The organism is Methylobacterium sp. E-012, from assembly GCF_057836545.1.
Window position 1 is genome coordinate 1 of sequence record NZ_JBYQEY010000006.1, and the last position, 44104, is coordinate 44104.

Genomic DNA, 44104 nt, shown 5'->3' on the forward strand with positions numbered 1-44104 from the left:
CGACCCGACCGCACTCCTGACGGATCATCCGATCGGCGACGTGGCCGGCGACCTCGCCGCGGCCGACGCGCTCACGAACTGGCAACGCTGGACTGCCCAAGGGAAAGCGACCGTGAACAACGGCGTGCTGTGCCTCACCGGCCCGGAGCTATCCCCTGACGAGTGGGCCGCCCGGTTCGTCACCGGGCACTGAACGGCAAAGCCGCCTGTTAACGGTTCAGTATTGCTGAGAGAGTATGAAGCACCTCAGTTCGAGGTGGTGTCATGCGCGTTCTGCTGATCGAAGATGACGCTACCGTCGCACAGAGCATTGAGTTGATGCTCAAATCGGAAAGCTTCGTCACCTACACCACCGACCTCGGTGAGGAAGGTGTCGACCTCGGCAAGCTCTACGATTACGACATCATCCTCCTCGATCTGAACCTGCCCGACATGTCAGGCTACGAGGTGCTGCGCTCGCTCCGCGTGTCGAAAATTCAGACCCCCGTCCTCGTCCTGTCCGGCATGGCCAGCATCGAGGACAAGGTGAAAGGTTTGGGGTTTGGCGCCGACGACTACCTGACCAAGCCGTTCCACAAGGACGAGCTGATCGCGCGCATCCACGCTATTGTGCGGCGCTCGAAGGGTCATGCTCAGTCCAAAATCACGATCGACGATCTCGTGCTCGACCTCGACGAGAAGATGGCCTCGATCGACGGCAAGCGCATCCCGTTGACGTCGAAGGAGTACCAGATGCTGGAGCTTCTGGGTCTCCGAAAGGGATCGACCATCACCAAGGAGATGTTCCTGAACCATCTCTACGGCGGCATGGATGAGCCCGAGCTGAAGATCATCGACGTTTTCATCTGCAAGCTGCGCAAGAAGCTCGCCAACGCCAGCCAGGGCAAGAACTACATCGAGACCGTCTGGGGCCGCGGCTACGTGCTGCGCGAAGGCGCACCCGAGATGCGAGCGATGGCAAGCTAAAAATCAGCAGGTAGAAGCGAAAAGTCCTAAACGTGCATTGATTTGTTGTGTTCGCTGGCGCAGATGGCTTGCTTCACTCAAGCAGGTGCGCCGTGAACGAGAACACAGGGACGATCGAGGCTGCTGCCACCGATTATTTAGAACTCACGGCTGGCATCGTATCGGCCTACGTGTCCAAGAACTCGGTACGGCCTGCCGACATGACGGAGCTGATCGCCAGTACGCACGCTGCGCTCTCGGGGCTTGGTAATGCCGGCGCACTTGCTGCTCCTGCCACTGAGAAGATCACCCCTGCCCAGATCCGCAAGTCGATCACGCCGGACGCGCTGATCAGCTTCATCGACGGCAAGCCGTACAAGACCCTGAAGCGGCATCTCAGCAAGAGTGGCATGACAATCGATCAGTACCGGGAGCACTTCGGCCTGCCGCGGGACTACCCCTCCACGGCCGCCAGCTACTCGGCGCATCGCTCCGCACTCGCCAAGAGCCTCGGCCTCGGCAGCCAGCGCAAGAAGGCGGCCGCGAAGGCCGCTGAGCCCGTGGCGACCGTCTCCGACAAGCTAAAGCATGCCGGTCGGCCGCGGAAGTCTGAGGGAAGCCCTGAGGCTTGAGGCGTAGGGGGGAGCTGCCTGTTCCCTCCGGCTTGCATCAGCTAGCGTCCGACTACGACGCGATGCTGAATGGTGCATCAGCGCCGTGAAAGTGAGCGCCACGTCTCCAGCCGGAGCGGACGATTAGGAACTTGGCCATGCGCACGGAACTTCATCCAAAGAACCGCGCGTGAGAGCCCAAGAATGAATTACCTGCGCTACACCCATGACATCGAGCAGCCAGCTCCAGACGAGCAGGCGACGATCGACGGCATCATCAAGGGCATGACGCAGCAGTCCGAGACGGTCGAGAAGCGCGAGCACCATGCGGTCCGTGCCAGCCACGCCAAGAGTTCGGCCTGCGTCACCGGCGAGTTCACGATCGCCCCCGGCCTACCGCCGGAACTGGCCCAAGGGCTGTTCTCCAGCCCCGGCCTCCACCCCGTCGCGGTGCGCTTCGCGCAGGGGCCGGGCGAGACACTTGGCGACCGCGTCTCGACCCATCGCGGCATGTCCATCAAGGTGTTCGACGTCCCCGGCGAGAAGCTGCCCGGCCATGCCGTTGATACCCAGGACTTCGTGCTCGCGACTGGTACCACCTTCCCCTCGGGTACGGCGGCGGGCTTCCTGCGCGACGGCACGGTCATCGGCAAGTCCACCGCGCTGCCGGAGGGGGTCAAGAGCGCGGTCTCGTCGACCATGCGCAATCTCAATCGGGTGCTGCACGCGTTCGGGACGGAGAGCGCGTTCGCCGACTTCTTCGGCCATCCGTACAGCCATCCCCTAGCCGACAGTTATTTCAGCCAGGCTCCGATCCGTTTTGGCGACTACGTGGCCAAGCTCGCGGCCGTTCCCACGGCCGAGGCACAGCGCGCCCTATCCGAGTGGCGGCTCGACCCACACGTCGATGAGGACGGTTTCCGCCACGCGGCAATCGACTTCTTCCGCGAGCATGATGTGGTGTTCGAGCTGAAGGCCCAGCTCTGGGCCGATGCCGAGCGCCAACCCATCGAGGACGCCTCGGTCGACTGGCCCGTCGCGGTCAGCCCGTATCGCACGGTCGCGACCCTGCGCCTGCCCCGGCAGGATGCCTACGCGCCGGACCGGGTGCGCTACTTCGACGAGGTCATGACCTTCCGCCCGGCCCATAGCCTCGCGGCGCACCGGCCCCTCGGGTCGGTGATGCGCGCGCGGCTTCAGGTCTATCGGGCGCTCTCCGACTTCCGCCACCGCGAGAACGGCGTGTCCGCCGAGGACACCGCCAGCATCGACCGCATCCCAGCGTGAGGAACTTGCGCGATCAGGCTTCCGAAGTATCGCGAACCATCCCGCTCACATACGCGTTACCGGCGTTCTTCGGCACGGAGGCATCGATGCGTCAGCGCACCCTCGTCACAGCTATCCCTTTCATGCTGCTCTTCTCAGGCGCAGCGTTCGCGCAGGCACCAGCAGCTACCCCACCCGGGACAGCCCCGGGCGCAACTGGCGTAGCCGCACCTCAGCCGGGTTCGACCGGTGCGCCGGGCACCGTGACGGGGACGCCGACCGGGCAGCCGGCTGACACTGTGACGAACAACTCTGCAGCTGGTGGAAATGCCGGCCAGCCGGAGCGGCCCCTGCCCCAGGGTGGCGGCGGCGGCAAATGAGCAGATCGCGGCGCTGATCGAGGTTGAGGCAATCGCCGTCTGTCTACCGTGGTTGCCAATCGCGCAGGATCTGTGACCTTCAAAGAAGACGTCGGGCGGGTCGCTGATCCGCGCGACGACACAGGCATCACGAGGGACGGCATGGTCATGGCTGAGACAGACAAGCCACCGGGCGTGAGCGTCGTGCCGCCGACGGTGCGGATCCCGAACGTCAACGTGCCGGACCCGACGACCGGCAGCGAGCCCGAGAGCAAGGATCCGGTGAAGGATGCCGAGCGCATGCCCGATGATCCGGACAAGGCAGCCGATGACGGCCTGGCTTGATCATGCGCCGCTCTTTCAAGGTTCTCGCCGCTCTGGCTACCCTCGCCTGCCTTCCTAGGGCAGCCGACGCACAGCGCACGTCCGAGTCGCCCGCGAAACCCGCTTCAAGTGCGCCCGCCGGCGAGGAAGCGGCATCTGCGGTTGATCCGGCGGTACTCGACCGCTGCCGACAGCGGGCGGAGGCTCAGAAGCTGAGGGAAGGGCCGGAGCGTAAGGCCTTCATGGGGACTTGCGTCACGCCGGAGGATTGAAGCGCGGCGGCGTCTAGCAAGTCCTGCGTCTCACAGGAACCCGCTCCCCGAGTGTCCTTTGAAGGCGTTGGCCCTGCGAATGTACCCGACCACGGTCCGCGGATCCCGGTGGCCCGACTGATCCATGATGCGGGCGAGATCGGCCCCACGCTCGGCCGCCGTGGTGATGTAGCCAGCCCGCAGCGAGTGCGCCCCGAACGTCGTGGCGTCGAGGCCAGCGGCGGCGCAATACCGCTTGATGATGTCGGCTACGGCCTGCGTTGTGAGGCGAGGCGGCAAACCGGAAACGGTTTCCGTTTTGCGCACGTTGCCCGACCGCGACACCGGCCGGAACACCGGGCCCGCAGTAATCCCGGCAGCGTCCAGCCACTCACGCACCAGCGCCACGGGCCGGATGAACCGCCCGTGCGGGATGGCCTTCTCGAAGCCCCTGCCCTCTTGGTCTACCTTCGACCGGCGGACTAGGACGCGTAAGCCCTCTGGATCTTCGCGCAGGTCCTCGACATCGAGCGCCACCAGTTCGGACCGGCGGAACACGCCCGCGAAGCCAAGCGCCAGCAACGCGCGATCCCGCTTGCCCGTCAGGGTGTCGGGCGTCCGCATCAGGAGAGCAGCCAGGATCTCCGCGGTTGCGGCCGCCTTCTGCGTCGGGGCAACGCCTACCTTGCGCCGGGCGCCCTTCATGGCGGCGCGCACGCCTTCATCATCTGTCGGATCGGCGACGCCGGCCAGCTTGTGTGCGTACCGGATCGCGGCGAGCCTGCGGCCGAGCGTCGAGGCAGCGCGGCGGTCCTCCGCTTCCGAGACGATGAAGCCCGCCACGGCCTCCGGGCTCGCCGGGAGGGACCGGAACCCGTACCGGTCGCACCAAGCCTGGAACACCAGCACATCGCCGCGATAGGCGCGCACCGTCGAGGCGGCTTTGCTGGCCTGCTGATAAGCGCGGACGATCGCGGCCGCTTCCGCGGGCAATGTCTGCATATTATGCAGGGTTCCGACAGGCAAAGTGTCCACGTTGTGTACACTTTCGGCCGAAAGGATTTCAGGCTCCACGGGCCTGCCGCTCCCGTCGCTCTTGAACGTCGCCCAGGGCAAGGGCGATGTCCTCGGGATCGCACTGCTTGAACTTCGGCAGCATCTCCCGAAGTTTGTCTTTCGAGAAATGAGCGGCCAGCATCCCGACGAACCGCTCGGCCGCCTCGGCGCGATCCTGCTTCGTCAAGTTTGGGTTATGCCAAGCCGACTTGATAATGGCGTTCCGCTGCTCGCGGGTGACGAACCCCCGATGGTGCAGCTCACGGGCCGCCCTCTCCTTCCATTCGGGTTTGTCCTTGGTTTCGTCCCAGACGGCATCGAATTCGGTCAACCACGCTTCACCCTCGGGCGGCAGCGGCTTGCGCGCCACGGCCGCGCGCTTCGGTCCCGTCGCCTCGGCCGCTGCCTCGCGCACGCTCAAACCCGCAACGCGTTGCGCTTTTGCCGGGTCGCCTTCGACGTGCCGGGCGATCCGCATGTAGAGCTGCGCCGTCCGCGGCGAGACGGTGGTGTTCAGCCGGAGCCAGGCATCCCAGCCGCCGTGCGGGACCGTGTCCTTTGCATGGGCCAGCAGCCGCCCGCACTCGACGGCGTACCGCGCGCCCTCGCGCTTGGCCGCCTCGACGCCCGCGTGCGCCGCGTTGATCGCACCTGCGATGTTCGACCCTGAAACCCTGCCCGCCATGTCTGTCTCCGACCTGCGCCAAACTTTCGAGAATGACGCTTATCGAAAGTTATAATAGGGGCGTACGGAAGGCAAACGTTTTAAACGGTAAACCTACACCTAAAACTCAACGGTGAACCTTTACGTCATACCTAGAGGTCAAGCTAAACGGTATCTTTGGACCTTAGACCTACACGGTTTAGGAAGCGCGCCGGAGGTGAGTCGATGCGGGTTGTCACGATCTTGGGCTTGAAGGGCGGGAGCACAAAATCCACGCTCACCGCGCATCTAGCGGTGGCCGCGCACCACGCCGGTATCCTGACGGCGATCGTCGATACCGATCCCCAGGCGACGCTCCGGATGTGGTCGACGCGCCGCCAGGCGGAAGGGCCGCCGGTCCGGCCCGAGACGACCCCCGACTTCCTTGAACCAACGCTGCGCGAATTTGAGAAACAGGGCGCCGAGCTTGTGCTGATCGATACGGCGGGCAAGGCCGAGATCATGGGTAAGCGGGCGGCCGAGTTGTCCGACCTCGTGCTGATCCCGTCGCGCACGTCCCTGGCCGACATGGACGCTGTGCCGACCTCGCATGCAATGGCTCAGGGGTTGGGTAAGCCGAACTTCGTCATCTTCACCGACGTGGACGTGAGCGGCGCCAAGAAAGACGTGAAGGAGGCTGCTGCTGGGTTTGTCTCTCGCGGCATCCCGACCGGCCGCGAGCACGGCGCACCGTTCATCTGCCACCGCAAGGGCTACAAGTCCTGCCTGATCGACGGCAGTACGATCCAGGAGATCGAACCGGAGGGGAGGGGCGCCGAGGAGATCGATGCTCTGTTCCGATGGGTGGCGAAGCAGGTGGGCATCAAGGTAAAGCGCAAGCGGACGGAGAAGCAGAATGGCTAAGCGGCCCAGCCTGTCCGCCTCGTTCGTGGTCGGGGAACAGCCGATCCTAGACCCTACACCTCAACCTATAACTCAACCTCAAGCTCAAGGGTTAGATACACCTAAACCTACACCTAAACTCCGTGATCACCGGGAGAACCGGCAGGCGTTCACGGTGTGGCTCGACCGGGATCTCATCGCCAAGGTGCGTGGGCTCTCTCGCGAACTGGTCACGGAGCACGGCCGGGCAGGCAACTCAATCGAAGCGCTCGTCACCCAGGCGCTGAACGAGGTTCTGGCGAAGCACGGGCGATAGGTACGTTTGGAAGGCCGGGCGAGCCGTGATGATATGGCCGCCCGGCCGGTGTACGTCATACCGTCCCGAGCGATCTCAGTTCGTCTTGGCGCCGAGCTCGCCAAGGTGGCGCTGGACGATGCGGTGGGTCTCGGTGGCGAAGGCCTTCAGATCCGGGTTGGTGCCGGACTTGGCCTCCTTGGCGAAGGCGGCGCCGTCCGCGTCGTGGATCGCCTTCATGTCCTTGACGTAGGCGGCATCGAAGGCTGCGCCCGATAGCCCCTTCATCCGGTCGAGCCGACCCTGGAATTCGGTGTTCAGCGTGTCGGGGAACGAGAGGCCAGCGCCCGTGGCGATCGACTTCAGCTTGTCGCCTACAAGGGTGTGATCGTGTGCCTCAGTGTTGCCCTGGTCCTTGATATCCTGTCGGGCGCCCTTGCTCTCAGCGAGTTTGCCAAGCTCGACCTCGTACATCCCACCCTGCGAGACCTTCGCGACGAAGGCTTTGTCCTCATCAGAGACGGTCGCGGCGCGCGCCGCGACGGTACCGGTGAGGGATAGAGCTGCGGCTAAGTAAAGGCGTGCAGTTGATCGGCTATAGGGCATGGGATGAAACTCCTGTTGCCCGCTATAAAACAGGAGAAGAAGTTATACGATGCATCACGCTTCGGTGATGCGGACATCGGATAAGCAGGTCCTCAACGCCAAGATCGGCTACGCGCACGATAGACCGGTAGGCAGATGCCGCGGGCCTCCGACATCAGAGCGGCTGACGGGGAGCGAGCTGGGATGCGGCTGGTCGTCTCGCCCCGGCCTGTTGCATCAGGTTGGCTTACAGACCCTTCTGGCAAGGACCTGATCGCGCAGCTCACGTCCGATTATTCGGCTCAGATGCCAGCATACCAAGCGTAGCCCTGGTCCTCCCAATAGCCGCCCTTGCCTTCGCCGATCTGGGCGAAGCTCTCGACCACTTCGATGCGCATCACGTACTTGGCCTGCTTGTAGCCGAGGTTGCGTTCCACCCGCAGGCGCAGCGGGGCGCCGTTCGAGACGGGAAGCGCCTTGCCGTTCATGTCGTAGGCGAGGATCGTCTGCGGGTGGAACGCGTCGACCAGGTCAAGGCTCTCGTAGTACCGTACCGGCGATCCTCCGCTGGCCGCGGTATCCTCCGGTGCCTGCTGGCCGCCCGAGTCCTTCCTGCTCTCACCGCCACCTGACTGCTTGGTCATAGCTGGGTTGGCGTTGCCAGCAGGCACCTCCTCCTGTGAAGCGCTGTCACCTGCGGTGCCGTCTTCATCACCATCGTCATCGCCACCCTGATCCATGGTGTCGGCGCAGTGAAACACGACGAAGCGGGCTTCTGGCTTCAGCTTGGCCCGGGTTAGGAGTTCGGCGAGCGGAACCCCGGTCCACTTGCCGATGGCGCTCCAGCCCTCGACGCAGTCGTGCCGGGTGATCTGCGTGCGGGCGGGAAGCTGGCGAAGGTCGGCCAGGGACAGTTTGAACGGGGCTTCGACGAGGCCGCCGATCTCCAGGCGGTACTTGGCGAACTTGCCCCTCGCCAGGGCCTTGTAGGCTTTGTCCGGCGGGTCCTCGGTGCCGTTCGGCTTGAACCAGGGCGAGATATCCGCCTCGGCGAATTCAGGGGCCAAGGTCCGCTCGGTCAGGAGCAGGCGCTGGACGAACAGGTTGGCGTCCTCGCCGGTCTTCAGGGTACGCCGGAACCACTCCGCCTCGCCGAGACGGTCGCAGCCGCCCAGCATCGCGGTTCCGGCCGCGGCGGTGGCGCCGAGGAGCAGGGCGCGCCGGCTGGGCTGGCGGCTCACGCGGGGCCTCCCGTCCCGTCAGCGGCAGGCTCGACCTTGCGCTCGATCACGAACCAGCCGGTGAGCATCCCGCGCATGTTGTTCCAGAAGCCTGAGAGCACGACCAGGGCGACGTGGACGATGACGAACAGCACCAGCAGGGCCGCCACGACGAAGTGAACCGTGCGCGCTGACTGCCGTCCGTCGAACAGGGTCAGCAGGAACGGGAACGCGGCGTCCATGGCCGGCGACATCGCTAGGCCGGCAAGCACCTGCACCGGCAGCAGCACGAACAGTACGACGAGGTAGGTAAGCTTCTGGATGACGTTGTAGCGCTTGGCCTCGTCGCCCTGCGGGAAGCGCAGGGTGAGGTGCTCCCAAATCGACGCGCCGAAATGCCTGATTTGGTCACGCTGCGGAACGACGCGGAAGCGCAGCTGCCCGCTGAGCAGGCCGTAGAGCAGGTACAGGCTGCCGTTCAGGACGAAGGCCCAGGCGAAGAAGAAGTGCCAGCTACGGCCGCCGGTGAGGTCCTGGTCGCTCGGCAGGGTCAGCCAGGACGGGAAGCCACGATCCGCGGGCTCGCCGTCGGTTCCAGCGGAGGAGCCGAGCCAGCCGGTCGTGTCGAAGGCGCGACCCAGCACCGTGGTCACGCCCTTGGGCGGGTCGTCCTCGGTCGAGGACATCGCCAGCAGCGGCGCGTCGAAGGTCGATGCCTTGCCCCAGTAAAGGGCTGGATGCGCGTTGAAGATCTGCAAGCCGCTCATCAGCAGGACGAGCAGGCAGAGCGCGTTGACCCAATGGGTGAAACGGATGACGACCGGGTGCCGGAACATCCAGCGCCGACGCTCGATCTCGGCCGTATCGGGTGCGGAGCGTACCAGGTAAGTGCGGGACACGTCGTGAGCCTCCTCGGTCAGTGCGAAGCAGGCTTCGATAGAAGGGCTCCTGTGGGAGCCCTCCCGAATGCTGGACCTAGATACCTCACATGCGGTGCATCATCCGCTTCTTCATCATGTGATGGCGCATCATCCGCTTATGCATCATGCGCTTCTTCATCATCATGCGATCGCCGCGCATCATCTGCACCTGCGTGATGCCAGAATGATCGGCCTGTAAGCTATTGACGGACATAGGGGCTGCCGAGGCAGCGCCGGCGCCGAGGGCGAAGCCGCCGAGCAGCGTAGCGGTCGCTAGGGTCAGCGTTATCTTCTTCATGCGAGATCTCCTTCAGAGCGCGGACTTATCGCCCGCATAGTTCGTGAAAGACCAAAACTACCGCCTAAGTTCCTAAGAGAGAACAATTTCTATCTGATGTGCAGCAAACAGAAATTACACAAAACCAGCCTATACGGATGAGATGGAGCGAAAGTTTCATGCAATGACCAATTTTTTTACATGTATCTATAAATATTGTGCTTGTAGCAGGTTTTGGAATATTTTCTAATCTGTGTTATTGCGATCTTGACCGCACCATCGCAGCCTGTCCTGCGTCGCCACGATTTCGCCGCAAATGGGAGGTCCTCGTGATCCGCTCGGCTCAACCAAAATGCGATACTGAGTATCAGGCCACCGCGAGCCCGCGCCGTGGGCTGCTCAAGGCCGCCGGCATCCTCGTCGCTTCAACAGCCTTCCTGGAGCTGAACCTCGCCGAAGCCTTCGCGCAGCGTGGCGCCACGCTCGCCGGCGGCACGGTCGACCTCGGGCAGGGTGACTTCGCCGTCCTCAACTACGCCTACGCTCTGGAGCAGCTGGAGGCCGCCTTCTACACCCAGGTGCTGCAGCAGCCCTATCGTGGCTTCAACCCCTCTGACGAGCAGAGCCTCACTGGCATCCAGCAACACGAGGTCGCCCATCGCGAGTTCTTCCGCGCCGCGCTCGGCGGCAATGCCATTCCCGACCTCCAGGTCGACTTCGGCCGGGTCAACTTCGCCAGTCGTCAGAGCGTGCTCGGCACCGCCCGCACCTTCGAGGATCTAGGCGTCGCCGCCTACAACGGCGCCGGCCAACTCCTGCGCAACCCCGACTTCCTCGCCAATGCCGGCTCGATCGTCTCGGTGGAGGCGCGCCACGCCGCCACGATCCGCGACATGCTCAACCCTTACAGTGCAGCGTTCGCCGGCAACGATATCGTGGACGGCAATGGCCTCGACCGCGCGCTCGTCCCCTCGCAGGTGCTGCCGAAGGTGGTTCCGTTCGTCCTCACCCCCGTCAGCGCGAGCCAGCTGCCGTGATCGCCCGGCCGACGCTCGCCCCCGCCACAGAGGACGCCACGATGACCGCATCTACGCCTGCCGCTCCCACCCTGATCGAGACGCTCGATCCCGACATGACTGCCCGGATGACCTCGCGCCGAGGCCTGTTCACCCGTGCCGTCGGCACGCTCGGGGCGCTCGCCAGCGCGCCGACGGTGCTCGCCGTCGCCTCCACCGAAGTCTTCGCTCAGGGCCTGCCGGGACAGGTGGTGGACGTGCTCCGGTTCGCCCTGACCCTGGAATACCTGGAGGCGGAGTTCTACCGCACGGCGCTGGCCACGCCTCGCCTGATCCCGGCTCGCTATCGAGCCGTGTTCTCACAGCTCGCCAAGCACGAGGCCGCGCATGTGCGGTTGCTGCAGGGCGCGCTAGGCGCCGCCGCGATCCCGTCTCCGGCCTTCGACTTCACGGCCAAGGGCAAGTACCCGGACGTGTTTTCGAACTTCGACACGTTCACGACGCTGTCGAGCACGTTCGAGGACCTCGGCGTGGCGGCCTACAAGGGTCAGGCTGGCAACCTGCAGGGCACGCCGGTGCTGACGACGGCGCTACAGATCCACTCCGTCGAAGCGCGGCACGCGGCAGAGGTGCGGCGGGTGCGCGGTTATGTCGGTTGGGACGGCGCCTTCGACGCGCCCTTGACCAAGGCAGCGGTGCTGGCTGCAGCTACGCCCTTCTTGGCCGGCGGCGCCTGAGCGATATGGGGCTTACGAAGTGAGGCTGTGGCGGGGCCGCTCGGTGGTCCGCCGCAGCTTGAATTTGAGAGAGCCTGTTCGCCAGCAGGCACGCCGCTTAATGAACGGGGGTGGCCAAACGGTCAGATCTTCGTGTTGATCTCCCGTAGCCGGATATTGCCGACCGCTCGTGCTCCTGCCGCCGTGGCATAGGAGTAGGGTGACTGCTCCGATCGCTGGCCGTCAGCCGAGGTAATGATCCACCGGAAGCATCCCGCATGGGTGGTGCACGGCACTACGCTGACACGGCTGGACCGAGAGGTCAGATACGGCATCGGGGACCGATGATTACGAGCCATTTGCCCTCTACGAGGCGCAAGGCGATCGAGTTTCAGACCCGTTCGTGCTGACTGCAATGAGTTGATCGCCCCGTGATCCGTGAGGCTTGGTCCGAACTTGGGGCGGAAGCCTTGTCCTTCCGGACAAGCTCTAACTCCTCCGCGCTTAGCTCCTCGATCCCGATCAATCGCTCGTCGGTGTCTGCGACGGCTCGAATGAGTTCATCGAGTTTCATCTGGATGGCGGCTGTATCCCAGGCCCCAGCGACCAAGATCACACCGGCCAAGAGCATGGCGGCAATTGACAGGAACAGGTTGAAGACGAGCGCCCAGTGATCGTTGAAGCTGAGGATGAAGCCGGCGCCCAGCCCGGCGGCGACGGTAAAGCAGGTCGTCAAGAAGCCGAGGGGTTTTGAAAGCCACACGGCAAGGCCAATGATCGGACGGTCCAGCATCGATCATTACGCCTTGCCATAGGGGGACTGGGCTGACGGGCTGTGCAGTTGCCCACCGAGAGCAAGTGTAAAACCTGCTACGGTTCAGGCTGTAACAAGGACGTGAGTGCATCCTCTGCCTTGCCCAGCCCCTCCCTGAGCAGGTGTCTAATCCCGCATCGATTACGAGGTTCGCAAGCCTGCGCGATGAATGGCGCAGGTTCGCGACATCAGGCTGTGTGCGCCAGCCGCTGCTCGATCCAGTCCTGTGCCTCGTCGAGATCAGCGAACGCGGGTGGGGTCACGGTGTTCACCCGCCCAAATCCCGCCTCCAGAAACCACTTCCCGGCCTCATCCTCATACTCGTCGGAGAGGCGCACCAGCACTGCCACCAAGGAGCCATCGTGGAACACCAGTCGGCTCTCCTGATCAGCATCCCCAGTCGCGACCTGGATAGGCTGGAGGCGAAGGCTCATACGGCGGCTTGATCTCCCAGATGCAGATACTCGGACTTGAACTCCGCCAGTAGCTTGAGGCGTGGCAGGTCCAGGATCGTCAGGTGCCTCTGCTGAAGTTCAATCAGCCCTTCCGACCGAAGTTCCCGGAGCGAGCGGTTCACGTGCACGCTCGTCTGCCCCGTCGTGTCAGCGAGATCCTGTTGAGTAAGGGGTAGCTCGAAGCGGTTCCCGTCTGCCCGGCCGATTGCTCGCAAGCGCAGGTGCACCTCGCAGAACAGGTGCGCGAGCTGCTCCACGGTCGTGCGGCGGCCGACGTTCGACAGCCACTCGCGCAGGGTCGCCTCGTCCACCAGCTTAGACTTCCGCAGTGCGGCCGCGACGGCCGGACGTTGCAACAGGTCCCAGATCGTATCGGCCGCAATCCGCGCGACCCTGCAGGCCGACAGCGTACAGATCGAATGATCCATGGCTCTGAGCAGTGCCCCGTCCACGTCGCCCGCATCGCCAGGAATGAGGTAAGCCACGATCTGCCGCGTGCCGTTTCCCCGTAGCTTGTAGCGACAGGCGAAACCGTCCAGGATCAAGAACATGCCATCCGGCGGCTCGCCCTCGCGGATCAGATCCGTTCCAGCTGAGACAACCTGCGGGTTCTCGCTGATCTTCAGCAGCGCGGCTCGGTCCGCCTCCGGCAGCGGTACGAAGCCCTCCAGTTTGCGCAGGAATGGATTACCCGCAGCCTCAAGCTTGCTGTCCGCCATGATCCCCCGCGCCCTCCCGTGAGCCAGTCGGCTCATCGTGGTTCCCGTCATATGTTGGGACCGCACTTAGCTTAGGTTAGCTCGCGCGCAACCCGGTTCGGTTCCCCGGTGTGAAAGCCGACGTTCGGAGCTTTGTCGGAGATCACACGCAACGCTCGGCAGCATTGCCCCTGCTGTGACGCGGCAGTAGGCCGGTCGCACCGTTTGCACACTGTTCGGGGCGTGGGCGGCTGGGAGACGCGACCGTGCTCTTGCCTCGACGTAGGAAAGAGCCGTGGACCAGCCTCAACGGTCGAGTATCAGCAACCGTCTCCTGAAGATGCTGTCGGATGAGGATTTCACCCGGCTCGCTCCACACCTGCATCTCGTGGAACTGCCACTACAACACATGTTGATCGAAGCCAGCCAGCCGGTGGAGCACCTCTACTTCATCGAGAGCGGCATATCATCGATCACCACCGAGGGCTCGTTGGGTAGGGTCGAGATCGGCATCGTCGGCCGCGAAGGTGTGTCCGGTGCCGTGCCGGTGCTGACCGGCGGCGACCGCATCCCGAATGACCAGTACATGCAGCTACCCGGCGAGGGATACCGCATCGACGCGGACGTGCTGAGCGCGGCGGTCGAGGAGAGCCGCTCGTTGCTTCGGCTTCTGCTGCGGTACGTGCAGGTGGAGTTCGTGCAGGTGCGCCAGACCGCCTACGTCAACGCCACCTACACGATCGAGACCCGCCTCGCGCGCTGGCTACTGATGTGCCACGACCGGGTGGACGGCGACGAACTGCGGGTCAAGCACGAGTTCCTATCGATGATGCTCGGCGTTCAGCGCTCTGGCGTGACGCTGGCGTTGCAGAACCTGGAAGGCGGCCGCTGCATCCAGGCTCGGCGCGGGCGCATCACGGTGCTCGACCGCGAGCTTCTGGAGACGGTGGCCGATGGCAGCTACGGCCCGCCCGAGGCCGAGTACGCGCGGTTGATCGAGGGTGCCTGATGCCGCGCTACTTCCTCAACCTGCGCTACGGCCGGGACAAGCTGGCGATCGATCCGGAGGGCGAGGAGCTACCCGATCTGGACGCGGCGCGGTCACGAGCGCTGGAGGCGGCGCGGGATCTGATCGCGCGTACACGCTCGTACAGCGTGCGGGACTGGTTCACCTGCACCTTCGAGATCGTGGACACGGCGGGACACTCAGTACTCACGGTGCCGTTCAGCGACACCGTTCTAGACGTGGAGGACAGCGACACCGAGGCCACTTCGACGTGACGAGCCCGTCTCCGACCTACGAGTCATCCTCTCAAATCTGCGACGTGAAGATCGAAGGAGACTGGCGCCCGGTCAGCCTCGATGAGGCGGTAAGCCGCTATGCTCTGGCCGTGCAGTGCTGCCCGGCTTGCAATGGACGCGCGTCGATCAACGGCTCCTACAGCGGTCTCGGCTTCGGCAAGACGATCACGCGCCGGAGAGCACACGGTGGCTGCCCGCCCAAGCCGGAGACGTTCTCCGGCGCACCATTGTCTCATCCGCAGGCACTTACCTGACTTCCAGCTCGGCCCCGCCGCCCAATCTGATCACGGGCTGGCGGGGGAGGTCGTCAATCTCACCGGCGTTCCGGCAGGATGACTGCTTGGGGTTGAGAGAGGGTGAACGGTCTCTTGGCAGATCGCTTGTCAGGATTTGAGCGTCAATGAATGTTCCAAGGCGGCATCTCGCGCCAGTTGTCGGGAAACCCCATTGCTTGCAGCGGTACGCTGGGGCGTCCGTCAATCAGTTGTTCGAGGCGCGAAGCCCATGGAGACGAGCTATCGATCAAATTTGTTAAATGCCAGGTCATTCCACAGATGGCGAAAAGTCTATCTTGTCCATAGGTGGGCCAATGTGGTGCATAAACGCGTGGGACCTTCGGCTTGATAGTGAAAACTCTGTTCCAAATACGATTGTGGTGTGCACAAACATTTCTAGCAAACGATAAAGAATGAAGCCAGCTTTCCATAACGTCATGCTGCAAATTAAACTTTGACGATACAGCTTGTCGTATGCTGCCTTTTGAATATTTGTATATCTTTGATATTGAGCCAAAAGACATGATTTCAGTCATCATCCAAGACGGCGGGTATGGCTGGGAATATTTATTCATAAACTGGTTTATAAAAATATGCTGATGTGGCAGGTTTCTATTACCAACGCAGCTATCAAGAACCTCAATGATCGAACGGTGAGAGCCGCGATCGAAGTTCGACGGCTCGCACAACCAAAACGGCCCGTGGACCTGCGCGCCGGCATCGGACAGGGTAGCTTTCACTGCTACCTCGACCCGTTCGAACGCTCGGGTGAATAACGCTCTTAGGCGACGGTCAAAATTGTAGACTTCAACCAACTGCTCGAATGATATGCCAGGGGCAAAACGCTCCCGCTTAGGGTCGGCTGGATCAGTATAATATCTGTAATATCCTGAAAGCCGATAGTATCCGATAAACTGCAGAAAGTATTTTGCTTTTTCTGCGTCTGTGATTTCTAAGCCGCGCTGTTTAAGTAGATCAAGCTGCGCGTCTAGTGTAATCGCTGGTTTTAAAAAATCTATTTTAGACAAAAAGAAACCCCCCTGAGGCGCTTCCATGGAGAGGCGTGGGGGGTGTTATTACCACCGATAATTGACGCCACCTCGCCCTGAGTCAAGAGGAGGTTACGCACAATTAGTCACGAAAATCACGTAGCTCATAGGCGCAGTTAACGATTTTTGCGCCTTTGCCCTGTGGCCGCAGGTCGCCATGTGGGGCGCGAGCACCCCGCAGAGCCTGCATCGGGCGTTTAGCTGCGCGAAGCTGCGGACTAGTGCCTACCCCTTCCGCTCCCGGAACCGGATCCCGGCCCCGCCGCCGTTCTCGGTGATGAACTCCAGGCCGGCGATCACGGCACTAACCCCGCGAGCCCGATGATTGCCAGGGCCGTGACGATCGCGGTGAAGCCCGCCATCGAGACCGTGCCGCCGATGCGGCTCCAGCGCGGGCTCACGGTTCAGCCTTCCGCCGTAGCTTCACGCCCGGCTCGCCGTGGTTCAGGAACTCAACGCCTTCGGTCTCAAGAACGCGCATCACGGCCTGCACCTTGTCGAGACCGCTCACGAGACCGGCCGCGCCCCGCTTTTCCATTGCGCCGATCGTGTTGATATTCACCCCCGCCCGGTCCGCCAGCGTCCCTTGATCCATCCCGACGAGCGCGCGAGCCGCCCGCAGTTGGTTCCCCGTGGTCAACATCGCTGCTTCGATCCTGCCTGACTAGGATTTTTTCATAGTAGACTATTGACGGCACGAGCGGAAGGGCTCATACCTGACTAGGAATTAGACCTAGTAGACCGGGTTTGCAATGCCCCACCGCACCGTCTCCTGGACCCGCCTTTCCCGCAGCCTGCACGACAGCAAGCCGGTAATCCCCGCCGGCCTGCTCAGCGCCCGCGCCCTGATCCAGTTCGGCGCTCGCACCCGTCCCCTCGCCGCCGCCGGCCAGTACGACCGCGCGGCGATCATGGCCGCCGCCTGCAAGGCTGCCACCGGCATTCAGGAGCGCTGCGGCGTCTCCCGCCGCGAGGCGATGTCCTCCGCCCTCAAGGCCGCCTGGCAGGTCGCCAAGGCCGCCCGCCGCGCCGCCGCTCACTGATCCCCTGACCGCGCCGGGCTGATCCGCCCCGGCGCCTCCCCTCACCGCCAAGCCGACCCACGCGAGCCCTCTGGAGCCCGAACGATGACCTGTGCCCTTATCGCTGCCGCCGCCGCCCAGACCATCTACTTCGAGCAGGATGGCGCCTTCTTCGCCTACCGCGACCGGCCGTTCTATCAGACCGCCTTCGACGCCATGGCCGACGACGGCATGTCGCTGCGGGTGTGCCCGTCGTTCACCTGCGAAGCCCCGTTCGGCGTGACCGACTTCGACATGGCGGGCGCCGAAAGGGCCGCCGCTTGGTTCGTGGGTGAGTGTGAGCGCGCCGGTTTCGATGCTCAGCGGGCCCCGTCCTACGACCTGCAGCCGATATACCCGACCCATCCCGAGTGCGAGGCGGCCGACCTCACCGCAACGGCGGATCTCGATTGCGGTGAGATGAGCGTCGCGCAGTTCGCCGCGATGCGCCTGCCTACCCCCGCTGCCGTCGCCATGATGATCCCGCAGCAGTGCCAGCAGCAGCAAGCCCACGCCGTCCGCATCCCCGATTTCTCGCAGCCCGCCCCGGTCCGGCGCGCCACCGCGCCGCGCGCCCCCGCCCGCCGTCAGCTCCCCGTCGATCGCCGCTATCGCAACCTGCCCGACGAGCCGATCCCGGGCGAGATCGAGCCGTGGGAAGCCGTGACGCCTGTCCGCCCCGACACGTCGCACAGCCGGTCCCTGCGCTTCCTCGACGTCGGCGCCGAGCTGCTGGCCGCCTTCGCGATCATCGGTGGCGGCATGGTCCTGACCGGCCTCGCCACCCTGCTCTGACCCGACTCGCACCCCGAGCGGGCCGGTCGCCCGCGCCACTCTCCTCGAGGATCCCGCGATGTCCTTCCGTGCCTCTCTAAAGAACCTGATCCGCCGTAGCCCCGTCACCGCCCTGCATAAGCGTTCGGCCGAGCTGCACGGCAGCCTAACCGGCCAGACCCGCCGGACCGTCGTCGCCAGCACGGTGGCCGCCTCCGTCTCGCTACCGGCGCTCGCCGCCACCGCGGCATCGGCCGCCTCATCCGACCTCGCCCGCGCATGTGATGCTGCTGTGGCTCATCTGGCTTGGATCAACGACACCGCAGCCCCGGACGACCACTGGCCGGACGACCGGTTAGAGGCTGAGCTAAGCAAGATCGACGACGTGCTGTGGCGGGTCGCCGACGAGCCCGCGGTCGGCCTCGATGACCTCGCGGCCAAAGCCCGCATCCTCATCGCCAGCGACGGCGAGGTGCTGAGCTTGAGCGACACCGCCGACGACCGCGCGATGGTGACGGTCCTACGCGAAGTCGCCGTGCTCATTCCCGGCCGCGCCTTACCGCCCGCACCGATGCCTGTGCGCCCCTCCGAGCGCGCCGAGCACCGCGCCCGCCTGCTGGCCGCCTATGCCGAGGACCGAGCCCGGCGCCCGATCAGCAATACCGCGGGGTTCGGCACCGTCGAGGAGCGCGCCGCGGATCTTGTTGGGCAACGCCTCTGGCTCACAGCCCGGGAAGTTCTCGCCCTGTCGCCACCCGCCACCACTGAGGGTCTCGCTCTCGCGGCGCTGGCCGCTGCGATCCTGGCAGAGGCCGAATACACCAACGATGACCCGGCCATCACCGCCGCGGTCGGGCTGACGCGTGCCGTTCTAGCGCTCACCGGCACCCCTCTTCCCGATGGCTTCGTGGGCTTCGGCGATGAGCCGGACCACGAGGACCGGGACGAAGCCATCTACACCGGTGCCGGCTCCCTACCGGCATGGGCCATCGCCCAAGCCAAGGCCGAACACGCCGCCTGACGCCGCCACCGCGCGGCGCCACCCTGCCGCGTCTCCTGTCATCCTGTGATCCCCGGAGGCCGCCCGTGCCCTCTCTCAAGCTGTCCAGCCTGTTCCGCCGAGACCCGTCCCACCAGGCCCTCAAGGAGCGCGCCGCCGCCACGGCGAGCCGCACCGCCGCGTTCAAGCCGGTCGTTCCCGACGCGGCCCCCGTTCAGCGCGCGCCCCTCGCCCAGGCATGCGACCAAGCCGCGATCGACTGGAACGCCATCCCGTCGTTGAGCCAGGCCAATGACTGGGGCGACGAACAGCTCGACGTTGCGCTGGACGACTACAACGCTGTGTTTCTGCGGGCGATCAACGAGCCCTCCCGAAGCATGGCGGACGTGCAGGCGAAGGCGCGCCTCGTGCTTCACGACATCATGGCGCATACCATCGGGGACGCGGCGGAAGACGAAGCCAAGCTGACCGTCGATAGGCGGCTGACGCGCGTGGTCCTGCGCGAGATCGCCAATCTGTCCAGCAGCACGGCTCTGACGTCTCCGGCCGATCCGACCGACTGGCACAGCCCACCGCCGGGGTTCATGGCCTACCCAGCGGATGACCCGCAGTGCTTCGTCATCGTCCGGGAGGGCTTACGCCTGGAGCTGGAGCGCCTGCACCGGATCGCGCTGGCCGAGTACGCCCGCAAGGTCGGGCCAGACGCCACGGAAGCGAAGCGCAACCGCGTCCGCCGCGAGCTGCGCCTTGCTGTGTTCGAGTCCGCTTCCCCGAACGGCGATGCCGAGATCCTAGTGCTCGGTATGGACCTCGACGCCGTGCATGCCCGCTGGCGTGCCGCCGCACCTGCTTATTGGGCTGCTCAGAAGCATGTCGCCCAGGCACGCGAGAGGGCCAAGGCGCACGGAGGATCGGTCACGCGAGCCACCGAAGCCGCCTGGAGCGTGCCGGGGATCGGCGAGGCCAGCGACCTGTTTGACGAGATCGGCAGCGAACTGGAGCGCATCAGCAAAGCCATCTGGCGCACGCCGGCGCGGACGCCGCTCGGCCTCGCCGTGAAGGCGCGCGCAACCCTCGTCATGGTGTTCTTGTCGGGCCAGTACGAGCGCGACAGTCACTTTGGGGAAGACGAGGATCTGACGGAGCAGGCCACTCGCGCGCTGATCGAGGCGTGCTGTGCGCTGGCGGGTGTGGACTGGAAAGGCATGCCGATCGGAGAGGACGAAGCGTCTACGTCCACGCCACAGTCGGAGTTCGAGGCTGACTGCGCGTGGGCCAAGGCGCAGGCTGCCGCGGTCGACCTGTCCGGGCTGTCGATGCTTCAGCTCGCCAAACTCTTCGAGAACTTCGTCAAGGCGGCTGACGACTGGCTCAATTTGGATGGGGAGCCATGGCTTGAGAAGAGCCCAAACAGCTCCTTCCGCGCCCCGAACGCCGCCGGGCGTTTGATCGACCGCGAACAGAACCGAGCGGCGTGGATCCGCGACCGCATCGCCAAGGAAATGCAGGAGCAGACGCCTCTCACCGACACCGAACGCAATCGCCGGCTTGAGGCGCTGATCCGGTACGAGCTGCTTTGCGAGGGCGGCCTTCACAACGCCCCCGAGCTGCGGGCCGAGATCGCCAAGGCGTGGGGCGGCTGACCGCCTGCCTCTTCCTGTCGCCGTGCGTACCGCCCCGGCCGGATCCCGCCGGGCTTCCCCTTCATCGCGACCCGAGACCATCACCATGGGCGAACTGCTCACCTTCACCCCGCGTCCGAAACCGGCCGCTCCGGAGATCCCGAAGCCGCTGACCGGACCCACACTCCGCGCCAGCCTAGAGGAAGCGGCACAGATCGCCCTCGACGCGGCGGACCGCATCATCGCCGTGCTCGACCGTATGGACGGCGATGCCGACCACGAGGATGGCGGGGACGCTGAGCCGTCCCTGGCCGCCCCGGAGAACACCGCCGGCTCGCAGGTAGTCTACATGCGGGGCAGCGACCGGGACGGCGAGGCCGAGGCGCCCGAGCCCGTGCTGCCGGAGGTGGCGGCCGAGCTGCTGCCCGAGGCGCAGATCCTGCCGTGGCGCGGCCGCGGGAATGTCATCGCGGCGGCCGGCGTGGCGCTCCTCGACCTGCTGAACCGGGAGCGCGCTTGATGCCGACCGCGCTCCCAATCCGGCCGGCGTCTGAGCGGCGCCTGTCCTGGCGTCAGACCGTCCGGTTTCTCGCCCTGGTGGCGCGCGTGCGCTGGCTCGACATGCGCGCCCATGCCCTCGTCGGCCATGGCGCGGGCTTCTCGGACGACCGGCTGCTGCGCCTGATGCGGAAGTGGCTCGCCTGCCACGAGGCTATCGCCGCCCTGCTGCCGGGCGTTCCCGAGCCCGAGCACGTCAGGGAGGTTCGGGCGATCCTGCGCGGACCGCCTCGCTAGCCAGACTGGAGCGGCAGAGACACCACCGCCCCTGTCGTGCCAGCATAGAAGCCTGGAGGCTACATGCGCGAACTTTTTAACCGACTGAGCGATGAAGGCGAACCGGGTATCCAGCGTCTGATTGCCGACCGAATGCAGGAAGGCGTGCAACTCGATTTTAAACAAAAGGGCGATCCCAAGAAGGGCGGCTTTGACAATAATGACAAGAAGATCCTAGCTAAGGCCGTGTCTGGCTTTGCAAACTCTGCCGGCGGACTTCTAGTCTGGGGCGTGAACGCAGAGAAGGGGCAGGACGGCATCGACTGCGCACAAGCTCCGGCCGCTCCAATAGCTCAGATTGAGCTATTCCTGTCTGAAGCCACAACTCTCGTTGGCCAACTTATTCAACCGCGCCACGACGGCATTCATCTCTGCACGATCCCGTCGGCATCAGCGCCGGGTGCGGGCTACCTATTGATCTACGTTGAACGTTCAGAGCGTCGCCCTCATCGCTCAGAAGCGAGTGGGCAAAAGCAATACTTTAAGCGTGCCGGCGACAGTTTCTTTGAAATGGAGCACTACGACATTGAAGATGCGTTCAAGCGCGTGGCAGTCCCTGATTTGCAGCTAGCGTGGCGGCTTGACATTATCTCGACGAATGGCGCCGGTGATCAAACATCCGAACTTGTCCTTCAACTCAATAATATATCCGAGGTGACGGCTAAATACTCTTATTTATACTTTAAAGGACCTATCTTCGGCGACGTGCGGTCAGAGCCGCGCTTTGACTATCGGCGAAGTCAAGAAGGGGAATGGCTTTGCTTCCATGCCGGCGCCAATCAGGTGATAAATCCTGGAACAAGCTCATCTGTAGTCGAGATAAGATCTGGCATCGTCCTGCGCCCATTCGGCTTGTTCGAGTGGAACAACGCTCGCGAAGGCCAATACCTCGATTTAGAGTACCGCCTAGGCTGTGAGAACACCCGTCAACGAACTGGCAGGTTCATCCTCCCGATCGAAGGGCTGGCGGCGCGATCAGGCGTAGCTACTGGGTAGAGCGCCCCTGCGCCCCTCCCCCAACGTTGACTTAACCGTGCCGCCCGGCCGACATGGACCGTTCCGGCTGCACCCGCCCAGGCGAGTCGCAGCCACCGTCAGGAGAGCAACCGCTGCGGATCTGAGACCCTGAAAAGCCAACGGGCCCACCCCTGCGAAGGGTGAGCCCGTCGAAAACCTGGGGCCTTGTGGGGCCGGTCTGATCACCCCCCACAAGCCATAGCTCCCACCCGGGAGTCAAGACGGAACCTGTTTCCGTCAACGGGAAGGCTTTGCCTGGACCCTAGCCGCGGCCCGTGAGGGACCGGGTTCGATGTTTCACGCCACCATGCGGTCGGCGATCGAGGGCGCGCGCACGCTCGCGCAGCTCGACAGCCTGTCGCGCACCATCTGGCAGGCTCACGCCGCCGAGACCGTCACCGACGACGAGGCGCAGGGGTTGGCCGAAGCGCTGCACACTCGCAGGAGTGCGGTGCGTGAGTCCGTGGCGCCCGTCGGCATTCCGCTCGGCCGCGTGACGCTGTTCCCGCCGAGGCGCCCCCAGCGGGCTCCTGAGCGATCCGTAGCCATCGAGCGCCGCCGCCGACTGGCCTTCTCCGGCCCGATGCCGCCCGCGCTCGGATCCCGGTTCACCACCGGGCAGCTCGCGGTCCTGCGGATCGTGGGGGACGAGATGGTCCGGAACGGCGCCTGTGGACTGTGCGTCGACGCCATCGCCGCCCGGGCGGGCGTCTGCCGCCGGCTGGCGCAGGCCGCGATCCGGCTGGCCGAGGGTGACGGCCTACTGACCATCCAGGAGCGCCGCCACCAGGGCCGGAGGAACGAGCCGAACGTGGTCCGCATCATCTCGCGTGAGTGGCTTCAGTGGCTCCGACGGAGAGGGCAAATGCGAAACGGTTTCGCATTCAGCGCGACGGGGCCGGCCGCCTCCGCAAGCATAGGGTGCAAACCGATTCACCCCACGGATAAGGGAGATCCACAGAGGCAGGTTGTGGATACGGCATCGAAGAAGGGCTGCCGACGAGCGGCGGGCGACACTGACCGATCAGACCGTGCGAGAATCCGCGCGGGTGGTAGCGCGGGTTGAGCCATGCCGTGGCATCATACGGGCGGACGATATGGCGAACGGAGGCATCATGCGGATTATGACGCTGTTTCTTCTTTTGGTGGTTACAGCGCCCCCAGCCGCAGCGCAGTCGCTGGAGGAGACCGTCCTCACGCTGCAGCGTTCTGGCGCTCAATCGACGGTGAAGCGCGAAGCCCCGAACGTGGTCGTCGTCGACGGACTGAACTGGGAGGTTCGCGTCATAGACCCAGTCGCATGCATAGTCCGGATCACCGATCGCAATAGGCCGGCCGAGAGCCAGATTCGATCCGAATGGGGCACTGGCCCGGTAAAGCCCAGCCCGAACCTCGACGCCATCTACAGGGAACTCTACCTCGACCGCATCATCCCGGCCGACATCAAGAAGGTCCCGCAGATCCTAGGCACACGCGGCGGCGTGGTGATCGAGCAGATCATTGACGCGAACTGGCGCCTCCCAGGCAGCCCCGGAGATGAAGTATCGTGTCAGTTTTGGCCCGACGGCCGCAAGACCTGCTCAGACAGTATTGAGGCTAACCGGGTGTCGGTAGTCAGTGGCCTACCCGATCAAGCCGAGCGGACTGTCCGGGTCGACCGCGCTCTGGTTCATCTCTACGCCGATCTGTGCAAGGGCGCACAAAAGCGAGTGCCGTTCTGATGTGGGCTAGTGGATGAGTGACATCGTGGCCGCTCTCCTCCTGACCCTGGCGGCCGAGAACGCCGAGCTGCGCGAGCAACTGGCATCCGCTCAGGATATGCTCGTTGAGACCGCGGTCGACGCCGGGAACATGCACGCCCTGGTCGAGGCGATGCGGACCGAGCGGGATGCGTGGCGGGAGGAGGCCGAGATGCTTCGGGCCCAATCGGCCCGTAGGGCCTGACACCTCGACAAGCGTGACTGTGCTCGCCATCTTGGGTTGTGCTCGGCCCCTCGGCGAACATCAGATGTCCACCCCCCAGACTTTCCGGCTCACGTCCGGCGCCAGGATCCTTCGCGGATCCAAGCGCATCGGAGCTTTCCTTGGCGCGCTCGCCTTTCTGGTCGGGGCCGCGCTGTCGCTGGGGAACGCCTACAGCACCGCGAACTACAAGGCTTCCGCCTACACGCAGGCCCGCTGCCTGACCCAGAAGACCGATGCCCATCTCGTTGCGGATCAGTACGGGTCCGAGGCGGCGCGATACCGGTTTTCCGAAAACGGCTGCCCAGGCTCAGCCTACAGCGCCACCGAGGCCGAGGTTCGAACGATCCTCGCGGAAGGTGCCCCAGCCTTTGGGCCAACCATGGCTTCAGAGGCCTTGGCAGGGCTTGCCGGGTCGGCCCTGGTCGCAGCGACCATTTTCGGACTGTGCTGGGGCCTTGGATGGGTCGTAGCCGGCTTTACTGCCGACTGAGGACCGCGCCTACTGCTGACCCAGCGCCAAGCCCTCACCCGTCGCGAGCTGCCCGAGCGGCAGCATAGGGGGAGGCGCCAAGAGCCGAGGCGCCCCGCCCTCGAACGATCGTCGGGCCGAGGCCGCGCCGATCCCGCCCATGATGGCCCGCTGCCCGACCTTAGCGCCGTAGGTGCCAGCCGCCGCGGGCAGGCCGCCCACCTTGAACGCGATCGCGCCGGCGATCAGGTCCATGGCCTTCGCCACCGCCTTGCGCCCCGCCTCGCCGGCCGCGCCCGTCTTGATCGTCCCATCCGGCCGCACCGTGGCCTGCAAGGCGCCTGCGAACCGTCGCAGGTGCCCCAACTCTTCCGGGCTGAATAGGGTCGTGGCCACGCCCTTGCCCGCCCCGTCCGTGAAGTCTCGCAGCCCCGCAATCATCTTCGTAGCCGGCATCGCCGGATCCATGAGCCGCTGCACGGCCGCCTGCCGGAGCCCGGACCATTCCTGACTGTCCGCTCCAAGGAACGCCTTGGCGGCCCGCGCCTCGCTGACCGCGCCGGGCTTGGCGCCGATCGTCCCCGAGGAGCCGAACAGGCTCCGGCCGACCGCATTCGGGTCGAAGCCCGTGCGCTCCAAGTCGGACGCCCAAGAGGGTAGCGGCTGCCTTGCGGCCTGCGACTGTCGTGCCGCCACCTCAAGCTGACCGAGGCCGCTACGCTGTTCCGGGGACAGGAAGCTCATCAGTCCGCGCCCCTCGCCACGCACGAGGTAGCGCAGCCGGTCTGGAAGGTCGCGCCCCTCGCCGCCAAGGTGCCGGGCGATAAGGCCCCGCTGCACGGCTGCCCACGGCTCGCTGTCGGCTCCGACGGCATCGCGCAACCGCGTCAAGGTCTGGATCTGCCCTCCCGTCACCCGACCCGAGCCGGGCGAGCCGAACAGCATCGCGGCGACTTCGTTCGGGCTCGCGTCTCGCTCCACGATCCGCCGGAGGTTCGCGCCGGCCGTATCCCCAGGCCCGCGCGGCTTGAAGGTCTGCTGGTGCTCGCGGAATAGCCCACGCGCGCGCTGCATCGCTTCCAGGGGGGCGGTGTCGCCGATCGGCAGGGCGTCGGACGTAGCCCGTGCCGTCGCCCCGTCGAAGGGGATATCCTGGACCGGATCGGTAGCTCGACCGACGGATGCAGGCTCTCGCGCAGTCAGGGCGGCCTCGTAGGCGTCCACCGGGTCGGTGTGTCGCCCGAGGACCATGTGCTCGGCCGCTTCGTTCAGCGCCGTCCGATCAAGGTCTCGCGGCCCGATCCCGTAGCCCTCAAGATCGATCGCCATACGCCGAGCCTGCCGGACCACGAGGTCGGCGTGCGCAGCGTTCTGATCCGACACGGTATCGGCGGCCCGTCTGGCGCCGGTCTGAGCCTCGTCACCCATCCGCAAGGTCGGCCGACCACCGACCCGCTCGGCCTGGATCGCGTTGTGCGCCCAATCGGCGACGTCCCGAGACGAGGCCGCACCGTCCATGCCCGGCGGCAGGAAGTTCTCTTCGGCCAAACGAACCCGAATTTGATCCCAGGTTGGCGCGTCGTTGCGGGCGAGCGTGCCCTGCCCCGGCACGTACAGACGATGGAGGTCGGCCGCGCGTGCCTCGGCATCCAGCGGTACGCCGCCGGATCGGGCGAGGAACCGGGTCAGAGTTTCAGGCTCGCCAACGCGCATAGGAGCCCCGCCGGCGGCCGGAAACGGCGCGGACGGTGCGTCGAGGCTCGCGGCCCCGGGAAAGCCGTCTGCGGCCACGCTGGCGGCTTTAGGGGCCGGGCGGTTCAGGAGGCCTGCCCCCGCAGCGTCGGACAGGTGGTTGTCGAATTCCTCCATGATCCGGCCGAGGGACCGGCGGTCGGTCGGGTTCTGCGCGGTCGAGCCGTACAGTGCGCCGAGGCGCTTCCGAAGCTGATCGACCTGCTGGAGGTTCGGTCCCTCGCCGGGCGCCAGGTTGAAGATCTGCGGCACCGCGTCGAGGTCGGCGATCGCCCGGGTGGCGGCCGGCGTCAGCCTGTCGTCGAGCGGCACGTCGGCACCGAGGCGGCTGCGGACGCGGCTGCCCAGCATGTCGAGGGCGCCGGGGTCGAACTGGTGCGGATAGGCCGCAACGTCGTCATAGGCGGCCCGGTATCCAGCCTTGCCCTGCGCGGCGGCGTCTCGGAGGCCCTGTGAGGCAGCAGTCGCCCCGTCGAGGGCATCGGTATCGCCACGGCCCCGCACGGCCCGCAGGGCGTCATCCTGCACCCGCTGCGCGATACTGGCACGCTCGGCATCGGACTGGACGACCTGCCGAGCCCGGTCCGCCACGGCCTCGAACGCCTGCTGTGGGTTGTCGATCCGCGGGGCGTCACCCGCCGCCATACCGAGAAACCGATCCCGGGTGCCGGCGAGCGCATCGGCCTGCCGCGCCGCGAAGTCCTGTCCGATGTCCTGAGCGCGCGGCCCGGACTGCCCGGCTAGCGCGCGCCCCTCCTTCGCCAGGGCTCGAGGATCCTGCATCGCCTGCCCACGAGACAGCGGTAATCCGAATTCGGCCGCCTGCGCCTCGCGCGCCGCCGCTGCCGACGGCCCCTTGGCCGCGAACGTCGTGTCCAGGTGCCGCGCCAGCTCAGGCGTGATCGCAGCGGGGTCTATCCCAGCCTCGTGCAGAGCGGCAGTCGCCTGATCCGTCAGGGCCCCGTCGGCCGTGCGGAACGGGACGTTGCGGGCGAACAGGCGCGAGACCGCGGGCGCGGCCTTATCGATGATGGCGCTACCGGCTGCTCCGAGACTACCACCGATGCCGGCAGCGATCGTCGCGCGCGTGAGATCCTTGCTGTCCGCGAATTCGGATGCCGCACCGTATCCGAACCCAGTCCCGAAATTAGCGAGGGCCCGCGCTCCGAACCCCGCTCCTTCTGCAGCCTTGAAAGCCGGCAGCGAGACCGCTCCTGCCCCGATCCCGGCGACCGTGCCGGCGATGGCGGTTTTCGGGTATTGGCGCGCCAGGGCGTCTTCCTGGTCCTTCGCCAGGGTGTAGTTCTCATCGAAGGAACGCCCGTTGCCGACGCCCGGCAGAGACGCGATTGCTGCTCCGGCGTTCCTCGGGAGGTTCAGGCCGAAAGCGTTGCCGGCCCGCATGGCGAAAGCAGCGCCGGCATTGAGGGCGGACGGCGCCCCTACCAGCGCCTCGTCCGCCGTGCGGCGCAGGGCCAAGCCCTCCGGCGTCGAGGTGTCCAGGTTCGACGCCATCGGCCCGCTGCCGAACCGCTGGTCGAAGCTCGCGGCCTCGCCCGGTCGAGCGGTAAACGGGTTCAGCGCGTCGTTGGTCTGACGCCGGCTAGCGGGTGAGCGCGTCGCCTTGAACGCCTGGAACTCGGCCGGGTCGAAAGCATCCCCGGCGGGGGCAGCATCCTGCGTGGGCGCGGCTAGTCCCGACTTGAACGCGGCGAACTCAGCGGGGTCGAAAGCGAGACCGGCACTCATTTCAGAACCTCGACTCCGGCCCCTGTAACCGCCCACACTTGCCCGTCCCTCAGGATCGCGAGCGCCCCATGGCCGACGAAGACGTGCGTACCTCCCACCTCACGGTGGAGGAGTTCTGGTGGGCAAGCGCTTTTCTGGCGAAGGCCGTATGCGCGCACATGCCCTTCCAGCAGCGCGCCGCTGCGCTCGCTGCTGTTGCCAGCACCCTCGATCAGGACGCCCGAGCCATGCCCGACGGCAACCGTATCCGAGCCATCCTGCTCGGGGCCTCGAAGCATGTCATGCACCTGGAGAGCGGGTCGGCCGATTAGCTCGGGGCGAGGGCCAAACAAGCGATCTTCGTCGAGATCCGCCACGTCAGTAGCCCTCGCTGTGAAGCTGCTGGTAAGCCTGCGCCTTGCTCATCCCGGAGCCGACGAGCTGCCCGAACCGGTCAGCCGGCGAGACCGCACCGGGCCGGTTCGAGGGCGACGGAGGCGGCAGCGCCGGAGCGCCGGACTGGCCGCCGCTCAAGGCACCCTGCGCGGCCGCAGGGCCTGAACCAGGGCGGTAATAGGTGCCCTCCCGGATCTGAGCCGCCCGGCTCTCATTCTGCTGCTGCCGAAGCTCGGCAGCGTCGATGGCACGCTGATAGATTTTCACGCGCAAGGGATGCGGCAGGTTCGAGGAGCCGGCCACGTCGAGGAGGATCTTGCGCTCGCCCTCGGTCGGGTTGCCGCCGAAAATGCTCTTGAGGTTCGTCAAAGCGTTCGTCGTGACGAGGTTGTCGAGGTCAAGCGTCGCCTGCCCCGCCTCATTGCCGGGGATCAGGCTCATGGCCCTCCCGCGCTCGCTCGCCAGAGGACCGGCATACGCTTTGGCCGACAGCTCTTTGGCCTGCTCCAGCATGTTGATGGATGCTCGCGCGGACAGCGATGCGTTGTCGGCCGTGTCGATCGCCTTCTTGTCCCCCGCCGACATGTCGCGATCGGCGCCGATCTTTCCGGCCCCCACGAACGAGCGATAAGACGGCGTGCCCTCGACGAGACCCAGCCCTGGCGCAGCCTCTCGGCGAGCATCCATCTGCGCCCGGAGCTTCGCGCCTTCGTCAGCGCCCTCGCGGGCGGGGGCGGTGAACACCGGCTGGTTGGTCGCGGTATCGTACAGCGTCGTTCCGGCAGAGACCGCCGTCGGCGCCCGCGGGTTCACGTAGAACGGAGCCCGCTCGCCCGGCGCGATCGCGGCGTTGCCGGGCGCCACGATGGTCGGTGTCAGCGGCTTCCGCAGCTCGTTCTTGTAGTCGACCAGCGAGCCGGCGAAACCCTGGCTGCGGGCGAACATGTACTGTTTCACGTCGTCGGGAAGATTGGTCTGCTGCAGTTCATTGTGAAGCAGCGTCGAGACCATGCTGCGCTGACCCTCATCGAGGCCCGGCAAGGACCCGAGACGGATGAGGTACTGCACTCGCTGACTGGACCCCGGCACCATCTGCCCGATCGGAGCCGCCACCTGGGGCGGGAGCCCCGCCTGCGCGAGGTGCTGCGGCGCCTGCGCGGAGAGCTGCGCACGAGCCTCCGGCGACGGGCCGGCGCCGTCCTGGCCCGGCATGGTCATGACGCGAGACGGCGCCGGGGCTCCAGGACCCGGCAGCGAAGGGGCGGGTGCGGGCGGCATCGCAGGCGCGGCCGTGGGTGCCAGCGCGCCGCGCGGTCGGTTCACCGCCTCGTTGTCCGAGGATGGCAGGGCGGGGCCCTGCGGCTGGAGCGGGGCGCGCGGCTGCGGGCTACTCAGACCGGCAGGCAGGGACGCAAGCGACCCCGGCATGGGCTGCGAGCCCGGCGGGATCTGAAACTGCGCGTTCTGGGCATTGGGAGCCGGGAGGTCCGCCTGCGGATCTGCGGAAGCCACGGGGCGAGATGCCGGAGCGCCACCCTGCGGCACGATCCCGTAGACGTTCGAGGGGTACATCCCCATGCGGCCCTCAAGAGCCTGCGTCTGGGCCTCGTCGTCAGCGACTTGCACGGGTCGGTTGGGGTTGAGCCCCGAGACCGGCGCGCGGGTGAGCGGCCCCGGCGCAGTCGGCATCTGCGCGGCGAAGGATGGATCCGCGCTGGCCGTCTGCGGCGCGCCACGGCCCCCGCCGCCGAAGCTGCGAGAGAAGTCCTGCATCACCTGGCCGGCTGACTTGGGACTGCCGTCACGATTGAAGAACACCGGGCGGTTGGCCGCAACCTGGTCGGGGTTCACGTAGGCCGAGGCCGGCACATCCGGGTTGTTCAGCGTCCCGGCCACGAAACGCCGCCCGCCACCCGAGCCGAAGATGTGCATGCTGTACCGGGTGGCGTCGTTCACCGGCAGGCCGGATTTCGCCAGCAGGCTCTCATTCTCGGCCGTGAACGCCTTGGTCGCCCGGACCATCTGCTCGGGATCGGTCCGACCGTCGGTGTTGCCCGTGACCGGCGTCAGGCCGAGGTCAGGATACCGCTGGGCGACGCTGTTCCAAGTGCCCTTCGTGAACTGGCCGAGGCCGCGCGCCGAGGAGCCGGAAGCCTGCGCCGTCGGATCGTTGCCGCTCTCGCGCTTGAACAGGCCGGTCAGGTAGCCACCGGACGGCCCATCCGTGTCGAGGAACGACGGCACACCGCCGACCGGAGCCTGGCGAGGCGCGCCAGGGGCGCCGACGGGGCCAGCGGTATCGAACCCGCCGCCGTACATGCTGGTCAGGCCGGCAATGCCCGCGCTCGCCGCCTTCTGCTGTTCCTGCGCCTGCCCCAGCTTGAGCAGGTTGAGGCCGACCGTCGGGTCTCCGGCATTGAACGCCGTCCTCGCCGCGCCGGCATAATTTCCGCTCTGGATGTCGTCGCCGAGCTTGCTGAGCGCGCTCTGCCGATAGGCGTCCTGGTAGTTGTCCGAGTAGGACTTGCCGACCTTGCCGAGCATGCCCGCGATATCGAGGACCGGGAGTCCGAAGCCGCCGCTCATACCACCCTCACCCGAAGAGACTGCCGATGCCGGAGAACAGAGCGCCGCCCAGCGTCCCGCCTGAACTCTTCCCAGCGAGACCCGCCGCCGTACCCGCGGCGCTGCCGGCACCGCCGACGCCGAGACCCAGCAGGCCGAGGCCGCCGCTCAGAATGTTTGCCCCGGCCGCATTTTCGCTCTGGGCCAGATTGTTGTTGTTCTGGGTCAGCGAGTTGGTGGCGTTGTTGATGACCCCCGACTGCGCAGCGCCGAGCGCGGCGAGGTTCTGGGCGGCGCTGCCGTAGAGGCCAGCCGTCCCGGTTCCGCTGCCGACATTGAGCGACGACTGGCCCGTTCCCAGGTTCGCGTAGGAGGAACCGAGCGACGTGCCGAGCCCCACGTTGTTGGTGTTCAGGGCGTTGCCGAGGCCCTGGTAGAGCGATCCGAGAGAGCTGCCCTGCCCGGTGTAAAGGGTGCCCATGGCGTTGCCGCCGGCTGTGGCGAGACTGGCCTGCGCCGCACCGAGCCCGGTGTCGTTGCTCGCCAGGGCGTTGCCCAGGTTCTGGCTGATGCCCGAGAGCGCGTTGCCCTGCGCCTGGGAGATCCCGGCCAGACCGGTCCCCTGAGCCGCATCGTAACTGCCCAGTTGGTTTCCGAGACCCTGGTTCACGGACGAGAGCTGGTTGCCCAGGTTCTGCGAGATCCCCGACAGAGCCCCCGCCTCGTTCTGGCCGAGGCTGCTCAGCGCGGATCCGTAATTCTGGGAAGCATTCCCCTGCGCCGTCAGCCCGGAAGCCTGCCCCTGGATGCCGGTCTGATAGAAATTCGATCCGTTCTGAAGGTTTGAGACGTACTGCTGGTAACCTTGAGAAGCTAAACCATTGGCAGTCGACAAAATATCGGCGGTCGCGTTGCCGCCCGCGAGACCGCCGCGCGCCGCAGCACTGCGCTGGACCGAGCCGAGTGCCTGGTCGAGGGCGTACTGATACCCTGGCGCCGCTGTGAAATTCTGCTCTGCGGCCTGCGAACCGGCGGCGCCGTTCGCGCCGATCGCGTTCATGTAGTTCGTGTACGCACCGGCCCCGCCGGAGACGAGCGGGTTATAGGCAGCCGTCGCCTGCTCGAGATAATCCTGCGTCTGACCGTACTGGTTGCCCAGATCCGTGCGCGCCTGCCCGTAGTTCGAAGTCGTGTCGCTGCGCGCTTGCCCATACTGATCCTGGAGGGCCTGCGCAGCCAACTGGTATTGAACGCCAGTATCCGACTTCGCGGAATTGTATCCCGCCGAAAGCTGGTTCGCAGCGTTGCCGTAATTGGTGTTGATGGCGCCGGCCGCGTTGCCATACTGGTTCGTCAGGTCGGAAGCGGCGTTCCCGTAGCCCTGCCCGATCAGGTTCTGCGCGTTGGCATAGCCACCCCCGACCGCACCGAGGGCGCTGCCGTAGCCGCCGCCGATGGCGCCGAGGGCGCTGCCGTACTGCTGGTTGAGCGCGTCCTGGCCGGTGGAATACCCCGCATTCAGGGCGATCGCCTGGTTTCCGTAGCCCGATCCCAAGCTGGAGATGCCGGCATTGTAGCCCGCACCGAGCGCTGGCAGAGCGTTGTTAAACAGCAGCCCGTTGGCGCTGTTGTACGCATCGCCCAGCGTAGTATTAGCCTGGGTCTCGCCCGTGCCGATCGCATACTGGTTGTTCTTGGCGGCGGTCTGGCTGGCCGCTCCCGTGAAGAGGTCGAGCAGGCCCATCAGTGTACCGTCTGGCTAGGGGGCGGGAGCAGGAGCATCGGCGCCGGAAGCGGCTGCGCCTTGGGCTTCGGCGCTGCCGAGCGCGGCGTGAGCCACGGGCAGTCAGGGCCGGTCATGGCCCAGACCTGGGCGTCCAGGGTGCCGCGGTAGAACCGGCGGGCGGTGCCCTCGAACTGGAACCGGGCACGGCGCGCGAGGTCGGCGAGGTCGGGGCGATCAGCCGGGATCCGCACCACGACTCGGCACAGGCCGAGGCCGAAGAACGCCCACTTGCAGACATCGACGATCAGCCCGCGCGTGAGCACGCCCGGGTCGGCGAGAACGATCAGCTCGGCCTCGTTGTCGGGATGCGGGCTGTGCAGGACGAAGAGGGCGCCGCGGTTGAGATCCGGGCGGATGCAGCGGATCCACGTCGGCTCATAGCCGAGAGGCCGCCCAGTTTTGGCGTTGATCCAGGTGGCGACCTTCTCCGGCGTGTCGTCGAACTCCACGACGATGCGACCGGTCGGGTTCGCCATCGGGCGCAGGGCCTGAGCCATCCGCTCGTGCCGGCTCTGCCGCAGCACCTCCCGCGGATCTATCCCCGCGTCGCGGAGGATTCCGTCCAGGGTCAGGTCCTCGCCCTCGCCGGTCGGAGGCGCCTGGTCGAGCTCGAACCCCTCGGGGAGATCGGCGCCGGCCATCACGCGGCCCTCGGGATGGCGACGCTCAGCGGGCGGTCGGGGGCGACGGCCGGCTGGCGCGCTACATCGGCGGTGCGAAACGAACCGATGGAGCTGTGTTGATGAGCACCGAGACCAAGCCGCCGCCGATCGAACTCGAAGGCGCCGCTGCGGCTCCCATCCTCGTGTTCGATGAAGCGCCCGTGTTCGGCGTGATGGTCGGCATGGGCCGCGTGACGCTCACCGCCCTGATCCAGGACGAAGACGGGAAGGGCGGCGTCAAACAGCGGCGGGTGGCTATCGCGCACCTGCGGGGCAACGCCCTGGCGTTCGCCGAGCTGCGCAACGCCATCAACGGCATGGAGATGCTGGCGGCGCCACAGCAGGGCGGCGACAAGCCCAACTGAGCCGAGCAGGGCGAGGGCGGGCGGGCGGCGCATCACGCGGCCACCTGCAAGGGCTGGCGAGCGCCAGGAGCGGCTGGCGGGGGCGGGTCGCGGTCACTGTCGTTGGCGATCACCTTGAGGCCCGCCATCAAGGCGCGCCGGACCACCTTGGACAGACCACGCGGTGCATCACCGGCAGCGGCGTCCAGATCGCGCCGGAGATCCGGCGGAAGACGAAGATGAAGGGTCTCAGTGTTGGCGAGGCGCACGGTGCGGCTCCCGAGATAGCGGTCTCAGGGAGCAAACACCCGATGACGAGCTTGTGCTACATCATCAATATTGACGCGAACACAAACAGCACTTATGGCACGCTGAACATTGTGCGGTTGAGCAACTGCGACAATAGTGCGCAGGCATCAACGATCAATGATGTCCTTGAGCGAACGCGGATGAGCGTCGATACCTTCTGCGACTGGCGGGTCAGATCGCGTCGATTTGTAGAGATGTAGGTTTCCAGGCGCTTCCTCGATTAAATCTCCCCGGTCGAGCGCCGCTTTTGCCTCGATCTGCGCCCGCTCACGATTTGCTTCATCTTCTTCGACGCTCGGGCCCACCAGCACCGTTCGACCGTCGCCGCTGTAGAGATTGCGGATGCGCCTTGCCGCGGTATCGTTGGCCGCGTCGTCCTCATGCCAGTTGGAAAGCCATAGCAGGCGCTGAGCGGCAATTTCATACCCAAGATGAGCCGGCGGATAATCAAGCGTCCGGGCGCCAAGCGGGGCCAGCGGAGGCTCTACCTTCGTCTCCGTGTCTTCTCCGCGCCAGAGAAAACGATCGGCTACCAAGTTAAGTGCCGCGCGAGCGGCCGTGCGCACTTCGATTTCATCACGAGACCGGCTGTTAGCAGCCTTGATCGTGTTGAACAGCGTGTCGGCAACCGCTTCCATCAGATGCGCGAACGCCGGCGAGCCCCGCATCACGGCACGCAGTTCGTCCGAGAAAATCCCAGGCAACGGATCGCCAAGCTTTTGGTGAGGCCCTGCCTCGAAGGACTGCTCAAGCCGACGCTCGACTTCCTGCGTGATCGAACGGTCTCCCTGCAAAGCCGCCTCATCGAGCTTGCGCCGAAGCTCTGCGGTCGTGCGCAGGTTCAACGGAGACCGCTTCGCCTCCGCATCCGACATTTTTCGCGTCATGGAGCACCTACCAAGCTGCAGCACTCTGCGTAACACATCGGTACGTGAACGCAACGTGTCTAGACATGCGTCGCGTTCCGCTCTACACCTTACGAACAGCACGTAACATCGCGTGCATCGGACGTGAGGCCGCAATGGAAGCTGAGCCAGAACGCACCGGTCGCCGAGCAGGCGACGGCACCCGAGCCCTCAAGCGCATGCGCGCCGGGCTGAACGTGTCGGTCCCCGATTTCGCTGATTTCCTCGGGTGCAGCCCCAATCACCTGTGGGGGCTGATCCGCGCCAAGAAGATCAAGGCCGCCATGGTGGACGGCGTGACGTCGATCCCAGCCCACGAGGCACTGGCACGCTCGGGCGCTGAGACGATCGCCGCCTGACCCCGCGAGATCGGCGGGGCGCTGCCCCGTCGTGCCGGATCTAATCCGCGCCGTGCCGGCCGGCGCTCCACCAGCCCCATCCCGAGAGCAGACAAAAGTCGGCCCCGCACAAGCTGGGCGCTCGCCGGGGCCGAATAGGTCAAGAACTGTGTCTTCATCACATAGCGTTCGGCGGCCGCGTCCGCAATCCGTCCCGACGTCCCTTTCTGATCTGCCACCCGTCGAGGACCTGCGCACCCGCGCCGTTCTCAGCTTGGTCCGTAGTCCAGCGCTCGCCGCGGTGATCGGCGGATTGGCCTACACAGTTTCGGAGCGGCGGATATGAGTGCCGCCGCCATCACGACCTCGCGCGCCGGAGACGGCGCGCCCCTCGCCTTGGCGTTTGAGGCTGCTGCCGAAGCGGCCGAGGTCGCCCGCACCTACAGCGAGACCGCGGCCGCGTTCGCCGCGATCGGTGACAGGCGCGGGTTGGCCTACGCCCTCCGGTGCGCCAGCGCGGCGCTCCTCACCGCCAGCCAGGCCGTCGAGACCATGCGCCCGTCCGATGGGGGCGGCCGATGAAGGCACATCCCATCCCCTCGGCCGAACGCGAACTGTTCGCCTCAATGCTCGAATGCACCCGTCAGGGCGCGGAGATCCGGCGCCGCGTGCGCCGGGTCAACCGGCGACTCGCCCGCCTGAACCTTCGCCTAGAGGGCGGCCGATCCGGCTACGCGATAGCCGACCGGGTCAGCACGTTGTGCGAGGCGTTCGGCCTGACCCTAGACCAGGCAGAAGCGTGGGCACTCCAGCAGGACGGGGGCGCTCAATAATGGCGTCTCTCCTGCAATTCCCGCGGCTTCGGGCCTACCGGCCCAAGCCCACCGCCGTCCGGCTCGCCTTCGATTTCAACGAGTGGTGCGCCGAGCTTTTCAGGGACGGCAAGCTGGCGCGACGCATCCGCTGCGCCTCGCTGGACGAGGCCCGCGCCGAGATCGCCTGCCAGGAGGCTGCCGGCCTGCGGCGGTTGCCTGACGCGCCGATGCCGGAGCCGATTGGCGTGGAGGACATCACCTGATGTCCGACGCACCCGTCCCCGTTCCGCTCCCCCCAGAGCTGTTCGCCATCCTGAAAGCGGACCTCCGCTACTTCAGCCGCCGCCCAAGGCGTCGCCATCGTCTGCGCCTCGCGGGTGCATGCGAGATTGAGGAGGCCCGCTGTAAGGTCGGGCTCATCCTGCCGCCGGCAGGCGTGCGGGTGTTCTGCGCAGTCCATCGCACCGCCCCGGGCGGCGTCCATCGCGCGATTGGCTTTGCCATCGACGTGGGCGAGGTGGATTTCGACGAGAAGACCGCCGCTCGCGCCTACGCCCGGCTCAATCCGCAGGACGTGACGACGCTGCCGAGCGGCGCAGACCTGTGGCACGCCGTGCCCGCTCCCGCCGCGATCGGCGGGTAACGCATGACAGTCCAGCCGCCCCCTCCCTCAGGCGTCGAGGGCCTGACCCCGACCCAGGTGCGGGCGCGGCTGGCTCAAAACGGCTGGACTGGCGCGTTGCCGATCCATGCCCACGACAGCGGGCATTCGTCCCGGGGTAAGGCTCCCGGGATCAAGGGCTGGCAGCAGCGCGCCCAGTTCGAGGGGCCCGAGACCACCGCGGCCGACCTAAAGGATTGGGAGCGCAAGGAGCGCCAGTGGCCCGGCACCGGCATCGCCTGCGGGAACGTGGCGGCGATCGACGCCGACTTCGCCACCGACCCTGCGTTGGCCGAGACCGTGACCGCGCTGGCCTTCGAGGTGTTCGGCCCGACCCCGTTCCTGCGCCAGGGGCAGGCCCCCAAGGTCGCCCTACTCTACCGAGCCGCCGAGGCGATGCCGAGCCTGCACCTCAAGGCCGCCGACGGCTCCGGCGACGGCATCGACATCCAGTGCCAGAGCACGCAGGTCGTGGCCTTCGGCGTCCACTGGAAGACGTTGAAGCCCTACGCCTGGATCGGCGCCGAGAGCCCGCTGACGGTAGGGCCGGACGAAGCCCCCGAGATCACGCAGGCCCAGGTCGACGAGTTCGTGACCCGCCTGCGTGGCGTGGTCGAACTGAACGGCACCGGCGGCCGGAAGGGGCAGGGCGGCGGCACCGGTGGCGGCCAGATTGTGCGCAATGCCGACGGCAAAGTGATCGACGGCCGCGAGTACCACCTGACGCGAGTGGTCTACTCGACCGCCTTGGCGATGAAGGCCGACGGCATTGAGATCACGGTCGGCGAGCTGACCGTGCGGGCCTGGGAGGCGTTCAAGGCCTCGACCGTGCTGGACGATGCCCGCTGGTCGCCCGAGGCCGCCAGGATCAAGGCCGTCGCCCTCCTCGACCGGGTGCGCCGTCGCCTCGTCAGCCTCGACCCCCAACCGGCCGACGACGGCGAGACGGGCGAGCCGACCTATCCCGACGCCCGGGTGTCCGTCGCTGAAGCTGAGGCCGCGACCGCCGCCATTGTCACCGGGTTCTTCGGCGAGCACGTTCCGACCTGGAAGCGCGAGATCGCCGACTGGAAGGTCGAGGTCGAGGACGCCAAGGACCGCAAGCAGGACGAGCCCGAACGGCTGGATCCGGTCTCGTGGGCCGCCCGGGTCGAGACCGCGATCGGCAAGACCGCGCTGGCGATCAAGGGCGCCGCCGAGGCAGCTAAGGCCGGCACCGGCATCGTCTACGCCGCCCCAATGCACAGCCTGCTCGCCGAACTGGCCGACCGGTTCGCGGCCGAGGGCATTCAGGCTCGGGTCTACAAGGGGTACACCTCACCCGACCCGGACGCGCCCGACCTGGCGATGTGCCTCGATATCCCCGCGATGGAGGATGCGAAGGCCGCTGTCCGGCCGATCCCCTCTACGGTGTGCGAGCGCAAGGACAAGGCGTCAGGCGAGAAGTTTTACTGCCAGTTTCACAGCCGCTGCGGGATGGAGCGCCAGCGCCAAGCCAACGCCCCAGTCTGGCTGGTGCCGCACGCCCTGCTGTTTCAGGCCCGCCCCGGCGCGATCCCGGCCCCCGACGCCCTGGTGATCGACGAGGGGATCACGATGGGCGCCCTCCCCGACAAGCCAGCCCGCATGTCCCTCGACGCCATCGAGCGCGCTCCAGTCGAGCCGCACTACACGGATGTGATCTTCACCAACGCAGCCAACGACCTCGAAGCGGCGCGGGCGAACCTGCTGCGGGCTCTGCGCGACCACGAGGACGACGGGCCGCTGCAGCGTGCGATCCTGCTGCGCCACGGCGTGACCGCCGCGGCTGCCGGCGGCGCTTACAAGCTTGAATGGGACCGGTTGCGAGACCCAGGCATCACGCCGGGCATGGACCCCAAGACCCGCAAGGCGAGCGCCGCCACGGTCGGGCAGCACAACCAGGATGTGAAGATGCTCGCCGGGATCTGGCGCGAGCTGCGGACCTTCCTGGTCAGCGACGCCGACGCGGCCGGGCGCCTGTCGCTCCGGTACGACGAGGAGACCGCAACCCGGACGCTCGACCGTCGGTCGCTCAACACCGTGCGGTCGTCGTGGAGCGCCCCGGCTCTGCTGATCGACGCGACCCTGCCCGACGCCCCGCTGCTCGAGCCCGTCATGGGCCACCGCGTCGAGGTGAAAGCCGACATCACCGCCAGATGGAGCCCGCACGTGAAGGTTCGGCAGATCCTCAGCGCGCCCGTGACGGCGCGCAAGCTCGGCATCATCGACACTGACGAGGAAGCCGACGGCGAGACCCCGGGGGCGCCGAAGCGGGTCATCACCGACCTGTTGCGGCTCACCCGCCTGCGCGCCGCCCTGGTCTGGCCGCGCATCGTCGTCGTCATCGCCCCGATGCGGCTGATTGAGCGGCTGAAAGACATAGGCCTGCCCGAGAACGTCGAGACCGCCCACTTCGGCGCCGTCGCTGGGATCGACCGCTGGGCCAGCGCCGCCGGATTGATCTGCGTCGGCCGGCTGCAGCCCGGACCCGGCACCGTCGAGCCCCTAGCCGGCATCATCACCGGCACGGTGCCCCACGCCATCTCGCCGAACCCTAAGGGCGGCGGTCGCTGGTACCCGCGGGTTTCCGGCGCCGTGCGCCTTGCCTCCGGTCAGGGTGTGCGCGTCGAGCGCGGCCAGCACCCCGACAGCATGGTCGAGGCCCTGCGCTGGCAGATCACCGAAGCGGGACTGATCCAGGCTATCGGCCGCCTGCGCGCCCTGCGCCGCGGCTCGGAGGCGCCGGCCTTCCTCGACATCATCAACGACGTGCCGCTGCCGCTCAGCGTAGACACCACCGAGGCGTGGGACGACGCCAAGCCCGGCGCCTGGGCCGAGATGGCGTCCGAGGGGGTGCTGCTGGAGAGCGCCACCGACATCATGGCCTGCTTCCCCGAGGCCGGCGCGACGCACAAGGCGGCGCGAGAAATGAGCCTTCCGACGTTTGCCCTAACGTCTATAATTAAGTCATTTATAGACGTAGGGGCAAACGTCAGACGCGCCTCGTACAAGCGCCTTGGCCGCTTCGCGCCAGCTGCCGCCGTCCTGCTCCCAACCGCCCCTGCCGACCTGAAATCCTGGCTCTCAGACCGCCTCGGCGCGATCGAGTGGGTGAAGATCGAGGAGCCAGAGGCGCCGAAGGCCGCCGAGCCGCAGCCCTCGCCTGCCACTGCGCCCCGTTGGCCGCGCTGCGCCGACCTCGCCCCCGAACTGGCTTCCGCCTACCGCCTTGTGGTCGACGTACCCGCGCCGCCGCTCACGCCGCACGTCCCCGTAATTCCTGAGATCATCCGCTGGCGCCCGCCCCCGCGAAGCCCCCAGCAGCATCTGCGCGTCGTCCATCTAGAGGCCGCAGAATGATCCCCGCCGCCGACTCCTGGGGCCCGTTCGCGGTCGACCTCGATCCGGCTGAGCGCAAGGCGCGCCTCCGCTGCCTGCGCGCGATCGTCCACCTGTCGACCGGCCCTCGCGGCGCCGCTCTCACTGATCTGCTGCTGCGGGCTGAGCGGGACGACGTGCTCCTCGAACCGGCCCTGTCCGGCCTCGCCGGCCTCGATCCGCTCGATAAGCGCCGCGTCTGGGCGAGCTACGCCGCCTTCAACCGTCCCGCCGCCTGAAAGGAGCCGCCATGCCCCGCAAGCCCGACCCCGACCGCACGCTCCACGCCGGCCGCACCTCTGCCTCGCGCGCGTGCGCGCCCGTGAGCGAGCAGAGTGTGCAGAGCGCGAGCCACGATAGCCTCGAAATGGCCGCCGACGCCCTGCTGCGCATCGTCGTGACCGGCGAGCGCCAGCGGAGCGCCGCCGCCAACTCAGATTGGCAGAAGGGCCGCCCCTGGACCGACACTCTGGCGCAGCCGTCGACCGACATCCTCGACGTGCTGGGCCTTGCCACGGACCCGATCGGCACTGCCTGCCGGGCCGAGCTGCGCCGGATCGGTCATGCCCTGCACGCTGCCGACCCGGGCGAGGACTTCGCCGCCCTGGAGGTAGAGATCGCCGAGATGGACCCGACGCACGCTGGCTGGCGCGCGATGGTGCTGGAGATGGCGTGGGCCGGGATCGGAGGGCCTGTAGTATGACCACCGCCAGCATCCTCGCCCTCGTAGAGAGCATCGAGCAGCGCGGGGCCGACGCACCGGCCACTCTCGCCTTCCGGAGCGCCCTAGTCCGCAAGCTCCGCGAGGCGCACGCGGCCGGCGGTCCCGCAACCCTCGACGCCATACGGCGCGAGATCACGGCCGCGGACCCCCGCCGGACCAAGGCCCGCGCTGCCATCCTGGCCGCCGCATGGTCCGGCTTGTTGGAGAGTAACGGAGATCCTGCGTGAGTGCGCTGTCCGCGACGCACCGGCTGCACTACTGCCCGCGAAGCGCCTGCTGGATCTCGGCCATGCTCGGCTTCTGGGCCGCAGCCATTCTCGTTTCCGAATGCCACGAGGACACTTGGGCGCGGCCCATGGGGGTAAGCTTCGAGGCGTCGGCTGGACTGATGGCCCCATTCTGCGCCAACGCGATCATACCGGCCATAAGAGCCAAGCCGATCGTAATGCTGGCGAGGATCGGCGTGAGGTGCCGCGCGTGCTCGCGCCACTCGTGGATCGCTGCACACCCGAAGGTGAAGGCCGCGGCTATCAAGACCGCGAACGCCTGTTCGGTCATGACATAGCCCACTGTCCCGAGATCCATTTCGATCACAGATGCGCGTATGAGAACGCACAATCCTTTGGTCCAACTTCCGTCCGGTCTCCGAGAAGACTACGCCCGGAGGCGATGATCTGGACGGTCTGTCGGCTATGGCATGCCGTCCGCGCCATGACCTCCAAATCGCGCAGATACGAAATCAGCAACTCGTGCGGAACTTCATCTGTGTTAAGAGCTTCGCCAACTTTCGAAGAAACGTTATGCTCAAGCTCGGCCCAGAAATTGCCGGGAGTTTCTGTTTGATGGATCATGGATGCCGCTTGTTCTGAAGGTGCGGACCCTTGTTGGCTATCAACGAGCTGAGTACTCCATCGGATGATGGGGTTCGAACCATTTTAATGGGCAGCTTTATTAGCCGCGAGCGCGCCGCCTTCAACGCCGGTATCGAAGCGGTCAGACAGATGGCGATGGTTTCGGCCGTCAGCCTAGAGGTTCGAGACGACGCCGGCCGGGTCCAGAACCAAGCCGCGGTCGCCGCGCTTCAGGCGTTGGCCGAGGGCGTCCGAGACCTGATGCTCACCGAGCCCGCAGCAGGACAGGAGGTCGGATCATGACAGACGCTTACGCCCGCAGTTCTCCGGGCATCCTGTGCGTCCTGTATCTGGAGCACGCCGCCCATGAGGCGGAGCAGGCTGCCCGCGACCCGCAGCGCTGGTTCCTCGCGCTCCCGCTGATGCATCTCGCGCTCGGCGCCATCCTGGTCCCGGCGCTTGCCGGATCGGCCAGCATGGGAGCGTACATCGAGGAGCACCAACGCGAGTGGGAAGCCTACTTCGACGCTCTGGACGATGAGGATCATCCCTTTCCCGATGCTGATCACATGCAGCCGGTCTCTGCCTTGCTGCGCCGTGTCCAGAAGAAGAAGGAGCCGGAGATGCAGGGCCGGCCCGTCGTGCTGACGCAGCAGCAGAAGAAGGACCTCGGCCGCTTCACCTACTACCGGAACCAGTTGGAGCACGTCAGGCCGGGCGGCTGGAGCCTGGAAGTCGCGGGCCTACCGCGCGTCCTCGCAGCAGTGGCCGAGGTGATCCATCAACTTCTCCAAGAGCGGCGATGCTGCACGGACCTTGAAGAGCAGGACGAAGTTCGAGCGGAACACGCGATTACCCAGATCCGAACTATGGCCGCCGGCCGCTCTCACCAAGGAGATGCAGATGCTGGTGCTTGAGCTGCGGCGCCACCCAGACCATTGTTATCCCGTTGATATCTACAACGGATCGGAGGCCGAAGCCGGCCACGGAGCAGGATCATGACGACGGGCAGGCAAGGCTTCCAGCAGGGGCAGAGCGGCAACCCCGCAGGCCGGCCGAAAGGCGCCCGCAGCCGCGCCACTCAGGCCCTTGAGCAGATCCTCGACGGTGACGCCGAGGCAATCCTCAACAAGGCCGTGGAGATGGCGAAGGACGGCGATCCGACCGCCATGCGCCTATGCCTAGACCGGCTCATCCCCGTCCGCCGCGATCGCCCCATCACCTTCACGCTGCCGCCGATCGACAAGCCGGCAGACCTCACCCGGGCGACGCACGCCTTGATGCAGGGTGTGGCTGCCGGCGAGATCACGCCGAGCGAGGCCGCCGAGCTGTCGAAGCTGGTCGACGCGCACGTGAATGCCATCAAGACGGCGGACCTCGCCGAACGCCTCGCTCGGATCGAGGAGGGCGGGCTGTTATGATCGTCAACCTGGAGCGCCGCATCCGGAAGATCGAGGCACAGCGCTTCGCGGCCGATCCCGCCCTCAAGGCCATGTCCGACGATGAGTTGGCGCAGGCCCTGCGCGAGGCGTCCGACGACCCGGCCGACCACGCCTCTGCGGACTGGTTTCAGGCCGGGAACGACGGGCCGTTACCGCCCGGTGCGCTCGACGCCTTGCAGAGGAGCCTCTGACGATGACTACCAGCAGTTTCGAGAACCGCCTTCGTCGGATCGAGGTCCGCCGCATCTTCAGGGGCGAGATCGCCAGCGCCAACGATCGGCAGCTTATGGCGTTCATCCGCAGCGGCTATGCCGGCCTGAGAGCCGAGCACGGCAGCCTCGCCGAAGCGGCTTGGCACCTGCGCGAGACCGGGGATGCTGGAGACGCCGCCCTCGCCACCCTGATCGAGGAAGACATTGGAGGCCCGGATGCGCGGTTCCATTGAGGCGCGGCTGGCCAAGGCCGAGCAGCGGTTCCGCCACCGGATCCAGGGCGTTCACCGCTACACCGACGACGAGCTTGAGGGCCTGATCGCGGTTCTTCGACGGGCCGAAGCCGGCGAGGCCATCGACCCCGACCTTGAGGAGTGGGCCGTGAGCTTGATGCGCCGCGAGGGGCAGCTGCCCCGATCGGAGCCAAGGCTATGAGCATCATCGACCTGGAGCGCCGCGTTGCCCGCATCGAGGCAGGCCGCCGCGGGGGCGA

General features: G+C 66.3%; 57 protein-coding genes. 39 read left to right on the forward strand and 18 right to left on the reverse strand.

From position 1 onward, the window contains the following. The 5 genes from AC3IF1_RS30015 to AC3IF1_RS30035 all read left to right on the forward strand — a co-directional run. Positions 1-193 (forward strand): hypothetical protein (locus AC3IF1_RS30015; RefSeq protein WP_489220744.1); only part of this gene is annotated, 193 nt, incomplete at its 5' end. Between the two features lie 71 nt (positions 194-264). Then, positions 265-966, forward strand: a complete 702-nt coding sequence (gene ctrA / locus AC3IF1_RS30020) for a response regulator transcription factor CtrA (RefSeq protein WP_489220745.1) — start codon at positions 265-267, stop codon at positions 964-966. A 92-nt stretch (positions 967-1058) separates the two neighbouring features. After that, complete coding sequence (locus tag AC3IF1_RS30025; RefSeq protein WP_489220746.1) at positions 1059-1577, forward strand: Ros/MucR family transcriptional regulator; 519 nt, start codon at positions 1059-1061, stop codon at positions 1575-1577. Between the two features lie 183 nt (positions 1578-1760). After that, positions 1761-2843 carry a catalase family protein gene (locus AC3IF1_RS30030; RefSeq protein ID WP_489220747.1) on the forward strand — a complete coding sequence of 361 codons (1083 nt, stop codon included), beginning with the start codon at positions 1761-1763 and terminating at the stop codon, positions 2841-2843. 506 nt (positions 2844-3349) lie between these two features. Beyond that, positions 3350-3526, forward strand: coding sequence for a hypothetical protein (locus AC3IF1_RS30035; RefSeq protein WP_243967012.1), 177 nt, complete (start codon positions 3350-3352; stop codon positions 3524-3526). Positions 3527-3807: 281 nt separating this feature from the next. Here AC3IF1_RS30035 and AC3IF1_RS30040 read toward each other — a convergent pair whose 3' ends face one another. Both AC3IF1_RS30040 and AC3IF1_RS30045 read right to left on the reverse strand, forming a co-directional pair. Continuing rightward, entirely contained in the window at positions 3808-4758 is a 951-nt protein-coding gene (locus tag AC3IF1_RS30040; RefSeq protein ID WP_489220748.1) for a site-specific integrase, read from the reverse strand. Between the two features lie 61 nt (positions 4759-4819). Continuing rightward, entirely contained in the window at positions 4820-5497 is a 678-nt protein-coding gene (locus AC3IF1_RS30045) for a DUF3102 domain-containing protein (protein WP_489220749.1), read from the reverse strand. 204 nt (positions 5498-5701) lie between these two features. On the opposite strand from AC3IF1_RS30045, the gene AC3IF1_RS30050 reads away from it, so the two are divergent. Further along, positions 5702-6379: a nucleotide-binding protein gene (locus AC3IF1_RS30050; protein ID WP_489220750.1), complete on the forward strand. Its 678-nt coding sequence runs from the start codon at positions 5702-5704 to the stop codon at positions 6377-6379. Positions 6380-6749: 370 nt separating this feature from the next. On the opposite strand, the gene AC3IF1_RS30055 is transcribed toward AC3IF1_RS30050, so the two are convergent. The 4 genes from AC3IF1_RS30055 to AC3IF1_RS30070 form a co-directional block, all read right to left on the reverse strand. Continuing rightward, positions 6750-7259 carry a DUF4142 domain-containing protein gene (locus AC3IF1_RS30055; protein WP_489220751.1) on the reverse strand — a complete coding sequence of 170 codons (510 nt, stop codon included), beginning with the start codon at positions 7257-7259 and terminating at the stop codon, positions 6750-6752. Positions 7260-7540: 281 nt separating this feature from the next. Next, a complete protein-coding gene (locus tag AC3IF1_RS30060) occupies positions 7541-8479 on the reverse strand; it encodes a molybdopterin-dependent oxidoreductase (RefSeq protein ID WP_489220752.1) in 939 nt (312 codons plus the stop codon). Continuing rightward, complete coding sequence (locus AC3IF1_RS30065) at positions 8476-9357, reverse strand: cytochrome b/b6 domain-containing protein (protein WP_489220753.1); 882 nt, start codon at positions 9355-9357, stop codon at positions 8476-8478. Before AC3IF1_RS30065 ends, AC3IF1_RS30060 begins: the two co-directional genes overlap by 4 nt. Positions 9358-9442: 85 nt before the next feature. Continuing rightward, the gene (locus AC3IF1_RS30070; protein WP_489220754.1) at positions 9443-9676 is read right to left on the reverse strand and encodes a hypothetical protein; all 234 of its coding nucleotides are present in this window, start codon (positions 9674-9676) and stop codon (positions 9443-9445) included. 308 nt (positions 9677-9984) lie between these two features. Here AC3IF1_RS30070 and AC3IF1_RS30075 point away from each other — a divergent pair, with 308 nt between their 5' ends. Both AC3IF1_RS30075 and AC3IF1_RS30080 read left to right on the forward strand, forming a co-directional pair. After that, the gene (locus AC3IF1_RS30075; RefSeq protein ID WP_489220755.1) at positions 9985-10692 is read left to right on the forward strand and encodes a ferritin-like domain-containing protein; all 708 of its coding nucleotides are present in this window, start codon (positions 9985-9987) and stop codon (positions 10690-10692) included. A 41-nt stretch (positions 10693-10733) separates the two neighbouring features. After that, entirely contained in the window at positions 10734-11408 is a 675-nt protein-coding gene (locus AC3IF1_RS30080; protein WP_489220756.1) for a ferritin-like domain-containing protein, read from the forward strand. A 370-nt stretch (positions 11409-11778) separates the two neighbouring features. Here the strand turns inward: AC3IF1_RS30080 and AC3IF1_RS30085 are convergent, their stop codons facing one another. The 3 genes from AC3IF1_RS30085 to AC3IF1_RS30095 all read right to left on the reverse strand — a co-directional run bounded on the left by AC3IF1_RS30085 (position 11779) and on the right by AC3IF1_RS30095 (position 13375). After that, entirely contained in the window at positions 11779-12180 is a 402-nt protein-coding gene (locus tag AC3IF1_RS30085) for a low affinity iron permease family protein (RefSeq protein WP_489220757.1), read from the reverse strand. A gap of 209 nt (positions 12181-12389) precedes the next feature. After that, a complete protein-coding gene (locus AC3IF1_RS30090) occupies positions 12390-12572 on the reverse strand; it encodes a hypothetical protein (RefSeq protein WP_489220758.1) in 183 nt (60 codons plus the stop codon). A 59-nt stretch (positions 12573-12631) separates the two neighbouring features. Next, positions 12632-13375 carry a Crp/Fnr family transcriptional regulator gene (locus AC3IF1_RS30095; protein WP_489220759.1) on the reverse strand — a complete coding sequence of 248 codons (744 nt, stop codon included), beginning with the start codon at positions 13373-13375 and terminating at the stop codon, positions 12632-12634. 274 nt (positions 13376-13649) lie between these two features. On the opposite strand from AC3IF1_RS30095, the gene AC3IF1_RS30100 reads away from it, so the two are divergent. Genes AC3IF1_RS30100 through AC3IF1_RS30110 form a run of 3 tightly spaced genes read left to right on the forward strand, consistent with a single transcriptional unit; the run spans position 13650 to position 14910 of the window. After that, entirely contained in the window at positions 13650-14363 is a 714-nt protein-coding gene (locus AC3IF1_RS30100) for a Crp/Fnr family transcriptional regulator (RefSeq protein WP_489220760.1), read from the forward strand. Continuing rightward, entirely contained in the window at positions 14363-14635 is a 273-nt protein-coding gene (locus AC3IF1_RS30105; protein WP_489220761.1) for a DUF6894 family protein, read from the forward strand. Before AC3IF1_RS30100 ends, AC3IF1_RS30105 begins: the two co-directional genes overlap by 1 nt. Beyond that, positions 14632-14910 carry a hypothetical protein gene (locus AC3IF1_RS30110; protein ID WP_489220762.1) on the forward strand — a complete coding sequence of 93 codons (279 nt, stop codon included), beginning with the start codon at positions 14632-14634 and terminating at the stop codon, positions 14908-14910. The genes AC3IF1_RS30105 and AC3IF1_RS30110 overlap by 4 nt, the downstream gene beginning before the upstream one ends. 143 nt (positions 14911-15053) lie before the next feature. Here the strand turns inward: AC3IF1_RS30110 and AC3IF1_RS30115 are convergent, their stop codons facing one another. Further along, complete coding sequence (locus tag AC3IF1_RS30115) at positions 15054-15986, reverse strand: Abi family protein (protein WP_489220763.1); 933 nt, start codon at positions 15984-15986, stop codon at positions 15054-15056. A 391-nt stretch (positions 15987-16377) separates the two neighbouring features. After that, positions 16378-16623, reverse strand: coding sequence for a helix-turn-helix domain-containing protein (locus tag AC3IF1_RS30120; RefSeq protein ID WP_489220764.1), 246 nt, complete (start codon positions 16621-16623; stop codon positions 16378-16380). Positions 16624-16732: 109 nt separating this feature from the next. Here AC3IF1_RS30120 and AC3IF1_RS30125 point away from each other — a divergent pair, with 109 nt between their 5' ends. The 11 genes from AC3IF1_RS30125 (at position 16733) to AC3IF1_RS30175 (ending at position 24743) form a co-directional block, all read left to right on the forward strand. Further along, complete coding sequence (locus AC3IF1_RS30125; protein WP_489220765.1) at positions 16733-17023, forward strand: hypothetical protein; 291 nt, start codon at positions 16733-16735, stop codon at positions 17021-17023. A gap of 84 nt (positions 17024-17107) precedes the next feature. Beyond that, a complete protein-coding gene (locus AC3IF1_RS30130; protein ID WP_489220766.1) occupies positions 17108-17836 on the forward strand; it encodes a hypothetical protein in 729 nt (242 codons plus the stop codon). 58 nt (positions 17837-17894) lie between these two features. Continuing rightward, positions 17895-18836 carry a hypothetical protein gene (locus AC3IF1_RS30135; protein WP_489220767.1) on the forward strand — a complete coding sequence of 314 codons (942 nt, stop codon included), beginning with the start codon at positions 17895-17897 and terminating at the stop codon, positions 18834-18836. Between the two features lie 65 nt (positions 18837-18901). Continuing rightward, the gene (locus AC3IF1_RS30140) at positions 18902-20458 is read left to right on the forward strand and encodes a hypothetical protein (RefSeq protein ID WP_489220768.1); all 1557 of its coding nucleotides are present in this window, start codon (positions 18902-18904) and stop codon (positions 20456-20458) included. A gap of 85 nt (positions 20459-20543) precedes the next feature. Continuing rightward, positions 20544-20957, forward strand: coding sequence for a hypothetical protein (locus AC3IF1_RS30145; protein ID WP_489220769.1), 414 nt, complete (start codon positions 20544-20546; stop codon positions 20955-20957). Beyond that, positions 20957-21232: a hypothetical protein gene (locus AC3IF1_RS30150; protein WP_489220770.1), complete on the forward strand. Its 276-nt coding sequence runs from the start codon at positions 20957-20959 to the stop codon at positions 21230-21232. Before AC3IF1_RS30145 ends, AC3IF1_RS30150 begins: the two co-directional genes overlap by 1 nt. A 63-nt stretch (positions 21233-21295) precedes the next feature. Continuing rightward, positions 21296-22267, forward strand: a complete 972-nt coding sequence (locus AC3IF1_RS30155) for an AlbA family DNA-binding domain-containing protein (protein ID WP_489220771.1) — start codon at positions 21296-21298, stop codon at positions 22265-22267. 313 nt (positions 22268-22580) lie between these two features. Further along, entirely contained in the window at positions 22581-23354 is a 774-nt protein-coding gene (locus AC3IF1_RS30160) for a hypothetical protein (RefSeq protein WP_489220772.1), read from the forward strand. 49 nt (positions 23355-23403) lie between these two features. After that, positions 23404-24009, forward strand: a complete 606-nt coding sequence (locus tag AC3IF1_RS30165; protein ID WP_489220773.1) for a hypothetical protein — start codon at positions 23404-23406, stop codon at positions 24007-24009. A gap of 25 nt (positions 24010-24034) precedes the next feature. Then, a complete protein-coding gene (locus tag AC3IF1_RS30170) occupies positions 24035-24232 on the forward strand; it encodes a hypothetical protein (protein ID WP_489220774.1) in 198 nt (65 codons plus the stop codon). Positions 24233-24296: 64 nt separating this feature from the next. Continuing rightward, positions 24297-24743, forward strand: coding sequence for a hypothetical protein (locus AC3IF1_RS30175; RefSeq protein WP_489220775.1), 447 nt, complete (start codon positions 24297-24299; stop codon positions 24741-24743). Positions 24744-24752: 9 nt separating this feature from the next. Here AC3IF1_RS30175 and AC3IF1_RS30180 read toward each other — a convergent pair whose 3' ends face one another. Next, positions 24753-28223, reverse strand: coding sequence for a hypothetical protein (locus AC3IF1_RS30180; protein ID WP_489220776.1), 3471 nt, complete (start codon positions 28221-28223; stop codon positions 24753-24755). A 68-nt stretch (positions 28224-28291) separates the two neighbouring features. On the opposite strand from AC3IF1_RS30180, the gene AC3IF1_RS30185 reads away from it, so the two are divergent. Then, positions 28292-28534, forward strand: coding sequence for a hypothetical protein (locus AC3IF1_RS30185; protein ID WP_243964563.1), 243 nt, complete (start codon positions 28292-28294; stop codon positions 28532-28534). A gap of 46 nt (positions 28535-28580) precedes the next feature. Here AC3IF1_RS30185 and AC3IF1_RS30190 read toward each other — a convergent pair whose 3' ends face one another. From AC3IF1_RS30190 to AC3IF1_RS30200, 3 genes are read right to left on the reverse strand one after another with little or no spacing between them, the layout of a single operon-like run. Then, entirely contained in the window at positions 28581-31184 is a 2604-nt protein-coding gene (locus AC3IF1_RS30190) for a hypothetical protein (protein ID WP_489220777.1), read from the reverse strand. Positions 31185-31191: 7 nt separating this feature from the next. Continuing rightward, complete coding sequence (locus AC3IF1_RS30195; RefSeq protein ID WP_489220778.1) at positions 31192-32907, reverse strand: beta strand repeat-containing protein; 1716 nt, start codon at positions 32905-32907, stop codon at positions 31192-31194. Continuing rightward, positions 32907-33590 carry a hypothetical protein gene (locus AC3IF1_RS30200; protein WP_489220779.1) on the reverse strand — a complete coding sequence of 228 codons (684 nt, stop codon included), beginning with the start codon at positions 33588-33590 and terminating at the stop codon, positions 32907-32909. Before AC3IF1_RS30200 ends, AC3IF1_RS30195 begins: the two co-directional genes overlap by 1 nt. Positions 33591-33691: 101 nt before the next feature. On the opposite strand from AC3IF1_RS30200, the gene AC3IF1_RS30205 reads away from it, so the two are divergent. Beyond that, positions 33692-33976, forward strand: coding sequence for a hypothetical protein (locus AC3IF1_RS30205; RefSeq protein ID WP_489220780.1), 285 nt, complete (start codon positions 33692-33694; stop codon positions 33974-33976). Positions 33977-34008: 32 nt separating this feature from the next. Here AC3IF1_RS30205 and AC3IF1_RS30210 read toward each other — a convergent pair whose 3' ends face one another. Then, complete coding sequence (locus AC3IF1_RS30210; RefSeq protein WP_489220781.1) at positions 34009-34224, reverse strand: hypothetical protein; 216 nt, start codon at positions 34222-34224, stop codon at positions 34009-34011. A gap of 147 nt (positions 34225-34371) precedes the next feature. Continuing rightward, positions 34372-35109 (reverse strand): hypothetical protein, encoded by a 738-nt coding sequence (locus tag AC3IF1_RS30215; RefSeq protein WP_489220782.1) that lies wholly within the window; start codon positions 35107-35109, stop codon positions 34372-34374. A gap of 239 nt (positions 35110-35348) precedes the next feature. On the opposite strand from AC3IF1_RS30215, the gene AC3IF1_RS30220 reads away from it, so the two are divergent. From AC3IF1_RS30220 to AC3IF1_RS30260, 9 genes are all read left to right on the forward strand, one after another. After that, positions 35349-35528, forward strand: a complete 180-nt coding sequence (locus tag AC3IF1_RS30220; protein ID WP_489220783.1) for a hypothetical protein — start codon at positions 35349-35351, stop codon at positions 35526-35528. Between the two features lie 321 nt (positions 35529-35849). Beyond that, positions 35850-36089 carry a hypothetical protein gene (locus AC3IF1_RS30225; protein ID WP_489220784.1) on the forward strand — a complete coding sequence of 80 codons (240 nt, stop codon included), beginning with the start codon at positions 35850-35852 and terminating at the stop codon, positions 36087-36089. Next, positions 36086-36340: a hypothetical protein gene (locus tag AC3IF1_RS30230; protein ID WP_489220785.1), complete on the forward strand. Its 255-nt coding sequence runs from the start codon at positions 36086-36088 to the stop codon at positions 36338-36340. The genes AC3IF1_RS30225 and AC3IF1_RS30230 overlap by 4 nt, the downstream gene beginning before the upstream one ends. Next, positions 36340-36585: a hypothetical protein gene (locus AC3IF1_RS30235; RefSeq protein WP_489220786.1), complete on the forward strand. Its 246-nt coding sequence runs from the start codon at positions 36340-36342 to the stop codon at positions 36583-36585. Before AC3IF1_RS30230 ends, AC3IF1_RS30235 begins: the two co-directional genes overlap by 1 nt. Beyond that, complete coding sequence (locus tag AC3IF1_RS30240) at positions 36585-36965, forward strand: hypothetical protein (RefSeq protein WP_489220787.1); 381 nt, start codon at positions 36585-36587, stop codon at positions 36963-36965. The genes AC3IF1_RS30235 and AC3IF1_RS30240 overlap by 1 nt, the downstream gene beginning before the upstream one ends. Positions 36966-36968: 3 nt before the next feature. After that, complete coding sequence (locus AC3IF1_RS30245) at positions 36969-40364, forward strand: bifunctional DNA primase/polymerase (RefSeq protein ID WP_489220788.1); 3396 nt, start codon at positions 36969-36971, stop codon at positions 40362-40364. After that, complete coding sequence (locus AC3IF1_RS30250) at positions 40361-40621, forward strand: hypothetical protein (RefSeq protein WP_489220789.1); 261 nt, start codon at positions 40361-40363, stop codon at positions 40619-40621. The genes AC3IF1_RS30245 and AC3IF1_RS30250 overlap by 4 nt, the downstream gene beginning before the upstream one ends. An 11-nt stretch (positions 40622-40632) precedes the next feature. Continuing rightward, the gene (locus AC3IF1_RS30255; protein WP_489220790.1) at positions 40633-41085 is read left to right on the forward strand and encodes a hypothetical protein; all 453 of its coding nucleotides are present in this window, start codon (positions 40633-40635) and stop codon (positions 41083-41085) included. After that, positions 41082-41333, forward strand: coding sequence for a hypothetical protein (locus tag AC3IF1_RS30260; RefSeq protein ID WP_489220791.1), 252 nt, complete (start codon positions 41082-41084; stop codon positions 41331-41333). The genes AC3IF1_RS30255 and AC3IF1_RS30260 overlap by 4 nt, the downstream gene beginning before the upstream one ends. Positions 41334-41361: 28 nt before the next feature. On the opposite strand, the gene AC3IF1_RS30265 is transcribed toward AC3IF1_RS30260, so the two are convergent. Then, positions 41362-41676, reverse strand: coding sequence for a hypothetical protein (locus tag AC3IF1_RS30265; protein WP_489220792.1), 315 nt, complete (start codon positions 41674-41676; stop codon positions 41362-41364). 314 nt (positions 41677-41990) lie between these two features. Between AC3IF1_RS30265 and AC3IF1_RS30270 the strand changes: the two genes are divergently transcribed. The 6 genes from AC3IF1_RS30270 to AC3IF1_RS30295 all read left to right on the forward strand — a co-directional run bounded on the left by AC3IF1_RS30270 (position 41991) and on the right by AC3IF1_RS30295 (position 44046). Then, complete coding sequence (locus tag AC3IF1_RS30270; protein WP_489220793.1) at positions 41991-42260, forward strand: hypothetical protein; 270 nt, start codon at positions 41991-41993, stop codon at positions 42258-42260. Next, positions 42257-42874: a hypothetical protein gene (locus AC3IF1_RS30275; RefSeq protein ID WP_489220794.1), complete on the forward strand. Its 618-nt coding sequence runs from the start codon at positions 42257-42259 to the stop codon at positions 42872-42874. Before AC3IF1_RS30270 ends, AC3IF1_RS30275 begins: the two co-directional genes overlap by 4 nt. Before the next feature lie 81 nt (positions 42875-42955). Beyond that, a complete protein-coding gene (locus AC3IF1_RS30280; RefSeq protein ID WP_489220795.1) occupies positions 42956-43378 on the forward strand; it encodes a DUF5681 domain-containing protein in 423 nt (140 codons plus the stop codon). After that, positions 43375-43590 (forward strand): hypothetical protein, encoded by a 216-nt coding sequence (locus AC3IF1_RS30285; RefSeq protein WP_489220796.1) that lies wholly within the window; start codon positions 43375-43377, stop codon positions 43588-43590. The genes AC3IF1_RS30280 and AC3IF1_RS30285 overlap by 4 nt, the downstream gene beginning before the upstream one ends. Positions 43591-43592: 2 nt before the next feature. Next, the gene (locus AC3IF1_RS30290) at positions 43593-43844 is read left to right on the forward strand and encodes a hypothetical protein (RefSeq protein WP_489220797.1); all 252 of its coding nucleotides are present in this window, start codon (positions 43593-43595) and stop codon (positions 43842-43844) included. Beyond that, positions 43828-44046 (forward strand): hypothetical protein, encoded by a 219-nt coding sequence (locus AC3IF1_RS30295; RefSeq protein WP_489220798.1) that lies wholly within the window; start codon positions 43828-43830, stop codon positions 44044-44046. The genes AC3IF1_RS30290 and AC3IF1_RS30295 overlap by 17 nt, the downstream gene beginning before the upstream one ends. Positions 44047-44104 lie beyond the last annotated feature (58 nt).

What these genes read in the sequence shown, in the direction of transcription:
- ctrA (WP_489220745.1), top strand. Translation starts at nt 265, where the DNA reads ATGCGCGTTCTGCTGATCGAAGATGACGCTACCGTCGCACAGAGCATT.
- AC3IF1_RS30030 (WP_489220747.1), top strand. Translation starts at nt 1,761, where the DNA reads ATGAATTACCTGCGCTACACCCATGACATCGAGCAGCCAGCTCCAGAC.
- AC3IF1_RS30035 (WP_243967012.1), top strand. Translation starts at nt 3,350, where the DNA reads ATGGCTGAGACAGACAAGCCACCGGGCGTGAGCGTCGTGCCGCCGACG.
- AC3IF1_RS30040 (WP_489220748.1), bottom strand. Translation starts at nt 4,758, where the DNA reads ATGCAGACATTGCCCGCGGAAGCGGCCGCGATCGTCCGCGCTTATCAG.
- AC3IF1_RS30045 (WP_489220749.1), bottom strand. Translation starts at nt 5,497, where the DNA reads ATGGCGGGCAGGGTTTCAGGGTCGAACATCGCAGGTGCGATCAACGCG.
- AC3IF1_RS30050 (WP_489220750.1), top strand. Translation starts at nt 5,702, where the DNA reads ATGCGGGTTGTCACGATCTTGGGCTTGAAGGGCGGGAGCACAAAATCC.
- AC3IF1_RS30055 (WP_489220751.1), bottom strand. Translation starts at nt 7,259, where the DNA reads ATGCCCTATAGCCGATCAACTGCACGCCTTTACTTAGCCGCAGCTCTA.
- AC3IF1_RS30070 (WP_489220754.1), bottom strand. Translation starts at nt 9,676, where the DNA reads ATGAAGAAGATAACGCTGACCCTAGCGACCGCTACGCTGCTCGGCGGC.
- AC3IF1_RS30080 (WP_489220756.1), top strand. Translation starts at nt 10,734, where the DNA reads ATGACCGCATCTACGCCTGCCGCTCCCACCCTGATCGAGACGCTCGAT.
- AC3IF1_RS30085 (WP_489220757.1), bottom strand. Translation starts at nt 12,180, where the DNA reads ATGCTGGACCGTCCGATCATTGGCCTTGCCGTGTGGCTTTCAAAACCC.
- AC3IF1_RS30095 (WP_489220759.1), bottom strand. Translation starts at nt 13,375, where the DNA reads ATGGCGGACAGCAAGCTTGAGGCTGCGGGTAATCCATTCCTGCGCAAA.
- AC3IF1_RS30105 (WP_489220761.1), top strand. Translation starts at nt 14,363, where the DNA reads ATGCCGCGCTACTTCCTCAACCTGCGCTACGGCCGGGACAAGCTGGCG.
- AC3IF1_RS30115 (WP_489220763.1), bottom strand. Translation starts at nt 15,986, where the DNA reads ATGGAAGCGCCTCAGGGGGGTTTCTTTTTGTCTAAAATAGATTTTTTA.
- AC3IF1_RS30120 (WP_489220764.1), bottom strand. Translation starts at nt 16,623, where the DNA reads ATGTTGACCACGGGGAACCAACTGCGGGCGGCTCGCGCGCTCGTCGGG.
- AC3IF1_RS30125 (WP_489220765.1), top strand. Translation starts at nt 16,733, where the DNA reads ATGCCCCACCGCACCGTCTCCTGGACCCGCCTTTCCCGCAGCCTGCAC.
- AC3IF1_RS30130 (WP_489220766.1), top strand. Translation starts at nt 17,108, where the DNA reads ATGACCTGTGCCCTTATCGCTGCCGCCGCCGCCCAGACCATCTACTTC.
- AC3IF1_RS30135 (WP_489220767.1), top strand. Translation starts at nt 17,895, where the DNA reads ATGTCCTTCCGTGCCTCTCTAAAGAACCTGATCCGCCGTAGCCCCGTC.
- AC3IF1_RS30145 (WP_489220769.1), top strand. Translation starts at nt 20,544, where the DNA reads ATGGGCGAACTGCTCACCTTCACCCCGCGTCCGAAACCGGCCGCTCCG.
- AC3IF1_RS30150 (WP_489220770.1), top strand. Translation starts at nt 20,957, where the DNA reads ATGCCGACCGCGCTCCCAATCCGGCCGGCGTCTGAGCGGCGCCTGTCC.
- AC3IF1_RS30155 (WP_489220771.1), top strand. Translation starts at nt 21,296, where the DNA reads ATGCGCGAACTTTTTAACCGACTGAGCGATGAAGGCGAACCGGGTATC.
- AC3IF1_RS30160 (WP_489220772.1), top strand. Translation starts at nt 22,581, where the DNA reads ATGTTTCACGCCACCATGCGGTCGGCGATCGAGGGCGCGCGCACGCTC.
- AC3IF1_RS30165 (WP_489220773.1), top strand. Translation starts at nt 23,404, where the DNA reads ATGCGGATTATGACGCTGTTTCTTCTTTTGGTGGTTACAGCGCCCCCA.
- AC3IF1_RS30175 (WP_489220775.1), top strand. Translation starts at nt 24,297, where the DNA reads ATGTCCACCCCCCAGACTTTCCGGCTCACGTCCGGCGCCAGGATCCTT.
- AC3IF1_RS30180 (WP_489220776.1), bottom strand. Translation starts at nt 28,223, where the DNA reads ATGAGTGCCGGTCTCGCTTTCGACCCCGCTGAGTTCGCCGCGTTCAAG.
- AC3IF1_RS30185 (WP_243964563.1), top strand. Translation starts at nt 28,292, where the DNA reads ATGGCCGACGAAGACGTGCGTACCTCCCACCTCACGGTGGAGGAGTTC.
- AC3IF1_RS30190 (WP_489220777.1), bottom strand. Translation starts at nt 31,184, where the DNA reads ATGAGCGGCGGCTTCGGACTCCCGGTCCTCGATATCGCGGGCATGCTC.
- AC3IF1_RS30195 (WP_489220778.1), bottom strand. Translation starts at nt 32,907, where the DNA reads ATGGGCCTGCTCGACCTCTTCACGGGAGCGGCCAGCCAGACCGCCGCC.
- AC3IF1_RS30200 (WP_489220779.1), bottom strand. Translation starts at nt 33,590, where the DNA reads ATGGCCGGCGCCGATCTCCCCGAGGGGTTCGAGCTCGACCAGGCGCCT.
- AC3IF1_RS30205 (WP_489220780.1), top strand. Translation starts at nt 33,692, where the DNA reads ATGAGCACCGAGACCAAGCCGCCGCCGATCGAACTCGAAGGCGCCGCT.
- AC3IF1_RS30220 (WP_489220783.1), top strand. Translation starts at nt 35,349, where the DNA reads ATGCGCGCCGGGCTGAACGTGTCGGTCCCCGATTTCGCTGATTTCCTC.
- AC3IF1_RS30225 (WP_489220784.1), top strand. Translation starts at nt 35,850, where the DNA reads ATGAGTGCCGCCGCCATCACGACCTCGCGCGCCGGAGACGGCGCGCCC.
- AC3IF1_RS30230 (WP_489220785.1), top strand. Translation starts at nt 36,086, where the DNA reads ATGAAGGCACATCCCATCCCCTCGGCCGAACGCGAACTGTTCGCCTCA.
- AC3IF1_RS30235 (WP_489220786.1), top strand. Translation starts at nt 36,340, where the DNA reads ATGGCGTCTCTCCTGCAATTCCCGCGGCTTCGGGCCTACCGGCCCAAG.
- AC3IF1_RS30240 (WP_489220787.1), top strand. Translation starts at nt 36,585, where the DNA reads ATGTCCGACGCACCCGTCCCCGTTCCGCTCCCCCCAGAGCTGTTCGCC.
- AC3IF1_RS30245 (WP_489220788.1), top strand. Translation starts at nt 36,969, where the DNA reads ATGACAGTCCAGCCGCCCCCTCCCTCAGGCGTCGAGGGCCTGACCCCG.
- AC3IF1_RS30250 (WP_489220789.1), top strand. Translation starts at nt 40,361, where the DNA reads ATGATCCCCGCCGCCGACTCCTGGGGCCCGTTCGCGGTCGACCTCGAT.
- AC3IF1_RS30255 (WP_489220790.1), top strand. Translation starts at nt 40,633, where the DNA reads ATGCCCCGCAAGCCCGACCCCGACCGCACGCTCCACGCCGGCCGCACC.
- AC3IF1_RS30260 (WP_489220791.1), top strand. Translation starts at nt 41,082, where the DNA reads ATGACCACCGCCAGCATCCTCGCCCTCGTAGAGAGCATCGAGCAGCGC.
- AC3IF1_RS30275 (WP_489220794.1), top strand. Translation starts at nt 42,257, where the DNA reads ATGACAGACGCTTACGCCCGCAGTTCTCCGGGCATCCTGTGCGTCCTG.
- AC3IF1_RS30280 (WP_489220795.1), top strand. Translation starts at nt 42,956, where the DNA reads ATGACGACGGGCAGGCAAGGCTTCCAGCAGGGGCAGAGCGGCAACCCC.
- AC3IF1_RS30285 (WP_489220796.1), top strand. Translation starts at nt 43,375, where the DNA reads ATGATCGTCAACCTGGAGCGCCGCATCCGGAAGATCGAGGCACAGCGC.
- AC3IF1_RS30290 (WP_489220797.1), top strand. Translation starts at nt 43,593, where the DNA reads ATGACTACCAGCAGTTTCGAGAACCGCCTTCGTCGGATCGAGGTCCGC.
- AC3IF1_RS30295 (WP_489220798.1), top strand. Translation starts at nt 43,828, where the DNA reads ATGCGCGGTTCCATTGAGGCGCGGCTGGCCAAGGCCGAGCAGCGGTTC.